This window comes from Burkholderia sp. 10_S31 (assembly GCF_056930375.1).
Window position 1 is genome coordinate 973187 of record NZ_JBXOWK010000002.1, and the last position, 57671, is coordinate 1030857.

A 57671-nucleotide genomic window follows, 5' to 3' on the forward strand; every position below is an offset into this window, starting at 1 on the left:
AAGCGACTCGATAAACCGCCGCCCTCCTTCTTGCCTGCTAGACTGGAACTTCCCCCTGCAAACCATGGAGGGAATCATGATGTCCATCTACGTCGTGAAAACCGGTGAACAGTTCCTCTGCACTGCCGAGGACGGCGACATCGGGATGGCACCGGCCATTGAAGATGCCGCATCCTTTGGTTCGTATGACGAAGCGGAAAAAGCGGCCAGCATGCATGCCGACCCCGGCTACGAAATCGTGGCCGTCTGCGTGATCAGGCACTGAGCATCGATCCGCTGCTCGGTGCGGATGATGGTCTGCGTTTTCGATGCAAGTCGCCGTTCGACATCGTCGTCCATGCGACGACGACGGCGACTCCTCCTCGCCCCCGCAAACTGTCGATCGTCGGGATCCGGCTGCAGCAGGTGCTGCCCGACCTGTTCATCGCGCAGCGGATCGTCCGCACGATGCAAGGCGAGCTGGTCATGCCGAGCCGGCGGGGCGTCGGTACATCGTTCATGTTCCGGATCCGAGCGGAGAATCACGCCGAGCGCTGGGGACGCAACAGCCTGCGCAGCGTCGACCCCAGCGCCGCATCGTCTGACGGCGCAGCCGTCCTGACCGGCTCGGCTTCCTGCGTCCGCCGTTTCGGATCGAGCCCGGTGCCGCCGGTGCGCCGCCGCGCCGCATGCCGCTCGATGACCCGCTGCAACAGGCAGAACACGCACAGCAGCGCGCCGATCACGATCCGCGTCCACCACGAACTCAGCGTGCCGTCGAACGTGATCAGCACCTGGATCGTGCCGAGAATGCCGACGCCGAACACCGACCCGATCACGTAACCCACGCCGCCCGTGAGCAGCGTGCCGCCGATGACCGTCGCGGCGATCGCGTCGAGCTCCATCCCCTGCGCCTGCAGCCCGTAGCCGGACAGCACGTACAGCGTGAACACCACGCCGCCGAGCGCCGAACAGAAGCCGCTCAGCGCATACACGCCGACCTTCGTGCGCGCGACCGGCAGCCCCATCAGCAGCGCCGAGCGCTCGTTGCCGCCGATCGCATACACGTTGCGGCCGAAGCGCGTGAAATGCGCGACGTAGATGGCCGCGGCCAGCGTCGCGAGCGCGATCAGCGCACCCGCGCTCAGCATCCCGCCACCGATCGGCACGCTGATGCCCGCGAGCGCATGGAACGTCGGCTCGTTGATCGTGATCGACTGCGTCGTGATCAGGAAGCACGCGCCGCGCGCGAGAAACATCCCGGCCAGCGTGACGATGAACGGCTGCAGCCGGAAGTAATGGATCAGCGCGCCCATTGCCGCGCCGTACAGCGCGCCGAACACGAGCACCAGCGGCACGATCGCCCAGACGGGCCAGTGCAGCCGCTCCGCGCCGACCGCGCAGAAGATCGTTGTCAGCGCAACGACCGAGCCGACCGACAGGTCGATGCCGCCCGACACGATCACGAACGTCATCCCGATCGCGACGATCAGCAGGAACGCGTTGTCGACGAGCAGCCCGGTCAGCACCTGCATCGAGAAGAAGCCCGTATACATCACGGATCCGAAGCCGAACAGCGCGGCAAACAGCACGATCGTCACGACGATCGGCAGCGTGCGCGGGTCGGCGAGCCGTGCGAGGAATCGGTTCATCGGGGCGTCGCTCCGGTGGTGGCGCGCGAACGCGCGAAAGACAGCAGCCGCGACACGTGCCGGACCGCCAGCGCGCGCGCCGCGTCCGACTGGATCAGCGTCACGACGATCACGACGACCGCCTTCACGACGAGCGTCGCCTCCGGCGGCACGCCGATCGAATAGGTCGTGTAGGTGAGCGTCTGGATGATCAGCGCGCCGAGCACCGAGCCGGCGAGGCTGAAACGGCCGCCGAGCAGCGACGTGCCGCCGAGCGTCACCGCGAGGATCGCGTCGAGTTCGAGCAGCAGCCCCGCGTTGTTGCCGTCGGCGCTGCGCACGTTCGAACTCGCGAGGATACCCGCGAGCGCCGACATCACGCCGGAACACAGATACACGCCGAACACGACCGCCCCCGCGCGCAGCCCGACGAGCCGCGTCGCGACCGGGTTCACGCCGATCGCGCGGATGAACAGGCCGAGCGCGGTGCGATTCACCAGCAACGCGGTCGCCGCGATCGTCGCGATCGCGATCCAGACCGAGCACGGCACGGCCGCGAGATAGCCGCCGCCGAGCGCCAGGTAGCCGGGCGCGCCGATCGGGATGATCTGTCCGCCGGTCAGCAACTGCGCGATGCCGCGTCCGGCGACCATCAGGATCAGCGTCGCGATGATCGGCTGCATCCCGACGAACGCGACGAGCACGCCGTTCCATGCGCCGGCGAGCAGCCCGACGCCGAGCGCGGCCGCCAGCGCCGTGCCGAGCCGTGTCGGGTCGCCATCGAGCACGATCGCCGCGGCCGCGCCTGCGATCGCGACGATCGCGCCGACCGAGATGTCGATCCCGCGCGTGGCAATCACGAGCGTCATCCCGAGCGACACGATCACGAGCGGTGCCGCACGGTTCAGGATGTCGATGGGCGCGCCGAACAGGTGACCGTCGAGCAGCGAGATCGACAGGAAGCCCGGCCGATACGCGACGTCGAGCGCGAACAGCAGCGCGAGCGTCAGCACCGGCCATACGAGCGGGTGACGAAGCAAGGTGCGTAGCCGCATCACGACCGGCCTCCCGCGATCAGGTGGTACACATGTTCCTCCGATACATCGCCGCCGCTCAGTTCGGCGACCTTGCGACGGTCGCGCAGCACCGCGATCCGGTGGCTCACGCGCACGACTTCGCTGATCTCCGACGAGATGAACAGGATCGCGAGACCCTGCGCACACAGCGCGAGCACGCGCTCCATGATGTCGAATTTCGCGGCGACGTCGATGCCGCGCGTCGGCTCGTCGAGGATCAGCAGCTTCGGTTCCGTCGCGAGCCAGCGCGCGAGCAGCACCTTCTGCTGGTTGCCGCCCGACAGCAGCCCGATCGGCTGCTCCGCGTCGCGCGCCTTGATGCCGAGCCGCGCGATGTACGTGTCGGCGAGCTCGCGCTGGCGCGCGCGGCTGATCAGCCGCCACCAGCCGCGCCGCGCCTGCAGCGCGAGGACGATGTTCTCGCGGATCGACAGCGCGGCGACGATCCCCTCCTTCTTGCGATCTTCCGGGCAATACGCGATTCCGTTGCGGACCGCGTCGTGCGGCGACGCGAGCCGCGTGCGCGCGCCGTCGATCTCGATCGCGCCGGTGTCGGTGCGCTCGGCCGCGAACGCCAGCCGCGCGGTCTCCGTGCGCCCCGAGCCGAGCAGCCCGGCCAGCCCGACGATTTCGCCGGGCCGCACGTCGAGGTCGAGCGGGCTCATCATCCCGCGCCGGCCGACCTGTTGCATCGACAGGAACGGCGCGGCCGCACCGGCATCGTGCTGCACGGCCGCCGCGCCGGCCTGCAGCGTGCCGGACATCGGCTCGCGGCCGGTCATCTTCGCGACCAGCAGGTCGACCGGCAGGTCGCGCGCGAGATACTCGCCTTCGCGCTCGCCATTGCGCATCACGGTGATCCGATCGGATACCGCATAGGTCTGTTCGAGAAAGTGCGTGACGAACAGGATCGCGATGCCCGACGCCTTCAGCCGGCGCAGCACGCCGAAGAGCCGCGCAACCTCGCCATCGTCGAGGCTCGACGTCGGCTCGTCGAGGATCAGCACGCGCGCGTCGACCGATACGGCCCGTGCGATCGCAACCATCTGCTGCACCGCGATCGGATACGCGTCGAGCGAGCGCGTGACGTCGAGCGACAGATCGAGCTCGGCGAGCGCATCGCGCGCGCGTGCATGGATCGTCTTCCAGTCGATCGCGCCGCGCCGCATCGGCTGCCGGCCCGCGAAGATGTTCTCGGCGACCGACAGGTTCGCGCACAGGTTCACTTCCTGGTACAGCGTCTGGATCCCGGCCGCCTCGGCCTCGCGCGGCGCGGCGAAGCGCACCGGCGCGCCGCCGACGCGAATCTCGCCCGCATCGTGCGCATGCACGCCGGTCAGCACGTTGATCAGCGTCGACTTGCCCGCGCCGTTCTGGCCCATCAGGGTATGGATTTCGCCCGGAAACAGCCGGAAGTTCACGCGCTGCAGCGCGTGGACACCCGGAAACGCCTTGTCGATGCCGATCATCTCGACCACCGGCGGATTCGTCATGGATCACCCTCGCTTCGAAGCGGTTGCCGGGCGGCGGCAGCCGTGCCGCCGCCCGCGTCCGTCGAGACTCTCAAGAAAGCGCCGGGCCGCCCCAGGTTTTCCTCCCCGCAGGAAGTCCCCTTGGGGGCCTGACGCGAAGCGCCAGGTTTCGGGCGCGCTCAGTACTTGCGGGTCGGCAGCACCTGCGCCGCGACGTTCATCGGGAACACCGTCTCGTTCGTAACGATACGCTTCGGCAGCTGCTTGCCGGCGACCACGTCCTTCACCGCTGTCATCAGCTGCGGGCCGAGCAGCGGGCTGCATTCGACGTCGACGTTGATCTTGCCGGCGACCATCGCCTGGAAGCCGCCCTTGGTCGCGTCGAACGACACGACGCTCACGTCCTTGCCAGGCTTGATGCCGGCCTCCTCCATCGCCTGGATCGCGCCGAGCGCCATGTCGTCGTTGTGCGCGTAGACAACGTTGATCTGCTTGCCGTAGGACTTCGCGAACGCTTCCATCACCTGCTTGCCGCCCGCGAGCGTGAAGTCGCCGCTTTGCGACGCGATCACCTTGAACTTCGGATTGTTCTTGATCACCTCGAGCAGGCCCGCGCGGCGGTCGTTGGCCGGCGCGGAGCCGACCGTGCCCTGCAGCTCGACGATGTTGATCGGGCCCGGGTCGTTCTTGTAGCGCTCTTCCAGCCAGTGGCCGGCGCGCCGCCCTTCCTCGAGGAAGTCGGAGCCGATCATCGTCACGTACAGCGACGGATCCTTCACGTCGACGCCGCGATCGGTCAGGATCACCGGGATATGCGCGGCCTTCGCTTCGGTCAGCACCGGCTCCCAGCCCGACTCGACCACCGGTGAGAACGCGATCACGTCGACCTTCTGCGCAATGAACGAGCGGATCGCGCGAATCTGGTTCTCCTGCTTCTGCTGCGCGTCCGAGAATTTCAGGTTGATGCCGGCGTCCTTCGCCGCGCTCTTCACCGACACGGTGTTCGCGGTGCGCCACGCGCTCTCCGCGCCGACCTGCGAGAACCCGAGCGTGATCGGCTTTTGCTGCGCGTGCGCGCCGGTGGCCAGCACCGTCGCCGCCGCGACGATCGCGCCGGCCGCCAGCTTCCTGATGAATGTCATGGTCCGTCTCCGATGATGTCGTTGTATGCCGCGGCGCCGGCCTGGCGCGGTGCCGTGCTGCGCTGTTGTGGTTCTGCGTGGCGCGGGCGCGGTTCGGGGCGGCGCCGGCCGGCGCTTGCGGCCAGCCCGGTTTGTACACCCCGGATCAGTCTAGAAACAAGTCCGATAACCTTCCAATGAAATATTGGATTGAAGCGATATCGGTATCGGCATACGTATAAACACCTAAGCGGGCGACGTGTCGTCGGATGATTGGCCGGCGTGCGCGGCCTCGATCAGCGTCACCCCCGTTTCCATCTTCGTCTGGCCCATCCGCTTCGACGTCAACCGCGCATCGACGAGGCTCACGACCACCAGGTCGAGCGACGGGACGACCACCGCGTACTGGCCGAGATGGCCGTCGGCCCAGAAAGCAGGCCGCGACAGCATCGCGTCGCGGGCGCGCGCGCCGCTCGCGGATGCGCTCGTCCACCACAGGTAGCCGTATCCGCCTATGTCGGCCGATTCCGCGGGGCGCGCCGCCCCGCACGCAACACCCTGGCCAATCAAGCATTCGAAGCGAGCCGAAGCGACCGTGGCAACGCGACACGACGCTCGACCGGTAGCCCCGAACGCGGCCGGCGCCCTCGCAGCGATCGCGCAACGACCGCCAACCCGCATCACGGGCGCCCATGCGTGAGCGGAGCAAAACCTTTATTCATTGCATCCCGTTCCTCGCGCGGATCGCCCCGCGCCAGGACCAGGTCAGCAAGCAGCAGGCGCAGGCCCAACTCGCGAAGGCGCGCGGCGACTTCGCGAGCGGCGCTACCGGCCCGAGGCGATGGCGCTCGGGTCGAACTGTGCCATGGATCGCTGGCGCTCCCGCCTGCAGGACGTTGCCGTTAACCGCGCGTGTCGATCCAGTTGCGTGCCCAGCGTGCCGAGTGCTGCAGCGCCTGTCTTTCACTCGGAAAGTAATCCAGCGAATAGAACTGATAGCGGCCTTCGGCACATGAACTCCCGCTGCGTTCGAGCAGCAGGTTGGATGAAAAACTACCGTCGGGCAAGCGATGTGCCGAGGGTTGGACGGCATAGCCGTTGTACTGTTGAATTCGTTTGTTTTGCATTTCTAATTTTAATGAGATTTGAGTGCGCGCGTGCCGTGCGAAATACGCACCGATTCAAAGCCATTGCGAGCTGAATCTAAAGCAGTCGGAAAGCGCAAAAAAGGCGTTGCTGCCGGAGGGGGAGAGTGAAGTGCAACGAGGCATGTGGCGCGTGGCAAGCTGCTGAATAAACAGATGCAGCCAAGAGCGATCGCGCCAACTTTAGGAGACAACGCTCCGTGAGGGTGTCGCTGCGACCCGGCGTCCGTCGCGGAAAGCCGGGCCCTTCAAACTTACAGCGGCTTGATGTTGGCCGCTTGCAGCCCCTTCGGGCCTTGCTTCGTTTCGAAGCTCACTTTCTGATTTTCAGCGAGCGTCTTGAAGCCGTCAGTCCGGATTTCGGAGAAATGAGCGAAAAGGTCGTCACCGCCCTTGTCCGGAGTGATGAAGCCAAAGCCTTTGCTGTCGTTGAACCACTTGACGATACCGGTATCCATGAGGAATCCTTGATGAAAAAATAAGAAGATCTGCTCTGTTGAAGAGCGCTTGAAGCGTCAAGGAGGGAGAGGACAACGAATACCGCTGGGGGGAGCGAGAAATTGATGAACAGCAATCGGACTTCTTGGACTTCGACGCACACACTAACTGCCGGGAACGGCGGAGTCAATGCTTATCTTGTAACTGTGTCACCAGGCAGCCGGTTTTGACGTCGAGGCGATGTGGCCCCTACTCGCTTCGCGGTACGTTGCGGCCCGTCGCGTCGGCCAGGCCTGTCTCGCATTGCCTCCTCGTTCGCAGGGCCATGACGCGTCGCTCGCTACCCGCAACGTAGAACCGATCAACGTCGGCCGCTACAGGCTGCCGGCGCCGACGTCGCGATTCGCCGACTATCCGTAAGCGCGATGCTGCGACCATGCAGCGACACAGCGGCGCTTCGGTCGGGTCGATGCCGATACCGGTCGATGCTCCTCGAGGCCGGGATGCTCGCGGCGCTGGAAGTGCGCCGCGCGCCGAGGGGGCTGCGGGTGGATGAGGCGGCATTCGTCGCGTTGCTGGAGCAGGTGGCGCGAAAATAACGCGCCACGCGCCGGAATCGGCGATGCTCAACGCATCATCGAATTGGCGACACTCCGGAAAACCAGCGGATGCTCGTCCTGTCGCCCTGCCCGTCGCGCGAATTGCACCGCCTGTTCGACGCGGCCGTGATGCGCGGACTTCGCGCAGACGGGATCGGCCTCCGCCGGGTCGCCCGCCAGCATGTACGCCTGGCAGCGGCACCCGCCGTGATCCGTATGCCGCTCGTCGCACGTGCGACACGGTTCGCGCATCCAGCCGTCGCCGCGAAACGCGTTGAATGCGTCGCTGTCGTACCAGATCTCCTTCAGCGACTGGTCGCGCACGTTCGGCAGCACGAGGCCGGGCAGCGAGCGCGCGGCATGACACGGCAACGCCGTGCCGTCCGGCGCGACGCCGAGGAACACCGAGCCCCAGCCGTTCATGCAGGCCTTCGGCCGCTGCTCGAAGTAGTCGGGCACGACGAACAGGATCTTGCAGCGTTCGCCGACGAGCTTCCGGTAGCGGTTGACCGTCTCCTCGGCTTCGCGCAGCTGTTCGGCGGTCGGCATCAGCTGGTCGCGATTGAGCATCGCCCAGCCGTAGTACTGCGTATTCGCAAGCTCGAGAAAATCCGCGCCGAGGTCGAGCGCCATCTCGATGATCTGGCCGACGTGCGGCAAGTTGTACCGGTGCAGCACGCAGTTCAGCACCATCGGATAGCCGTGCGACTTGATCAGCCGTCCGACGCCGCGCTTGAGGTCGAAGGTGCGCGTGCTGGTCAGGAAATCGTTCAGCTCGCGCGTCGAATCCTGCAGCGACAACTGGATATGATCGAGCCCGGCCGCCTTGAGCCGGTCGATGCGCGCCGCATTCAGGCCCACGCCCGACGTGATCAGGTTGGTATAGAAGCCCAGCGACCGCGCATGCTCGACCAGCACCTCCAGGTCGCCTCGCTGCAGCGGCTCGCCGCCGGAAAACCCGATCTGCGCGGCGCCGAGCGCGCGCGCGTCGCTGATCACCGTGCGCCATGCGTCGGTATCGAGCTCGGCGCCGTGCGTCGCGAAATCGACCGGGTTGTAGCAGAACGCGCAGTGCAGCGGACAGCGGTACGTGAGCTCGGCGAGCAGCCACAACGGCGCGGACGGCCGGTTCGGAGGAGGTGTCATGTCCATGTCAGTCGAGCCAGCCGCGCAGTCGCGCATGATCGAGGAAGCGGTAGACGTCCGACGCGAGGTCCGACGTGCTGAACAGCCGCTCGAGTTCGTCGATGATGTCGTCGAGCTCGCGCGTGCCGTCGCAGCGCGCGAGGATCTCGCCCGCGCTCGGGTTGAGCCGGACCATGCCTTCCGGATACAGCAGCACGTACGCATCCTGGGCCGCCTCCCACTGCAGGCGGTACATGCCCCTCAGCGAGGGGCGCAGCGGCACGCCGCTGACGGCGTCGTTGGTGTTCATTACGAATTGCTCCGAGAAAACCCGTCATTTCCCCCAAGGGGACTTCCTTCGGGGCGGATGGCGAGAGGGAAAGGAGTGCTGTTGACAGGCAGCTTCTTCCATGGGTTAGGATCACCGGTATGATTCTTGTCTACCGCTACCGGGTGAAGTCGCTCAACGGACTCCTGAACAAACAGAGCCGTGCGGTGAACACCGTCTGGAACTTTTGCAACGATACGCAGAAGCACGCGCTCAAGTGGAGCAAGAAGTGGCCGACTGGCTTCGATCTGAACGTGCTGACCACCGACAGCAGCAAGGCACTCGGCATTCACTCCGGTACGGTCAACGCAACGTGCGAGCAATACGCGAAGTCGCGCAGTCAGCATCGACGCCCGCACCTGCGCTATCGCGGCAGGAAATCGCTTGGCTGGGTGCCGCTGAAGGGCCGTGACCTGAAGCGCGAGGGCGACGCGTTCCGTTTCGCCGGCAATACCTTTCGCGTATTCAACAGCCGCCCACTTCCTGAAGGCAAGATCAAGGACGGAACCAACTTCGCACAGGACGCGCGCGGTAACTGGTTTCTCAACATCGTGATCGAGATGCCCGATGTTCAGGCTCGCCCGATCCGTTCGGGTGTCGGTATCGATCTCGGCCTGAAAGACTTCGCCACACTTTCGACCGGCGAAAAGCTGCCTAACGATCGGTTCGGCCGGCGCGCGGCCGAGAAGCTGACGAAAGCTCAACGAGCGAGAAAGCACAAGCGGCACATCGCGAAGCTGCACGCCAAGGTGGCGAATGCCCGTGCCGATTTCCAACACAAGCTCGCGCTCGATCTGGTGCGGCGCTTCGATTACATCGCGGTCGGCAACGTGTCGGCCGCGAAGCTCGCCAGAACCAGGATGGCGAAGAGCGTGTACGACGCATCCTGGTCGTCCTTCCGAAACAAGCTCCGTTACAAAGCGATCGCGCACGGGGCCACGTTCGAGGAAGTCGACGAAAGCGGTTCCACCCAGTCCTGTTCGGCGTGCGGGTCGAAAGACAGCACGACGCGGCCGAAAGGTATCGCGGGACTGCGAATGAGAGAGTGGGCCTGCAGTGACTGTGGTGTCGAGCATGATCGAGATACCAACGCTGCCGTGAACATTCTCCGATGCGGACGTGCATCGCCAGGTGTGGGAATCCCCCGCCTTTAGGCGGGAGAGGACGTCAAACGGGATACGCCTTTTCAATCGCATCGAGAATCGACCACAGCACATCCAGCTTGAACGACAGGATGTCGAGCGCGCGCCGTTGCGCGTCCGGTGTCGTGAAATGGTTGAGCGTCACCGCGAGCCCATGCTCGACGTCGCGCTGCGCGAGCGGCACGCGGCTGCGGAAATACTGCAGCCCGTCCGCCTCGATCCACGGATAGTGGGACGGCCAGCCCGCGAGCCGGTCGAGGTGGATCTGCGGCGCGAACATCTCGGTCAGCGACGAGCACACGGCTTCCTGCCATGGCGCGTGCCGCGCGAAATTGACGTACGCATCGACCGCGAACCGCACGCCGGGCAGCACGTGCGCGAGCGACCACAGTTCGGCGCGCTCGATGCCGACCGCCTCGCCGAGCCGCGCCCACGCCTCGATCCCGCCGTCCTGATCGCCGTGACCGTCGTGGTCGAGAATCCGCTCGACCCACAGCCTGCGCGTGTCGCGGTCGGGGCAGTTGGACAGGATCGCCGCGTCCTTCAGCGGAATGCTGACCTGGTAGTAGAAGCGGTTCGCGACCCAGCCGCGGATCTGCGCCGGCGAGCATGCGCCGCTATTCAGGCGCCGGTTGAACGGATGGTGGATGTGGTAGCGCGATTCGAGCGCGCGCAGGCGCGCTTCGAACTCCTGCGCACTCCAGGGCGTCGCGTGCAGTGCCGCGGCGGGAATCGGTGCGTTCATGGTCAGACCTCGAATTGCATGCCGTCGTGTGCGACCTCGATGCCGTGCTCGCGCAACTGCGCGCGCTGCACGGAACCGGGGTCGAGAATCGGATTCGTGTTGTTGATGTGCGTGAGGACCTTGCGCGTGCGCGCCGGCAGCAGCCGCAGCCGGTCAATCATCCCCGGCCGCGCCGCGTCGCCGCACTGCGCGAGATGGCCCATGTCGGCCGCGTGCTTCGACGACAGGCCGAGGTCGATCATCTCCGTGCCGGTCCAGAACGTGCCGTCCACCAGCACGAGATCGGCGTCGCGCATCGCGGCGCGCACGCCTTCATCGATGTCGGCCAGACCCGGTGCATAGAAGGCCCGGCGGCCAGTCGTCGCATCTTCGATCAGGAGTGCGATGTTGTCTCCCTGCACGGCCGCCTCGCGCCGCGGCGAATATGGCGGCGGCTTGCTGTCGACCGGCACCGCGGTGAAGCGAATGCCGGCGGCACCCGGGATCGCGAACGATTCGCCCGGCACGATCGGGTGCACGTCGACGCCGCAGTAGTGGCCGAGCAGCGGCACGAGCGGCAGCCCCGTCGACAAATCGTCGAGCACCGGCGCGCTCGCGTACAGCGGCAGCGGCGACGTGCGCTCGCGCAGCATCAGCAGGCCCGTCACGTGATCGATCTGCGCGTCGCACAGCACGACGGCGACGATCGCGCTGTCGCGGATCGCGCGGGCCGGCTGCAGGTCGGGATCGGCGCGCAGTTGCGCGAGAATGTCCGGCGACGCGTTCACCAGCACCCAGTCGATGCCGTCGCCGCTGATGGCGATCGACGATTGCGTGCGCGGCACGATGCCGTCGGTGCCAGCCCGCGCGCGACGGCAATTGCCGCAGTTGCAGTTCCATTGCGGCAATCCGCCGCCGGCGCCCGAGCCGAGTATCTTGATCTTCATCTGCGTATGCTCCCGCTGCCGCCCGCATCGTGTCCGTCGATGCGGGCGGCACTGCGCGCGTCGATCAGCGGTTGGCGATGTACATCGTGATTTCGAAGCCGAAACGCAGGTCCGTATAAGCGGGGGTGGTCCATTGCATGATGTGTCTCCTTGTTGAGTAGGTGAGTCGATAAAACCGCATCGATCGAGCGGCCGATACCCATTCAGCAAGGAGCGTGCCGGGGCCGGATTTGCGGCGCGCGGCGGCACGCGAGGGCATGCGGCAGCCGCCGGGTGGTTATCGCACCGGCATTCTTTCGATTCTCATGCGTGAATATTTCAAAAGCCTTCTGACGAAGGCTCGCGGCATGCGCGGTCGGTTGAGCAAGTGTTGAATCCCTGAACACCGGGTGTTGCAACCTGACACACCCGTGTGACAGTCGCGCCCGCCATCAGGGTTCGTCCGGCTCCAGCGCATCCGGCTCGGCAGCCGGCATCTTGCGGTAGATCGTGTTGCGCGACACACCGAGCGCACGTGCGGCGGCCGACACGTTGCCGCCATGGCGCGCGAGCGCGGCCGCAATCGCGGACGCGGCCACGTCCTGCAACCGCGCATCGCCGGCCGCGGCCGTGGCTGTGGCTGGGGCCGCGAACGCAGGCGCTTCCGCGGCGAGCGGCGGCGCACCGGCGCCCTGCGCAGACGGCCCGTCGTCGCGCCGCACGTCGTCGAAGAAATCGTCCGGCAAATGCTCGCAGCGGATCTCGCAGTCGTCGTCGACCATCGCGGCGGCCGTGCGCAGCAGGTTCGCGAGCTGCCGGAAGTTGCCCGGCCACGCGCAGCGTTCGAACAGCGCCATCACGTCGGGCGCGACGCTCAGCGGCCGGCGCCCGGGCCCCGACAGCGTTTCCCGCTGCAGCATCTTCTGGACGACCACCGCGAGGTCCGTGCGGTCGCGCAGCGGCGGCAGCCGCACCACGAGGCCGTTGAGCCGGTAATAGAGATCCTCGCGAAAGCGGTTCTGCGCAATCATGTCGCGCAGGTCGCGGTGCGTCGCGCAGATGATCGCGATATCCACGCCGATCGCCTTCGTCGAGCCGAGCGGGTTGACGATGCGCTCCTGCAGCACGCGCAGCAGCCGCACCTGCAGCGGATACGGCATGTCGCCGATTTCGTCGAGAAACAGCGTGCCGCCGTTGGCCTGCAGCAGCTTGCCGGTCGCGCCCTTGCGGCGTGCGCCCGTAAAAGCGCCCTCCTCGTAGCCGAACAGCTCGGATTCGATCAGCGTTTCCGGAATCGACGCACAGTTGACCGCGACGAACGGCCCGTCGCGGCGCGGCGAGTCGTTGTGGATCGCCTGCGCGAGCAATTCCTTGCCGGTCCCGGTCTCGCCGGTGATCAGCACCGGAATGTCCTTGCCGATCACCTTGCGGACCTTCGCGATCACCGCCGCAACCTGCGGATCGCCGGTGTCGAGATAGCTGAGCCGCGACAGGCTCGCCGCGCTTTGCGCGGCAGGCGGCCGCGCGGCCGGCGCGGCGCCGTCATGCACGTCCGCCGGGCGGCTGCCCTCGGCCCGCGACGCGCGCCGGAACTGCACGCGCGCGCAGACCACCGCGCCATTGCCGAGGTTCAGCGACACGTGCGGCTCGGTGCTCGCACGCATCCGGTCGATCAGTTGCGCGCTCGTCACGTCGAACAGCGACGCGAGCGTATGCGCGCGCAGCGCGGCAAGCGGCATCCCGAGCTGGAACTGCGCGCTGCGGTTGGCCGACAGGAAGCGGCCGTCCGCGGTGAACGCGACGATCCCTTCCATCAATGTGCCGAGGAATTCGGGGCGGCCGTGGAACGATACCTGCAGCGTCTCCTGGAAGGTCGTCGTGAACAGGTGGTTCTCGATCATCTGCACCGACATCTTCGCGAGCGCCATCGTGTGCTGGTGATAGCTGCGGTGGTCGCCCGTCACGTCGAGCACGCCGATCGCGTCGCCGTACGGATCGAGAATCGGCACGCTCGAGCACGTCAGGAAATGATTCGCGGCCAGGAAATGCTGGTCGCCGTGCACGACCATCGGGCACAGCTCCGCGAGCGCGGTCCCGATCGCGTTGGTGCCTTGCCGGCTCTCCGCCCAGTTCGCGCCGGGGCGCAGCGCGACCCGTTCCGCGCGCCGCAGGAAGTCGTCGTCGCCGATCGAATGCAGGATCAATCCTTCCGCATCGGTCAGCACGATCATGCTTTGCGTATTGACGATCTGCTCGTGCAGCGTCTCCATCACGGGCATTGCATGCACGCACAGCACGCGATTCTGCTCGCGCTTGAGCGCCAGCGCGGCGCCGGACAGCAGGTCGTAGTCGGGACGTGCCGACGCCTGCAGGCCGAACGTCTCGGACCGCTCATGGGACTTCTGGATCGTCGGCGTCGGCCAGCCGGGCGCATGCGTGGCCCGTGCGTTGGCCGTCGGATGAACGTCATCGCGCATTGTCTCCTCCGGGGATCCTCCGGTCGGTGCCGGACTCTTTGTGCTGAATCAAGCAAACTTCGGGCCACGCTGCCGGCGATACCCGTTCCGATTGCCGGGTATCGTTGCGTCGACACCAATCGAAAGCAAAATGCAAGAAACAGACGGCCGCATGCGAAGCGACGGCTGCGGACGTCATATCGCGAAGCCGCCCGCCGCCGCTACCCGGTTGATCCCGATCGTCGTCGCTGGCGCGATTCTGGCTTTGATGTGGATCAAGCCCCGGTCTGTCCGCGCTTTCCGTCGTACCCGGCCGTTACCCCGTTCTCGATACTCCGACGCCATGACGCACCGACTGCTTCGCTCCGTTTCCGCTCCGCGGCCCGCCCTGTCCCGCGACGCATGCCGGATCGCGTGGACGGAAGCCGGCAACCCGCTCGGCCAGCCCGTCGTCGTGCTGCACGGCGGCCCCGGCAGCGGCAGCCGGCCGGCGGTACTGCACCTGTTCGACCTGACGCGCATGCGCGTCGTGCTGGTCGACCAGCGCGGCGCGGGTGCGTCGACGCCGCGCGGCGGCCTGCGTCACAACAACACGATGCGGCTGATCGGCGACCTCGACGCGCTGCGCGCGCAGCTCGGCATCGCACGCTGGGGAGTCGTCGGCGGATCGTGGGGCGCGGCGCTCGCACTCGCGTATGCGGGACACCATCCGTCGCGCGTGACCGGCGTCGTGCTGCGCGGGTTGTTTCTCACGTCGTCGCGCGAAGTGCGCGGCCTGTTCGTCGGCAAGCGGGCGCGAGCGCCGAGGGCATGGCAGCGCCTCGTGGCCGCCGCCGGCACCCCACGTGCCGAGCGCCTGATCGCCTGCTGCGCGCGGCATCTCCAGCCGGGTGCCGGCGCCGCGCGGCAACGCGCGGTCGCGCTCGCGTGGAATGCGTACGAAGACGCGATTCTGACCGGGCGGCCGGCACGCGATGCAAGACCGACCCAACCCGCCATCGAGCGACTGATCGACAAGTACCGGATCCAGGCGCATTACCTGCAACGCAATTGCTGGCTCGGCGAGCATCGGCTGCTCGCGCTGGCGCGACAGGCCGCGCAAGCCGGCGTGCCGCTGCATGCCGTGCACGGCACGCACGACCGCGTGTGCCCGGTCGACAACGTCGACCGCCTTGCGCGCGCGGTGCCGGGCGCCATCATTGAACGCGTGCGGGCCGGGCATCTCGCGAGCGACGATGCGCTCGCCCATGGCGTCGCTCGTGCGGTGCGCGAGATGCTGGCCGCCGCCGCAGACGCACCACCGCATGCCGAATCGCCCGCTCAGTCCCACGCATAGCGCGCGCCGATCCACGCGCCGCGCGGCGCGCCCGGCCCGACGAACTGCTCGTTGACGGGGTTGATTCCGTCGAACGCATGATTCGGACCGTTGAAGAAATTCTGGCCGAGCATCCCGAAGCTCGCGTAGCGCTTGTCGAGCAGGTTGGTGATCGACGCGAACAGTTGCAGGTGCTTCGTGACCTGCCAGGTCGTGTCGAGGTCGATCAGGAAATAGCCGGGAATCCGGCCGTTCACGTCCTGGTTGTTTTCGTCGCCGCGCGCGAACACGCCGCTGCGATACGTGATGTTGGTGCCGACGTTCCACTTCGGCGTCGCCGCATAGTCGAGCCGCAGCTTCACGGTGCTCGACGGAATCCCCGGAATGCGGTCGCCGGAGCGCACGACGATGTTGCCGTGCGCATCGGCGCTCGAATTGCTCGCACTGCTTTCGGTCCACGTCGAACGATAGGTGGCGTCGACGTAGCTGTAGCTGACGCCGATCCCGACCGGCCCGAGCCGCGTATGGCCCGCGAGCTCGAAGCCTTGCCGGCGCGTCTTGCCGACGTTCTGGAAATAGCCGAGCGTGCTCACGCCGCCGTTGCTGCTGATGAACTGGATGTCGTCGTCGAGCGTCGTGTCGTAGACGGCCGCGCTCCACGTCGTCGCCTGGCCAGCGCGGCCGCGCGCGCCGAGTTCGATCGTCTTCGCGATCACGGGCTTGAGCGCCGGGTCGGCGAGAAAGTCGTTCGGCAACGAGCACGGCGCGGCCGGATCGGCGCACGCGAGCTCGATCGCGGTCGGCGAGCGCATGCCTTCGTTGTACGTCGCATACGCCGTGAACCCCGGCACCGGATTCCACGTGACCCCGACGGCCGGATTGAACCGCGAGAACGTATGGCGCGCGGTGAGCAGCGGCTGCACGCCGCTCACGTCTTCGATCGCCGAGCGCGACCAGTTGTAGCGCCCGGCCAGCGTCAGCGACCATTGCCGCGTGAGCGCCAGCGTGTCGTCGAAATAGACGCCGTAGTTCGCGTTGCGCGTCTTCGCGCGCGTCGTCTGCGTGAAGTCGCCAAGGCCGACCGTCGCGCGCGTATCCGTGAATGCCGCCTCCTGCGACGACTGGTCGAAACCCGAGTTCGCGAGATCGGCCGATGCGCCCACGACGAACTGGTTGTCCATGCCGGCGAGCTTGCCGAGCAGCGTCAGCTGCAGGTTCGCCCCGTAGCTGTCGGTCGTGATCACCGAGCGATCGTTGGTCGCCTGCACGGTGTCCGTGGCGCCGCTGGCGTCGACGCTGCCGAAATCGTCGTTCACGTTGCTGCTGACGTTGGTGTTGCGGTAGTGCCGGTAATACACGTTGCCGCTGAGTTGCACGTGGTCGTTGAACGAATGGTCGCCCGATACGGTGACGTACGCGGCGCTGTTGCGATTCAGGTCGGGATAGGTATAGGCCTGCGCGCGATTGTCGAGAAACGAGCGCGGAATCGTCTGCGTGCCTTGCAGCGAGTTGTCCGCGCCGCCGGCCGAGATCGACAGCGTCGTATCGGCGTCCGTGTAGCGCAGCTTGCCGAATCCCTGCCGTACGCGGCTGCCGTTGTGATCGGCCCAGCCGTTGTCGTTCGTGACGTTGCCCGTCACGTAGTAGTCGAGGTGGCTGCCGATCCGCCCGCCCTGCTCGAGCTGCGCGGTCTTGCGGCCCCACGAGCCGACCGACACCTGCGCGGCGCCGCCGGGGCTCGTCTTGCCGTTCTTCGTCGTGATCGCGAGCGCGCCGCCGAGCGTGTTGAGCCCGTAGGTCGGATTCGAACCGGGGATCAGCTGCATCGTGTCGATCGCTGCTTGCGGGATGAGATCCCAGTTCACGACGTCGCCGAACGGCTCGTTGACGCGCACCCCGTCGACGAACACCGACAGCCCCTGCGGCGTGCCGACGACCGGCGACGCCGTGAAGCCGCGGTAGTTCACGTCGGTCTGGTACGGGTTGCCCTGGGCTTCGTTGATGTCGACGCTCGACACGTTCTTCTCGAAGTAGTCGGTCAATACGCTGCCGTGCTGACGCGCGACGTCCTCGCCGCGAATCGTCTGGACGTTGGCCGGCACGCGCGACAGCGGCGTGCCGATCCCGAGCAGCGGCGTCGTGCCGACCACGACGATCGGCGCGAGCGTCGGCGCATCGGCGTTGCCTGCCGGTGCGACCTGGGCGGATGCGGGCGTCAGCCAACCGCCGAGCATGCCGCCGAAGCACAGCGTGACGCCCGCACGCCGGGCGACGAAGCGGCGCTTCGCCACATCGGTTTCCTTCATTTCCATGTCTCCTCTTTTCTTGTCGTGATGTGCTGATTTTGTTATGTCGTTATCCGAATCGATCCATGCGCGGCCGTCACTGCGGACTTCGATTGCCTCATGGCGCCGCCGCACCGGCGTCGCCGTCCGCCGTCGCGATCGCGACGTGCGCGACACGCGCGCGTCCGATCGACGCGATGACGGCGGCGACCGCGCCGAACGACTCGTTGCGATCCGCGTGCAGGCTCACGCTCGTCTGAGGATCGTGCGCGACGCGGCGTGCCAGCACGGCTTCGACCTCGGCCGGTGTGGTCGGCTCGCCGTCGACCCGGACCGCACCGTGCGCGTCGACGGTCACGGTGACGGCCGATGCACGCGTGTCGCGCGCAGGCGCGGCCGCCTTCGGCAGGTCGATGCGGATCGCATGCGTCATCAGCGGCGCGGCGACCATGAAGATCACCAGCAACACGAGGACGACGTCGACGAGCGGCGTCACGTTGATCTCGCCGAGCGGTTCGCCCGCGTCGGCTTCGCGATAGTCCAGCTTCATACGGCCGCCCGGCGCACGCCGCCCGCGCTGCTCGCTGCCGGCAGCGCGGCATGCACCGGCGCATCGAGCCGGAACCGTCGCGCTTCGGCCAGCGCGATCAGGTCCTGCCCGAACTCGTCGAGGCCGGCCGTCACGGTCTTGAGCCGTCGCAGGAACAGGTTGTAAGCGAGCACCGCCGGAATCGCGACGCCAATGCCGATCCCGGTTGCGACCAGTGCCTGGCCGATCGGTCCCGCGATTGCGTCGATGCCGTTCGTGGCCGACGCCGTCATCGACTGCAACGTGTGGACGATGCCGAATACGGTGCCGAACAACCCGACGAACGGCGCGACGTTCGCGATCGACGCGAGCACCGTGAGCCCACGTTCGAGCGGCTGCTGCGCGCGCCGGATCTCGCGGGCGAGCGTGCGTTCGAGCAGCTCGCGGCGATCCCACGCGACCAGCGTGGCCGGTGCGTTCGGCTCGGGCGCGTCGAGATCGCGCAACGCGACGCACACGGCGCGCTGCAGGCGCGCGTTCAGGCTGGCGGCCACATCGTCGTCCGTCGGCATCGACAGTGCCGTGCGATCGCCGTGACGCTCGGCAAAGCGTCGGTTGCCGAGCGCGACGCGCACGTACAGCAGCGCCTTGACGGCGATCAGCGTCCAGGTGAACGCCGACAGCACGGCAAGAAGCGCAAACGCGCCGACGACCGCATAGTGGATGTAATCTGACATGACGGATTCCTTAGTTTCCGAGTTTGAACACGACCGGCACCCTGACCCAGCCATCGATCGATTCCGCGCCGCGTTTCGCCGGCACGAAGCGCCAGTCCGTGACCGCCGCGACGGCCGCATCGTCGAGCGCGTCGTGTCCGCTGCTGGCCGACAGCAGAACCTGGTCCGGCCGGCCGCTCGCGAGCACATGCACGTTCAGGAACGTCGTGCCCTCCCAGCCGCGCCGCTGCGCGACGTCCGGGTATTCGGGTGCGGGGTTGTGCAGGTAGGACGCCGCGAAGCGCGGCGCGGTGACGGGTTCGGACGCGGCCGGGGATGGCGCGGCCGGGGCCGCCTGAGCAGGCACCGTCGCGGCATCGGTGGGTGTCTGTCCCGTCGCTGCCGGTGCCGAAGCCTGCGCGGTTCGCGGACCTTCATCGCCCGGCTTCGTCACGACGGTTGCGGCCGCGGGCACGCGTGAGAGTGCCGCATGGCCGTCCTGACGAGACGCCGTCACGCTCGGTCGAACCTCCCGATGCGTGACCGTCTCGCGGCTCGCAGGCGAACGCACATGCGGTGGCGGAACCGGTGTCGCGATATCCACGCGGCGATGCACGCCCGGCGCGGCGACACGCGCGGATTCGCTCGCGTCCACCTCGACGGCGAGCGCGCGCGGCAGCGTCGAAGCCGCATCTGGCATCCATGCATGCCAGAGCGCAACCACGATGACCGCATGGACGGCGAATATCGTCAGCGCGATGGCCTGCAGCGGTTCGCGTGTACGCGCAGCCCGTGATGCCTCGATCGTTGCCGCATACGGGCCGGCAGGCGCGATGCCGCAGGCGAGCGCGGCCACGCGCCGGCGATCGGACCTGCGAATGGCATCGGACGAAATCGGGACATGCATGGCGGTCTCTCGCTGCGCGGAATCATTCCCGTTTCGAACGGCAAGAAGCATGCCGATGCGTGCAACACCCGGCCGCCCGCCGATCGAAGCCGCCGCGCGTCGACGCGTGAGCGCGCATCTGTTGCAGTTCGTGCCAACGCTGTTGCATCTGTGTCAATTTGGATCAGCGGTACGGTGTTCTTGCCGCCGCGCGCGTGCCCGTCGCTCGAAACGGCGAGTCCTCGCGCTTCCTTGTATACGCACGCCGCCTGCGCCGATCGCACCAGACCGCACGCTATTCACTCGCTCCGTCGAAGACGATCACCTGCCCTCGATCACACGTCGGCACGTTCGCGAACACATAAATGGATGGCTGCCGCGATTCGTTGGACACCGCGTCACGCCCGCGACGCCCCGCCCCTACCCCGCACTGTCATGTTTCGCAACACTGCGCCCGCCGTTGTCCCCGAACGCAACACACGCGGATCACCCGCGCTGCGTCGCGCGTATCGCGGCAACCTGCGCAATCGGCCGCTGCGCCTTGCGCGGCAAGCCTCGCATCGCAGTGGCATGCGATTTGCGTGAATGGCTGCGCACTGGACCCGGATCCCCACCCTGCCGGCCCGGCCATGTGTTGGCCGCGGTGCGACCACAATGACTCAGGAGACAACCATGAAAAAACTCTCGGCTTCGACGAGCCGACTGGCAACGATCGGAATCGCGGCAGCCGCCGCCATCGCCTTGAATCCCGGCCTCGTGGACGCTGCCGCGGATTATCCGGCCGTCACGTACCAGCGGCTCACCGATGCGCAGCGCGATCCGGGCTGGCTCACCTACTACCGCACCTACAACGGTCAGGCGCACTCGCCGCTCAAGCAGATCGACCCGTCGAACGTGAAGCAGCTCACGCAGGCGTGGAGCTACAAGTTTCCGGCCGAGCTGAAACAGGGCTTCGAAGCCACGCCGATCATCAACGGCCGCTACCTGTTCGTGACCACGCCGAAGGACAACGTGTACGCGTTCGATGCGGCCACCGGCGCGCAGCTGTGGAAATACGAGCCGAAGCTCGGTGCGGAATCGTTCAAGACAGCCTGCTGCGACGTCGTGAACCGCGGCGTCGCGCTGTACGGCAAGAACGTCTACGTCGCGATGCTGAGCGGCGAAGTGGCCGCGCTCGACGCGCAGACCGGCGCGCTCGTATGGAAGAAGCAGATGTTCGAACCGGGGCTCGGCTACGCGTTCTCGCTCGCGCCGCTCGCGATCGACGGCGCGATCGTGGTCGGCAGCTCGGGCGGCGAATACGGCGCGCGCGGCTTCATCGCCGCGCTCAGCCCGAACGACGGCAAGCTGCTGTGGAAGCGCTTCACGATCCCCGGCCAGGGCGAGAAGCACGCCGATACGTGGCCCGACGGGATGCAGGCGCACGGCGGCGCACCGGCCTGGCTGACCGGCACCTACGACGCGGCGACGCGCACGCTGTACTGGGGCGTCGGCAACCCGGGGCCGTGGCTCGCGGACCTGCGCCCGGGCGACAACCTGTACTCCGATTCGCTGCTCGCGCTGGACCCGAAGAACGGCGACCTCAAGTGGCACTACCAGTACACGAAGCACGACACCTGGGACTATGACGGCGTCAACACGCCGGTGCTCGCGACGATCAAGTACAAGGGCAAGGAACACGACGCGATCATCCATGCGGACCGCAACGGCTACTTCCACGCGATCGATCGCGACACCGGCAAGCTGATCTACGCGGAGCCGTTCGTGAGAGCGACGTCGGTCACCGGCTACACGGAAGACGGCGCGCCGATCCAGGATCCCGCGAAGTATCCGAAGGTCGGCACGACGATCGACACGTGTCCGAGCTTCCTCGGCGGCAAGAACTGGTGGTCCGTGTCGTACGACCCCGAACGCCATCTCGCGATCGTGCCGTCGCTGCATGCGTGCATGAGCCTGTCGGGCAAGTCGGTCAACTACATGGAAGGGCTGCCGTATCTCGGCGAAGGCTTCGAGATCAAGCCCGAGCCGGGCAGCGAAGGCTATGGCGAGCTCCAGGCGATCGACGTCAACACCGGCAAGAAGGTGTGGAGTCACTGGAGCAAGCTGCCGTGGAACGGCGGCGTCGCGACGACCGCGAGCGGCCTCGCGTTCAGCGGCTCGCTCGACGGTCACCTGTACGCGTTCGACGTAACCAGCGGCAAGGTGCTGTGGGAGAGCCCGAAGCTCGCGAGCGGGATCATCGCGCAGCCGTCGGTGTTTGAAGTCGACGGCAAGGAGTACGTAGCGGTACTCGCCGGCTACGGCGGCGCGAACCCGATCTGGGGCGGCCCGATGGCCAAGGCGGCGGACGACGTGCCGCGCGGCGGCACGCTGTACGTGTTCGCCCTCGACCGCGGCTGATCTCAATCCGGTCAACCGCATTGCGCCCGCGCCGCCGGCGCGGGCGCGCCCTCCTCTTTCCAACCGAGCGTACGATCATGAACCTTCGACTTTCCCGCCTCGCCGTGGCCTGTGCGCTCGCGGCAGGCACGGCGCTGACCCCGGCGCTCTCCACGGCCGCGACACAGGTGCGCGTCTGCTCGCTGCCCGGTACGCCGACGGCCGCCCTCGACAAGGCCGTCGCACGCGAGGCGTTCCGCACGGCCGGCATCGCCGCCACCTTCTCCGCGCACGAAGCCGGCGGCAGCGACGATGACGGCGTGTCCGCGCACGAGCTCGCGGGCATCCTCGAACGCGATTGCGACGTGCTCGCCGGCTTCCCGCGCTCGGCGATCGCCGACGCATCCGATACGAAACTGCTGTTCTCGCAAGGCTACCTGCGCTCAGGCTACGTGAGCGTCACGCGCCGCGACGCCGGCGCAGCGACCACCGGCCGCGAGATCGTCGCGGCGACCTACGCAAGCCCCGCGCAGCTGATTGCGGTCCAGCAGAAGAACGCGCGCTTCGATCTCGAGAACACGTCCGAGCAAACGGTCGCCGCCGTGGCAGGCGGCCGCGCGCATCGCGCAATCGTCTGGTATCCGGCCGTCGTCGCGTACCAGGCCGCGCATCCGAAACAGGCGTTCCGCATCGGCTCGACGTCGTCGCCGTACGCGGAGTGGCAGCTCACGTTTGCGTTCGCGCCGCGCTCGGCCGCGCTGCAGCAGCGCATCGACGCGGCACTCACGCAGATGAAGAACAACGGGCGGCTCGCCGCGCTGACCCGCAAGTGGACGCTGCCCGGCAGCGCGCTCGAGGCGCACGATTCGCGCGCGACGCCGCGCTTCCTCGACGGTGCAACGGCGGCGGCCGGCCCGGCGCGCGCCGGCCTGCTGCGCGCGCGCGGCGTGCCGGCCGGCGGCGGTTTCATTCGCGTCTCCGGGAGCACCGGCGAGGCCGCGCCGGCATTCGATGCGGCCCAGGTCGAACATGGCAAGACGCTGTACGGCAATGCGTGCGCCAAGTGCCACGGCGCCAACCTCGAAGGCGACACCGCGCCCGCGCTGAGCGGTCCGTCGTTCGCGCCGCTGTCGCATTCGCACCTGACGATCGGCGGCGTGTTCGGCTACATGGCGACCAACATGCCCGCAGACCAGCCCGGCAAGCTGAAGGACGACGACTATGCGGACCTGATGGCGTTCCTGCTCGCATCGAACGGCTATGCCGCGAGCAAGAACAAGCTGACCGCCGATACGGCGCGCGCATCGGCCGCGCCGCTCGTCGTCGGCCCCGCGGGACACAAGGAAGCCAGCCAGTAACCCGGCCTGCGGCCCGGATGCGGATGCGCATGCCGGGCCGCCCGCCGGCACGATTTCTTCTTCACCAGGAAACGACAGTAATGCACACCACGACTCGCAGAACCTTCATCGTCCAGACCATCGGACTGTGCGCGGCGCTCGCCGCGGCACGCCCCGCGCTGGCGGCCCCGCCGCTCGTCGACGAAAACGATGCCGCGGCCAAGACGCTCGGCTATCGCGCCCGCGCGTCGAGCGTCGACGCCGCGCAGTTCCCGAAATACCAGCCCGGCCAGCGCTGCTCGAACTGCCGCTTCTACAAGGGCGAAGCGGCGGATGCCGCCGGCACGTGTGCGATGTTCGCCGGCAAGTCGGTTGCCGCGGACGGCTGGTGCAACGTGTATGCCAAGCGCGCGTGACGCGTCGCGCGGCGAGATGCCGGCGCGGTCCGCACTGCGGCACGCGCCGGCGTCCGCCGCCGGCCATGACGACGACGCGCCGCAACACGCCGTCGCCCATCTCCACGCGCTGATTTCGGCCGGCCTGTCGCGCGGCTTCGTCACGCGCGGCGACATCATCGACGCGCTGCCCGACGACGATGCGAACGAAAGCGGCATCGACGCGGCCGCCGCGGTGCTGGGCGAACTCGGCATCGCGGTGTGCGACAGCGCCGATACCGCGAGCGGCTGGACGCTCGAGCGCTACTTCCGGCCCGCGCCGCCCGCGCGGGCATGGGTCGACGGCGCCGGCACGCTCGCCGCGGCCGATTTGCTCGCGCCGCGCACGACGGATCCGGTCCGGCTGTACCTGCGCGAGATGGGCACGACCCCGCTCCTCACGCGCGACGAGGAATTCGCCTACGCGCAGCGGATCGAGCGCGGTCGCGCGGCGTCGGTCGCGGTGCTGTGCGGCGACCCCGATGCGCTCGACGCGCTCATGTCGATCCGCGCCGAAATCGCCGAAGGCCGGACCGCCGCATCGACCTATGTGATCTGTCTCGCCGACGGCCGTCGCGACGCTCTGCCGGCCGCCAACGCAGATCCGGGCGCTTCGCCCGCGGCCCCCGATGAACCCGCTGAACCCGCGCGCGACGACGACACCGGGACGGATACGCAGACGGAGAATTCGGCCTGGCGCAACGGGGTGGTCGCGCGGCTCGCACGCCTTGACGCACTCGCGGACGGCATGCGCGCGGCGCTGGCGTCCGGCGGCACCGCTTGCGCCGCGTATCGCAAACAAGTACGCGACACCGCGGCGCTGCTCGGCACGTTGCACCTGTCCGCGCGTGCGCTCGAGCGGATGAGCGAGCCGTTGCGCGGCCGCGCGCGCCGGCACCGCGCATTGCGCGGCCGGCTCGCGCGAATGCTGACCGACGTGGGCGTCCCGCCGTCGTTCGCGCAAGATGCCGACGGCGACCACGCCGGCTGGCTCGCGTCGTGCATTGCCGCGCACCCGGCCTGCGCACCGACGCTGACGCGACGCGCGGCCGAGTTCGTCGATGCGCGCGACGCGATCGCGCGCGGTGCCCCTGCGTCGGCACTGCCGCCCGGCGCGACCGCATCGCTCGATGCACGGCTCGGTGCGATCGAACGCGCGATGCAGCCGGCGCGGACGGGATTGTTCGATGCGAACCTTCGGCTCGTCGTGTCGATCGCGAAGCGCTATCCCGATCGTGGGCTGCCGTTCGCGGACCTGATCCAGGAAGGCAACATCGGCCTGTTGAAGGCCATCGAGCGTTACGACTACCGGCGCGGCTTCCGGTTCTCGACCTACGCGACCTGGTGGATCCGGCAGGCGATCACGCATGCGCTCGCCGACCTCGGCCGCACGATCCGCGTGCCGACGCATACCGTCGACGCGCTCAACAAGCTGACGCGGCTCGCGCGCGAGCATCGGCAACGCGCGGGCACCGCCGCGACGCCCGCGCAACTGGCCGTCCACATGGGCGAGCCGGTCGACAAGGTGCGTGACCTGATGGCGATCGTGAAGGAACCCGTGTCGGCAGACCTGCCGGTCTCGCCGGAAGGCGACATGACGTTCGCCGACGTCGCGCCCGACACGGCAACACCATCGCCCGAAGACGCGGCCGGCGCCACGCAGTTGCGCCGCAAGATCGCCGCCGCGATCGACCGGCTGCCGCCGCGCGAGGCGATGGTCCTCACGCTGCGCTACGGGCTGCACACGGACGAAGGCTGCTCGCTGCGCGACATCGGCCGCCAGATGAACCTGTCCGCCGAGCGCGTGCGGCAGATCGAGGCGTCGGCACTCGCCCGACTGCGTGCGTCCGACGCGCTCGGCATGCTCCGGTCGTTCATCGCATAGCACGCGTCGGGCCGGCACCGCGTTCGCCGTGTTGATGCCTGCAACACCCGCTGCTGCATTTCGACGCAACCGGCGTGGGGACAACAGCGCCGGGCGTTCCATTTTTTATGCTTCGCAGTACAGACCGAACATCGAAAACCGCACGACAACGCGCGCACACGCCGTTCCGTCCGAATACCCACGCGATTGGCATGCAAGTTGCGTTTCAACAGGCACGCCACACCCTACGATTTCCATGGAGAACACCTTGACCGCCCTCGTATCGATCCTTCAGGAACGCCGAATCTTCGAACCGACGGCCGACACGCGCGAGCGCGCGACCATTTCCGGCATGCCGGCCTACCAGGCGCTGGCCGCCGAGGCCGAGCGCGATTACGAAGGCTTCTGGGCGCGTCTTGCCCGCGAAGGCCTCGACTGGCACAAGCCGTTCACGAAGGTGCTCGACGAGAGCGACGCACCGTTCTACAAGTGGTTCGACGACGGCGAGCTCAACGCGTCGTACAACTGCCTCGACCGCCACGTCGAAGCCGGCAACGGCGCGCGCGTCGCGGTGATCTTCGAGGCCGACGACGGCACCGTCACGCGCGTCACCTATGCCGATCTCCTCGCTCGCGTGTCGCGCTTCGCGAATGCGCTGAAGAAACGCGGGATCGGCAAGGGCGACCGCGTCGTCATCTATATCCCGATGTCGATCGAGGGCATCGTCGCGATGCAGGCCTGCGCGCGCATCGGCGCGACGCACTCGGTCGTGTTCGGCGGCTTCTCCGCGAAATCGCTGAACGAGCGGCTCGTCGACGTCGGCGCCGTTGCGCTCATCACCGCCGACGAACAGGCGCGCGGCGGCAAGACGCTGCCGCTCAAGAGCATCGCCGATGAAGCAATCGCGATGGGCGGCTGCGAAGCGGTCAAGAGCGTGATCGTCTATCGCCGCACCGGCGGCAAGATCGACTGGCACGCCGGGCGCGACCTGTGGATGCACGAGATCGCGGACGGCGAGTCCGACACGTGCGCGCCGGAGTGGGTCGGCGCCGAGCATCCGCTGTTCATCCTGTATACGTCGGGCTCGACCGGCAAGCCGAAGGGCGTGCAGCACAGCACGGGCGGCTACCTGCTGTGGGCCGCGCAGACGATGAAGTGGACCTTCGACTGGAAGCCCACCGACGTGTTCTGGTGCACGGCCGACATCGGCTGGGTCACGGGCCACACGTACATCACGTACGGCCCGCTCGCGTGCGGCGGCACGCAGGTCGTGTTCGAGGGCGTGCCGACCTATCCGGATGCCGGGCGCTTCTGGAAGATGATCGGCGATCACAAGGTCACCGTGTTCTACACCGCGCCGACCGCGATCCGTTCGCTGATCAAAGCGGCCGAGGCCGACGACAAGGTCCACCCGAAGAGCTACGACCTGTCGAGCCTGCGCATCATCGGCACGGTCGGCGAGCCGATCAATCCGGAAGCGTGGATGTGGTACCACAAGCACGTCGGCCAGGCGCGCTGCCCGATCGTCGACACCTGGTGGCAGACCGAGACCGGCGGCCACATGATCACGCCGCTGCCGGGCGCGACGCCGACGGTGCCGGGCTCGTGCACGCTGCCGCTGCCGGGCATCATGGCCGCGGTGGTCGACGAGACGGGCCAGGACGTGCCGAACGGGCAAGGCGGGATCCTTGTCGTCAAGCGTCCGTGGCCGGCGATGATCCGCACGATCTGGGGCGACCCGGAACGCTTCAAGAAGAGCTACTACCCCGAGGAACTCGGCGGCCGGCTGTACCTGGCCGGCGACGGCACGGTGCGCGACAAGGACACCGGCTACTTCACGATCATGGGCCGCATCGACGACGTGCTGAACGTGTCGGGCCACCGGCTCGGCACGATGGAGATCGAGTCGGCGCTGGTCTCGCATGAGCTGGTGGCGGAAGCGGCGGTGGTCGGCCGCCCGGACGACACGACCGGCGAGGCGGTGGTCGCGTTCGTGGTGCTGAAGCGCTCGCGTCCGGAAGGCGAAGAAGCGGCGGCGCTGGCGAAGACGCTGCGCGACTGGGTCGGCAAGCAGATCGGGCCGATCGCGAAGCCGAAGGACATCCGCTTCGGCGACAACCTGCCGAAGACGCGCTCGGGCAAGATCATGCGGCGCCTGTTGCGCTCGCTCGCGAAGGGCGAGGCGATCACGCAGGACACCTCCACCCTCGAGAACCCGGCGATCCTCGAGCAGCTTGGCCAGTCGCTCTGAATGACGAGGCCGGCACTTCCCGGCACTTCCCGGCCTCCCCGACTTCCTCGACGCACGCGCGTTCCGGCGCCCATCCCGGCCATGAACGCGTCGCGCACGGCCGCTACCCGGCCGCGCACGTGCGTCCCGCCGCGCCCACCCTGCGTGCGCGGCCCGCGCGACGGACACCGCCAAGCGCGGCATCCGTCGCATCCCCTGTTCGATGCAACGACGTACAACAACACTGGAGACACCCAATGAAAAGCAGAATCGTGATCGGTTGCGCGGCGCTGGCAGGCGCGATGGCCGGTACCAGCGCCTTCGCGCAAAGCAGCGTGACGCTGTACGGCAACCTCGACGCCGCCTTGCTGTACACGAGCAAGACGCTCGACGCGGCCACCGGCGCGAACGCCGGCCATCAGTTCGCGATGACCGACACCGGCATGACGCCGACGACGTTCGGGATGACCGGCACCGAGGATCTCGGCGGCGGCCTCAAGGCGAAATTCCAGCTCGAAAGCGGCTTTGCCGTCACCAACGGCGCGTTCGCCCATTCGAACGGCAATTTCTTCGGCCGCCAGGCGTGGGTCGGGCTCGACGGCGGCTTCGGCACGGTCAAGGCCGGCGTGCAGTACTCGCCGTTCCTGCTCGCGATCTTCGATTCGGATCCGCGCAGCTTCTCGCACTTCGGCAGCGGGCTGATCAACTACGTCGACAACGTGCTGGTGACGGGCCTGTTCAACCCGAACGCCGTGTCGTACACCAGCCCGACGATCGCCGGCCTCACCGGCAGCGCGATGTTCGCATTCGGCGGCAAGGCCGGCGACTTCCAGGCCGGACGCCAGTATTCGGCGAGCCTCAAGTACGAGCATGGCGGCTTCATGATCGACGCCGCGTTCTACGACGGCAACGACGGCACCAACCCGACGCCGACGCCGAGCACCGTCGCGTTCGTCGGACGCACGATCGGCGCCGCGTACCGCTTCGGCCCGGTCACCGCGAAGGCGTCGTTCGCGAGCTACAAGGTCGGCGGATCGTTCAGCAACAACGTGTACGGCGGCGGCCTCGACTACCAGGCAACGCCGACCGTCGACCTGAACGGCGGCGTGTGGTTCACCAGCGACCGCAACGACACGGCCAATCACTCGCTGCTCGCGGCCGTCGGCACGACCTACAGCCTGTCGAAGGCGACCGCGCTGTACGCGCAGGTCGCGATGGTCAACAACCACGGCGCGATGAACACCGGGCTCGGGATCAACAACGCGCTTTACGCGGTTACCGGCACGACCGTCGGCGCGAACGTCGGGATCCGTCACATGTTCTGATCCACGGGCGGCGGTTTCGGCACCGGATCGCCGCCGCTCTGCATTCGCAGTCCGAATCATCTTCCGCCGGATCGGGCGCGCGACGACGCGTCCGGATTCGGCGCGACCTCCATCGCATGTGCAACCGTGTGCAACCGTGCGCGACGCACCGTCCGTGTCATGCCGCACGATCCGCGACGTGCTGCGTCCCCGCACGCCGCGCATCGGTATAGACCGCCATCGACGCAGCTCGGACCGCCAGACCCTCACCGGGCCACCGGCCCGGCGAGTTGCCTGTTTGCGCCATCCGTGTCGTTTACGACCGGTTTCCGGGCGCATGACCGATAGTCCGCTCTATCGGTTTCTCTACACTGCTTCACACCAACACACTTGCCGGGTGTCGGGTGCCACACGCCGCGCCTCCGACATCACGGCGTCCCCGAGACAACTGCCTTCGTCCCCGACGGTACCGCGCCGGCCCCACCGCGCACCCGTTCGGCCAGCCGCGAAGGCTCCCTTCAGGAGCGTTCATTGAGTTCATCCCAAGCGCACCCCGCGAAAGCCCGGTCTTCGCGCAAGGCCCTCAAGCCGGACGACATCACGATCGTCGATCCTGCCGTCCTGAAGCGTGCGGTCGGGGCCATGGCGTTCGGCAATGCGATGGAATGGTTCGACTTCGGCGTCTACAGCTACATCGCCGTCACGCTCGGCAAGGTGTTCTTTCCGTCGAGCAACCCGTCCGCGCAGTTGCTCGCCACCTTCGGCACGTTCGCGGCCGCCTTCCTCGTGCGCCCGCTCGGCGGCATGGTGTTCGGCCCGCTCGGCGACCGCATCGGCCGCCAGCGCGTGCTCGCCGCCACGATGATCATGATGGCCATCGGCACCTTCGCGATCGGCCTGATCCCCAGCTACGCGTCGATCGGCATCATGGCGCCCGTGCTGCTGCTCATCGCCCGCCTCGTGCAGGGCTTCTCGACCGGCGGCGAATACGGCGGCGCCGCCACCTTCATCGCCGAGTTCTCGACCGACAAGCGCCGCGGCTTCATGGGCAGCTTCCTCGAGTTCGGCACGCTGATCGGCTATACGCTCGGTGCGGCCACCGTCGCGATCCTGACGGCGACGCTGTCGCAGGAAGCGCTGCTGTCGTGGGGCTGGCGCGTGCCGTTCTTCATCGCCGGTCCGCTCGGCCTCGTCGGCCTGTACGTGCGGCTCAAGCTCGAGGAAACGCCCGCGTTCAAGAAGGAAGCCGAGGCGCGCGAGGCGGACGAACGGTCGCGCCCGAAGCAGTCGTTCGGCACGCTGCTCGTCGAACAGTGGAAACCGCTGCTGCTCTGCGTCGGCCTCGTGCTGATCTTCAACGTGACCGACTACATGGCGCTGTCGTACCTGCCGAACTACCTGTCGGCGACGCTGCACTTCAACGAGACGCACGGCCTCTTCATGGTGCTGCTCGTGATGGTGCTGATGATGCCGATGACGCTCTACGCCGGCCATCTGTCGGACCGGGTCGGCCGCAAGCCGGTGATGATGGCCGGCTGCGTCGGCCTGCTCGTGCTGTCGGTGCCCGCGCTGATGCTGATCCGCACCGGCGGGATGCTGTCGGTGTTCGGCGGGATGCTGATCTACGGCACGCTGCTGTCGACCTTCACCGGCGTGATGCCGTCCGCGCTGCCCGCGCTGTTCCCGACGCGAATCCGCTACGGCGCGCTCGCGATCGGCTTCAACGTGTCGGTATCGCTGTTCGGCGGCACGACGCCGCTCGTCACCGCGTGGCTCGTCGATCGCACCGGCGACCTGATGATGCCGGCCTACTACCTGATGGGCGCGTCGTTTATCGGCATCGTGTCGGTGCTCGCGCTGCGCGAAACGGCACGGCGGCCGCTGCCCGGCTCCGCACCGTGCGTCGCGAGCCGTGCCGAGGCGCAGGACCTGATTCGCCGCGGTGCCGACGAAGGCCGCGTGCGGGAGCGCAAATTCACGCCGATCGGCGAACGCGCGTAACACGCACGTAGCACATCAGGCAGGCATCACCCATCAAGCAGGCCCGCATGACGCGACGCCGCGCGGCACCCGCCGCCGGTGTCGCGCAGGCGACCGTCAGCCCGCCGCGAGTTGCTGCTCGTCGAACCAGTCGAGCAGCGTCCGCGTGACGAACGCGGGATTCTCCAGGTTCGAGATATGGCCCGCGTCGGGCACGAGCGCATGGCGGCAGCCGATCACGCTCGCCATCTTCACCGTCTCCGACGGCGGGCGCGCCATGTCGCCCGCACCGCACATCAACAGCGTGCGTTCGGCATCCAGTTCGGCGAGCGCGGCAAGCGTATTCGGCCGCCCGAAGATCAACCGGCCGAGCGGGACGATCGATTCCCGCAGCCGGTCGGCCGGCAGGCTCGCAAGCGCAGCACGAAAGGCGCTCGGCGCCGGGTCGGCGAGATTCACGTCCGGCCGGAAGAACAGCGGCACGATCGCATCGAGCAGCGGCGGCGCGATGCAACCGGCGGCGGCGATCGCGTCGAGCATCCCGAAGTAGCGCAGGCGCGTCGCATCGGGCTCGGCCTCGAGCGACGCATCCATCAGCACGAGCGAGCGCACGCGCCGCGGTTCGCGCAGCGCGAGCCGCGCGCCCCACATCCCGCCGACGCTGAGCCCGACCACCGCGCACTGCTCGATCTCCAGCGCATCGAGCAGCGCGCTTGCGTGCGCGGCGAGATCGTCGAGCGTGTGCGTGCCGTCCGGCAGCGGGCCCGACGCGCCATGCCCCCACAGGTCCGGCACGATCACGCGATACCGGCGCGACAGCGCGTCGATCTGCGGCGCCCACATCGCCGCGTCCCACAGATAGCTGTGCCCGAGCAGCACCGGAAAGCCGGTGCCGTGATCCTGGTAATGCAGCGTGTTGCCATGAACGCGGTGTGCGGGCATGTCGTCTCCGGATGTCGATACGGTCGGCAGCGACCCGGAAACGGGCGCCGCGATCTGTGGCGTTCTGCGATGAACGCGAAGCGGCGAATCATCGCACAGGTTGCGGCCGCTGCGTGTGACTGCCGCCGGGCCTGCCGCGACGCAGGAAGCCGGGCGCGTGCGCCATGCGACCGGCACGCCATGCGGTCGTCATGTTCATGTGGGTTCGCGGTGCGGGAAGAAACCGTCGATGTGATTGCGGCGCCGGACAACCTCGGTCGTCCGGCGCCGCAAGGAGCAACGCAAGCGGTCAGAACACCGCGTGCCCGCTGATCAGGCTCGGCAGCCAGGTGGAGAAGAACGGCAGGTACGTGACGATGTTGATCGCACTGAAGATCGCGAGGTAGTACGGCCACGCCATCTTCGTCGTCTCGCCGATCGACACGTTGCCGATCGCGCAGCCGACGAACTGCACCGATCCGATCGGCGGGTGCACGAGGCCGAGCGAGCAGTTCAGCAGCAGCATGATCCCGAATTGCACCGGCCCGACGCCGCACGCCATCGCGATCGGCAGGAACAGCGGCGTCGTGATCAGGATGTGCGCGGCCATGTCGACGAAGGTGCCGAGGAACACCTGGATGATGTTGATGTACAGCAGCATCAGCCACGGCGCGGCGGTCGACTGCTTGAGCAACCCTTCGATCGCATCCGGAATCTCCAGGTACGACATCTGGAAGCGCAGCATGTTCGACACGGCGATCAGCAGCAGCACGACGCCCGTCGTGCGCGCCGCATGCGACAGCGCGCGGCGCAGCTTCGCGACGGTCAGCGTGCGGTACACGATCGCGGTCAGCACGAGCGAATACACGACGGCGATCGCGGCCGCTTCGGTCGCAGTCGCAATCCCCTTCGCGACGCACACGAGGATGATCGCGATCACCATCAGGCCCGGCACCGCGCCGACGAAGCTGCGCAGCACCGCATACCAGCCGGGAAACGACGGCAGCGCGGACGAACCGTCCTCACGGCGCGGATAGCCGTGACGCACGGCCTGCCAGTACGCGGCGGCGAGCACGAAGCCCATCACCCACAGCACCGGCAGGAGCCCGGAGAACAGCAGGTCGCCGATCGACACGCCGCTCACCTGCTGGCCGTGCAGCATCCCCGTGATGCCCTGCGCGGCGAACGCGTAGATGATCATGTTGGTCGACGTCGGCATCAGCGCGCCGGCGAGCGACGCGTGAGTCGTCACGTTGACCGCATAAGCCGCGCTGTAGCCTTCGCGCTTCATCAGCGGAATCACCACGCCGCCCATCGCCGACGTATCGGCGGTCGGCGAGCCCGACACGCCGCCGAACAGCGTGCACGCGACGACGTTGGCCATCCCGAGGCCGCCGCGGAAATGGCCGACGGTCGCCTGCGCGAAGCGCAGGATCCGGTCCGCGATGCCGCCATGCAGCATCAGTTCGCCGGAGAAGATGAAGAACGGCACCGCGAGGAACGAGAACGCGTTCATCCCCGAGATCATCGCCTGCATCGCGGTCGCGATCGGCAGCCCTTCGACCATATAGGTCAGCACGCAGGAAATGCCGAGCGCGAACGACACGGGCACGCCAAGCACGAGGAATATCAGAAAACTGACGGACAGGATCGCGAGTTCCATGGCGTTATTGTCCCGACGAAGAGCGACGAAGCGCGAGCAGGTGCTCGAGCGAGAAGAGGATGATGGCGATCGCCGCGGGAATCGTGATCAGGTAGCGCACGCCTTCGGGCAGCCCGATGATCGGAATGCGGTCGCCCATCGTCTCGGCGGCCATGCTGCCGCAACCGGCCATGATCGCGATCGCGAACGCGATCAGGCTCAGGTGCTGGATCGCGATCACCACGGTGCGCGGGCCCGGCGACAGGCGCCGCACGAGCGAGTCGAGGCCGATATGGCCGCCGTCGCGCACCTTCATCGCCGCGCCGAACATCGCGATCACGATCACCAGCAGCAGCGCGATCGGCTCGACGAAGTCGGGCGCGTTCTCGAACACGTAGCGCATCACGACCGCGTAGAACACCAGCACCGTGAGCGCCGCGAGACACAGCGACGCGACCACGGCCAGCGCGCGGAACAGCAGGTCGTTCACGCAGCGCAGCAGCGGCGCCGCCGCGCGCGGCCGGCACGGCGCCGCACCGTCCGCGGCGGCCGCGTCCGGCGAGCCGACGGCCGCCGCGCCGTTCAGGGAAGTGCGACGGGTCACTTGGTTGCCTCGATCTCGTCGACGATCTGCTTCATCTGCGGCGTCTTCTCGTACTTCGCCCACAGCGGCTGCATCGCCTTCACGAATGCCGCGCGGTCGATCTGCGCGGCCGGCAAGATCTTCGCGCCGCCCTTCGTCACCGTCTGCTGCGCCGATGCCTCGCGCGCGGTCCACAGCTTCTGGTAGTACGGCACCGAATCGGCCGCGGCCTTCCGGATCGCGGCCTGTTCCTGCGGCGACAGCGTGTCCCAGATCTTCTTCGAGAACACCAGCACTTCCGGCGTCATCGCGTGCTGCGTCTCCGAGTAGTCGGGCGCCACTTCGAAGTGCTTGGTTTCCTCGTACGACGGCATGTTGTTTTCCGCCGCGTCGACGAGGCCCGTCTTCAGGCCCGTGTACACCTCGGCGAACGGCATCGGCGTCGGCGTGCCGCCCATCGCCTTGATCTCGTCGACCATCAGGTCCGACGGCTGCACGCGCACCTTCAGCCCCTTCATGTCGGCAGGCGTACGCACCGGGCGCTTCGCGTAGATCGAGCGCGCGCCGCTCTCGTAGAACGTCAGCGCGATCATCCCCTTCGCCGAGAACGCGTCGAGAATCTTCTGGCCGGCCGGGCCGTACATCGCCTTGCGGAAATGGTCGACATCGCGGAACAGGAATGGGAACGACGGGATCAGCGACTCCGGCACGATCTCGTTGAACGACGCGCCGTTCACGCGCGCCATGTCGATCGCGCCGATCCGCACCTGGTCGACCGTGTCCTTCTCGGAACCGAGCGCGCTGTTGCCGAACACCTTGATCGAATCCTTGCCGCTCGTCAGCTTCGACAGTTCGTCGCCCATGTACTTGACCGCCATGTTGGTCGGGAAGCTGTCGCCGTGCACGTCCGCCGAGCGGAACACGCGGGCCTGCGCGGACACCGCGAAGCCGGCCATCAGCGCGACGGCCAGTGCGATACGGGAGCGGGTGAATGGGTGCGTCATCGTCAGTCTCCTTGTTGGTTGCTCGTTGTTTGGCGGCGATCCGGGCGGCGTCCGCATCCGTCGTTGCACGGCCTTCGCAGAATCGCAGTCATACGTTGTATGACGTGTCGAAGCGAATGTACGTCGGTTAATCGTTTAACTCACTTGGTGCATACCCCTATAAAGGCCTCTGTGGCGGGTTTACGGCCTGGTAAAGGGAAAAGCTTTCTCTGTTGGGCTGGAAGCTAGCGAAACGTTTTCCGGAAGCAGGTCCCAATTTGAATCGGCGCGGTGTTGTGTCGTTTTCCCGATGCCGAGCACCGTCTCTCGCTACTCTTTCGTTTGTCATAGGATGACTGACTACACCGTAGCCGCGGGTACGACAATTTCGCCCACGTCGTGATCATGGGCACGGCCGGCGTGAAGCTGCAGGGATTCGAAGCGAATACGGGCGGCTACGGCAAGCCGGTCTTCCCGCTCGTGATGTCGCTGACCGACGTGGTGGCCGATACGCCCGACGGCATCTCGACGATCGCGCCGGACGCGAACCTCACGCCGCACAACGTGAACCTGCCGGTGTTCGCGTCGACCGCGAACCGTGTCGTCGCAAACGACGAAGCGACCCTCAACGCGCGTCCGGCCAACGTGCTCGACTGCCGCAAGGCGTTCGTCGATTTCCCCGGCATCGACCAGTCGAACCCTTTCGGCTCGACGTGGGCGCCGTCGTTGTAACGACGACGCGATGACGTCGATACCGCGCCCTCATGCGAGGCATCGCGTCACCGTTGACGGCTCCAGAATTGGGGCCGTGCGGCATTAGCGCAGCAGAGCGATGTTCTCATCGATTCGGCTTTGAATCGTGTGCAACGTCTCTTCGGTGATCGCATGCGGATGCATCTTCCTGGCCAGCGCCGCAAACTGGCCGGCCACATTGCAAAAGCGGTCAATAATGCCGCCGGCCGCCGCTGCTTGAATTTCAGCTTCCTCTGCGAGGCGGAGCACCCCCTCTCTGCGGATCTGCAGGGCCTCCCCCATGACGTCCATCTGGTGGTACCCACCCGGCCCCTCGCAAAATGTTACGTCGTAGGCCGGCGCCAGCTTCCACTCACCGGATCGCGACATGATGTAGGCGAAGTTCTTGGGGTGATCGTCCCGGTTGTTGAACGCGACATTGAAGACGGCTCGCTCGAACGCCAGCCCCTTCTGTCGGACATCATTGGTGCATATGTGGGTCGCACGCAGGAAGTTCACATAGTCCAGGGAACCCGGGGTTCTGTAATCGGCACCGGTAAACGCGGCAAGACTTTGCATGGGCACGCGCAGGCCGTTCTGTCGGTCAAACCGCCTGGACGCGAATGCCGCCATCTGATTGGGCAAATCGAAATGCAACGTGTCCGGGGTCTCGATACCGCACATGCGCAAGCATTCGGCATAGACCATTTCGATCGCGCACACCTCAGGGTGTTCTTGTTGCGCCGGAAATTTGACGAGCCAGGCTTCAAAGTCGGGCTCTGCGACCGTGGTAAAGGTTCCGGAGCGCGGATCACGATAAACCAGTGCTTTAGGTCGGGCACCTTGCGGAGAGCCGCCTATCTGCAGTAACTGCTGCAGGAACGCTCCACCTTCACCATTGAGCACTTCCTGCACCTCCGCCGCAAGCTGATCGAGGGGAATGTGAATCTGCGCCTCCTGAGCTTCGGGCGCCACGGGCTCGAACGACATGACCCCCATCGCATTGCTGCCAATGTAAGCCAGCCGCTCGAGCGGCCCGATGCGCGCCACGTTCAAGCCTCGGCGTTTGAACAGACGATCCATCAGCAACATGCCCCAGCCGTCGGGCAGCGCGTCGTAGACCGGCCCGGGCAGTCCCAGCTGATGGGACGGGAAGTCTCTCCGTAGCTTGGGCCCGTTCAAGGGCAGCACATGGGAAGAAAGCTCCAGCCCTCTCTTCCTCGCCTCATCGCTATACTCGAACACAACCAGCGGGCGACCCGTGATGGCTGTCGTGGACACCATCGATCCCCACCGCCAATGTTCCCCCCAGCCATCGTAGTAGACGTCTACCCGCTCAATCATTTCTGGTTGCCTTCCTCGAACGCTGACGTTTAGCGGTTTCCTCGTACCGGAGAATGTCCTCGAGACTGTCCAGCTTCGGCAAGAACAGTCCTTCGAGCTCCTTGCCGCGACCAAGGACCATGGCCACACGGACCACACTCTCGAGACTCACATTGCGTCCCGCTTCCAGGTTGGACACGGTATTGGCTCCGACGCCGGCGCGTGCGGCCACATCAGCCTGTGTCATCTGCAATGCCAGCCGCTCCGTGCGAAGTCGTCCGCAAAGCAGTTTGACGATTTCATCAGGCTTGCTGAAGCTTAAATCCAACATAGTGGGTCTTCCTGCCTGATAGGCCTCATAACTCACAACATTATAGAATTACTCATCGTCCGGAATCAAAATGAGTAATTCTCGATCGTTGTGTGTTAACCAGAAATACAGCACATTTCACACAGTGAGACGGAATTAACTTCTGCAACCCGATCAGATCGCTCCCCAAAATCGAGGTACGCTCGGGCATCGAAGGTTTGCCCCGCCCCTCCCGCTCCGTCCGGACGATCCGGCGGGCCTACGTATCGCCCAGGAGCCCCCAACCCAATGGCGAACTGGCGTCAGCGCTTTCAGCGTTCGGCGGCATGCACTGGACCCGTTACCTGAACACCCCGAACGGCTACATTCAGCCACGTGCCCAGCGTTCGGCGAGTTCTACGAGTGCTTCCCGCCCATCACGTGCGAACGGTCGCTGCATCGGGGGGATTGTTCGAAGAGGTCACGGTCGAACGCTTGCCATGGCGGGATCAGCAGCGCCGAGTTCGGACGGTGGTATATCGCCGGGCATCGCTTCGTCATTCCACCCAATCAAACAGGAATCCTGATCATCATGCCGCACGCACGGCTCGATTCGGCGAATCAGGCAAGACAATGGACCCGAGAACACGACGGACAAGAGCCATCCGACCGGATACGTGCCGCGCGAAACGCCGGAGTATCCGCAAGATCGCGTACGTGAACACCCTCAACGACCCAGACGCCGATCCCGCAGAAACGCATTCAACTCGCCGCCCGCATGCTCGATATGACGCTTGAGCAGCGACGCCGCCGCGCGCGCATCGCCCTTGCGGCACAACGCGACCAGCTCGGCATGCTCGGATTCGGCCACGTCGCGCGCGGCCTCGGACAGCGACAGCTGCACGCGCGTGTAGCGGTCGGTCTGCTGCAGCAGCGACGCGACGATCGCCGCCGTCTTCGGCTGGTCGGCGCGCGACAGCAGCACATGATGCAGCTCGGTGTTCAGTTCGCCCCAGCGTCCGGACTGGCTCGCATGCAGCACTGCGCTGTATTCCTCGAGGATCGCGTCGAGCCGCGCGAAATCCTCTGCAGTCAGTTTCGGAATCGACTTCTTCAGCAGCACGGGTTCCAGCAGCGCGCGCAATTCGAACAGTTCGGTGATGTCCTCCGGCGACAGCTCGGAGACGATCGCTCCCTTGTGCGGCAGGATCTTGACGAGCCCTTCGCTCTCGAGCTGCACGAGCGCTTCGCGCAGCGGGATGCGGCTGATGCCGAGCTCGGTCGCCAGCGCATCCTGGCGAAGCTGGTAGCCGTCGACATACTCCCCTGTCAGGATACGGCGGCGCAATTCGTTCGCTGCGGCTTCGGCGCGCGTGGCGTAGACAAGAGCAGGGCGTTTCTCGTTCATGTTGCGGTTCGGACGGGGGGGAAGGCGGACAGGCAAGCGCCGACGCGGCGACGGATATTGCATATTTTCTACAATATTAGCAGAGCGGCCTTGCGGTCGAGGGGCGGCAGCCGCATATCGGCGCGACGCCGCGCCCTTCTTTGAGGCCAACAAAAAGTCTCCGCGGATTTCCACGGATGTCGCTTGCCAACCGACATTGCTGCCGCCAGGTTCACACGGACTGCGCGGACCGTTCTCAGCACTTCATCAGCCATTCACCTGAGGGGTGTGTGCTGCTCGTCGGCCAGATCATTCATCGCACGAGGGACTGCCACTGCGGCCATCATCATTTCTCGTCCCGCATGGATGGCGTGAAGGTAATTCCTACCAGCAATCCTTCCGGCCCGATGAAGCGACTGACGGTCTGGCCCCACGGCTCACTCCGGTTCCTGACCAGCATTCGATACCCCCGTGATTCAAGTTCTGCTGTAGCCGCTTCGACATTGTCGACATCAAACTCAATCCAGGCTTGCGGGATGGGTACCTCGCTAGGCCACGAATCCGTGTCGAAGCACGACTGAGCGGCCTGAGAGAACGGCCACAAGGCGAAAGTGTTTGCGCCATTCATGCTCTCGGTATGGAGGTAGCCGCCCGTCTCTTCCTTGAAGGGGATACCGAAGGCCCGACTGTAAAGCTCGCGGCTTGCCTCGGCCTCAATCGCAATCGGGCCAAAGCCCGCGATGAACAAGGCAGTGGCTTTTAGGAACTTATCCATGGCTTTTCCTTTGCCGCGAACGAGCGGCGCCGTGAGGTGCGAACATGTCCGCCCGCGCCCATCGAGTTGAAGTGATGGCCAGTATTCAGGTAGCGCGAGGCATGGATGAGTGTAGGCCTGTTGCAGGTGGCCGGCAGACATCTCCGCCCGGCAGCGAACGGCGATCGGGCGGGTTCGATAGCGCTCGCGGCATCGACTCCGTGCGTCCCGTCACGGGCGTACTGCTGACGCTCGATTGTTCCTTTGTGACTTCGGTCGGACGACCGTTCCTGGCCGGCAAACGCCCGACGACCGCGCGCGACGGTCGTCCCGCGCGGGCGCTTGACGCAAAGGCGTGCCCCGATCCGTTTAGGCCGATCGATTCATCTCGGTATGGAACTTCTCAAGGAACAACGCGGGCGCGTTGTCCAGACTGTCGAGGGTTCGAGGTTGTGGGGCGACGGTTCAGGTTCGGAGTGCCCCGAGTGCGTCAGTGATCCGCACCCTTCCATGCATATCCGTCCGACGCATGGTCTGCTATCAAGTTTTGCGCGAGCACAATCGGGGAACCGCACACAGCGCTCGCGTAAGAGTTCGTTCGCTTCGAGCTTGTCGCAATTGTGAGTCAGGGTTTCCCATTGATCGTCACCAGATAGCGGGCGATATCTTCGATACTTTCGGGTGGAAGCGGAGCGCCGTAGACCGCACGCATCTTGATCACTTCGGCTTTCCAGTCGTCAAACGTCAGCGGTGGTTGACGCATCACCATACCCGCGGAGTGACATATCAGACAATGCGCGTTTGCGAGATCCGATCCCGGTCCTTGAGGGAAAGAGCTACCCGTGGGCAGCGAAAACTGCGTTGTGTTCCCCGCAACGTTACCTGGTGATTTAGCAGCGACTATGCCGGTTGCGACGGTGCCCGCGAAAGAGATGGTGACCCATGCAACAACCCATGCCCTCATGATTCACTCCTCAAGCCGCAACGACGGTCATCGATTCAATCACGTTGCGCATGTAGCCGCCGGGATTCCAGTTTGGTTTATCCGGTTGCTGAACACCGCCATCGTTGACAGCCCTCACCTTCAGCGCGAATTGACCCGCTTGCCGGGGAAGGAACGACGCTTCCCAGCGACGAAAGCTATATTTTCCGTAATCCGGACCAAGCTTTGCGGGCGCCCACGTCATCCCGTTGTCTGCAGAGAAATGTACCTCCCGGACACTCGCGTCGCCCCCGAACGCGATACCGCGGATAGCCTGCCGCCTGCCGACATCCACGACCGCGCCGTCGCTCAGGTTCGTGATGAACGAGCGTGGCACCATCCGGTTGATCGGGACGGTTTTGACCCCGCTCTGACCCGGTGACACGTCCGCACGAGGCGTGTCCGGAATCTGATACGCTTTGGCCATCCAAAAGTTGGTATCCGGCGTGTCGATGACCTCGATGTCATCGAGCATCTTCACCCAGTAAGTCGAATACCACCCGGGGACGACCAACCGTAGCGGGAATCCATTTAGAAGTGGTAGAGGCTTGCCGTTCATCGCGAATGCCACCATCACTTCGCCATCGCGGGCGTGATCAATGCTCAGCGTCTTGACGAAGTCGGGTGTAGCCGGGATCGCACCCGCATCGGCCCCATTGAAGCGCACCTGAACCGCTCCCGCCTTTACGCCAGCGCGGTCCAGAATGTCCTTGAGGCGCACGCCGGTCCAGCGCGCGTTGCCCATCGCGCCGTTACCCCACTCTCCGCCCGCGACGCGCGGCTTGAAGAATCCTCGCGAGTTACCCGCGCACTGGTTGACAGCGGCGACCTCGACTCGCTCGAACTCTCTGGATAGCTCAGCAATTCCTAACACGACTTCGTGCTGCACCGCTCCATGAATCCTGACCCGGAAGCTGCGCACGTCGATGCTCGTCGGTATGCTGGCCAGGTGCCAGCGTACAAAGAACTGATCGTTGGGCGTGAAAACGCCCTGATCGAAAACAGAGAATGGTGTCTCCAGCAGAGGTGGACGACTGCGGACCAGTAGCATCTCGCCTTTTTGCGGAAAAGCCGTGGTCAATTCCCGCAGGCCGTTTTCAAAGGGCAAGGTGATCGCATTCGCCGCTCTTGCAACGTCTGACAGCCCCCACGTAAGGCAACCAGCGCTTGCCGCCATAAACGACTGCAACAACTGACGACGCCTGATGTTGTATTCGTCGATCATCGCTCTCTCCGGGGCCGCGAACAGGTTGGCGCTTTCGTAGCGCGAAGTAAATCCAGCCTGTACCCAAATCAATATATGCACTTCGACAGCGAGGCTCTACGCGTAGTAACCCGCGAGGTTTATCTTCTCGTTCGAACCGCCGGCGACCTGTACGAGTGCGGCGTGGTTGGCATGGCGGCCCGTTGCTACGTTGCAGCAGCGCGAATTCTCACGGAAACACCGGAATTTTCAGATCGATTCCCTCGATGTGGCTTCTGGATAATGAAGTCGCACTGTGCTTTCGATTTCCTCCACGCATTCATGTGGAATATCGATCATCGTCAATATGTGGTCTTTCTCGATTGCGGCCTGAAATCGCTTAAGCCGCAAGCCCGGCAAGGGCGTTCATCGGACTTTGAAGTCGTTCGGCTATCGAGCGCTCGCCTTGACAATCAGATGGCCGATAACGAATGCGGATTCAATGGCAGGTCTCGCCCGCGTTCCCCGGCCATCCGCGACGAACCGCAAAAAAGCCACCCTTGCGAGTGGCTTCCATGCGTGTGATCAGCCTTCGATCGCCCGCGTCACCCGTGCGTGCGCCGCCTCGCCTCCGCATCGACGTCGCGCAGCGACTTGCCGCGCGTTTCCTTCGCGAGCCCCACGCATACGATCGAGATCACAGCCGCGGCGACCAGATACAACGCGATCGGCGTCGACGAGTGATAGCGCTCGAGCAGCGACAGCCCGATCAGCGGCGCGAGCGAGCCGGCCATCAGCGGTGCGACCTGGTAGCACAGCGACAGCGCGGTATAGCGCACGTTGGTCGGGAACATCTCGGTCATCAGCGCCGAATACGGCGAGTAGGTCATCGATTCGATGAAGAGGCCGAGCACGATCGCGGCCATGATGATCCAGTCGTTGCCGGTGTCCATCATCGGGAACGCGACGAAGCCCCATCCGGCGGTCAGCACCGCGCCCGTCAGGTACACGGGCTTGCGGCCGACGAGGTCCGACATCAGCCCCATCAGCGGGATGAAGAAGAAGTGGATCGCGTTGGCCGCGAACATCAGCTTCAGGATTCGCGTGGTATCGAAGCCAACGACCAGCTTCAGGTAGGTCAGCGAAAACGTGACGACCATGTAGTACAGGATGTTCTCGGCGAACCGCGCGCCGATGCCGATCAGCACCTGCCGCCAGTGGTACTTCAGCACGTGGGCCACGCCGAGCTGCTTTTCCTGCTTCTGCGCGCGGCGCGCCTGTGCTTCCTTGAAGATCGGCGCATCGTCGACCTTGCGGCGAATCCAGAAGCCGATCAGCACGACCACCGCCGAGAACCAGAACGCGGCGCGCCAGCCCCACGACAGGAAGTCAGCCTCCGACAGCGAACTCGACAACACCAGCAGGATGATCGTCGCGACGAGGTTGCCGGCCGGCACGCCGGCCTGCGGCCAGCTGGCCCAGTAGCCGCGGCGATTGTCCGGGCTGTGTTCGCTGACCAGCAGGATCGCGCCGCCCCACTCGCCGCCGAACGCGAAGCCCTGGATCAGGCGCAGCGACACCAGCAGCACCGGCGCCCAGTAGCCGATCGCATCGAAGGTCGGCAGGCAGCCCATCAGGAAGGTCGTGATGCCGACCACGATCAGGCTGACCTGCAGCAGATGCTTGCGGCCGAACTTGTCGCCGTAGTAGCCGAACACCAGCCCGCCGATCGGGCGCGCGGCAAACCCCACCGCATACAGCGCGAACGCGGCGAGCAGGCCGTCGATCGGGTTGCCCGTCTTCTTGAAGAAGTGCGTGCCGAATACCAGCGCCGATGCCGTTCCATACAGGAAGAACTCGTACCACTCCGCCACCGACCCGACCATCGACGCCGCGACGACCCGCTTCAATTCCCGTTTCGACGCCGTGTCCTGCACGGCTGCCGCACCACCAGGCGAGACTGCCTCGCCGACCTGACTTGTCATCTCCGAATCTCCTCTCGTTGTCTTCCATTTCCCTTGACGGGCCGGTTCGCGAGTAAGCGCGCCGAAAGATTTTATACAATATTCAATACACAATCTACGCAATCTCAAAAATGGTTTGGGCAGCAGTGCGACACGTCGAGCGAGGTTCGCCGCCCCGGCTGGGAGCCTGCCGGGGAGTGACGGTGGGGTCGGATGAAGTGCGATGGGAACGGATTTCAGGCTCACCGGCCGGGCTCCGAGTGCCGCCGGGCGGCGCCGGGACGCGCATCGGCCAACCTCGGCGGGATCGCCCGCTATCCCTGTCGGAGGCCGCTGCGGCGCGGTTCGCCGCCCTCTCCGGCGCACCGGGACGACGGTCCGCGTCACGCCCTTTTTATTTTATATTGTATAAAATATGCGGACTGGCTAGAATGCAACGCGTCGATGGCTGACTCTCGGGCGAAACCGGAGGCAACGTTTCGGCACCGAGGCAAACAACAGGTGGCCAGCGCCGTCCGGATCACGGACGCACCAACGAGACGGCAAGTGCGCACAGCCCAGTTGCCAGCAATGACAGTTGACCCTATCTGAATGTGAGGAAACGAGATGAGCGACAACATTTTTACCGGCACCATTCCGGCCCTGATGACTCCGTGCACCGCTGATCGTCAGCCGGATTTCGACGCGCTAGTGAAGAAGGGCAAGGAGCTGGTGGCACTCGGCATGCGTGCGGTGGTGTATTGCGGCTCGATGGGCGACTGGCCGCTGCTGACCGAAGCGCAACGCCAGGAAGGCGTCGCGCGCCTGGTCGAAGCCGGCGTGCCGACCATCGTCGGTACCGGCGCGGTGAACTCGAAGGAAGCCGTGTCGCACGCCGCGCATGCCGCGAAGGTCGGCGCGCACGGCCTGATGGTGATCCCGCGCGTGCTGTCGCGCGGCGCGTCGCCGGCCGCACAGAAGGCACATTTCGCCGCGATCCTGAACGCGGCGCCGAACCTGCCGGCCGTGATCTACAACAGCCCGTACTACGGCTTCGCGACCCGCGCCGACCTGTTCTTCGAACTGCGTCGCCAGCACCCGAACCTGATCGGCTTCAAGGAATTCGGCGGCGCCGCCGACATGCGCTATGCAGCCGAGAACATCACGTCGCAGGACGACAGCGTGACGCTGATGGCCGGTGTCGACACGCAAGTGTTCCACGGCTTCGTGAACTGCGGCGCAGCAGGCGCGATCACCGGCATCGGCAACGCGCTGCCGCGCGAAGTGCTGCAACTGGTCGATCTGTGCAAGAAGGCCGCGCAAGGCGATGCAGTGGCGCGCGTGCGTGCGAAGGAACTGGAAGCGGCGCTGGCCGTGCTGTCGTCGTTCGACGAAGGCTGCGACCTGGTCCTGTTCTACAAGCACCTGATGGTGCTGAACGGCGACAAGGAATACACGCTGCACTTCAACGAAACCGATGTACTGAGCGACGCGCAGCGCAACTACGCGGAAGCGCAGTACACGCTGTTCCGCAACTGGTACGCGAACTGGTCGAAGTCGATCGCTTGAGCGCTCGCGCGACGCTGTGCGATACGCGGCCGTGACACGGCTGCGTGATGGCAAAAAGCCACGGAGCAATCCGTGGCTTTTTCTTTTCCGCGCGCACTCGGCAGGCGCCTGCCGAATCAGTGTTGCTGCACGGCCGCCCCGGTCGCGCGCTCCTGTTCGGTGATCTCCGTGCGGCGATGGCCGATCGCGTACAACGCACCGGCCGCGGCGAGCGCCGGCACCGCAAGCAGGCTGAACACATCGCCGAAGCGCCAGCCGAGCCCCATCAGCATCGCGCCGGCGAACGCGCCGGCCACGCCGCCGATTCGTCCGATGCCGAGCATCCAGGCCACGCCCGTTGCACGGCAATGCGTCGGATACAGGCTCGCCGCATAGGCCGACATCGACGTCACCGCGCTCGTCACCACGGTACCGCACAGGAAGATCAGCGTGCCGAGCCACGCGGCGTGTCCGATCGTGCGGCTCACCACCAGCACCAGCAGCGCCGCCACGACATACGCGAGCACGATCGTCCGGTTCGGATTGAAGCGATCCATCAGCCACCCGACACCGAGATTGCCGAGCACGCCGCCCAGCGGGAACAACGACGTCATCAGCGCGCCGCCTTCGGCGCTGAAGCCCGCGTCGCGAAACAGCGTCGGCATCCAGTTGGTCAGCAGGTAATAGATCAGCAGTCCCATGAAGTAGGCCACCCACAGCATCAGCGTGCGCGAACGAAACTGCGCGGACAGCACCTGCGCGAGCGCGGACGCCCCACCCGCTTGAGCGCGTGCGCCGGCGGCCGCGAACGTGCAGTCGTCGAAGCGCTCGCGCGGTGCAATCCGCGCAAGGATTCGTACGACGCGCGCATGCGTGCCCGGCCGTGCCGCGAGATACTGCGCGGACTCCGGCAGCAGCATCACGAGCGCGACCGCCAGCACGATCGGCCCGATGCCGCCCGCGGTCAGCACGCTTTGCCAGCCGAAATGGGGAATCAGCCATGCCGACGTGACGCCGCCCACCGCGAGCCCGCATGAGAAGCCGCAGAACATCGCGTTGACGGCCACGCCGCGGATCCGGGCGGGCGCATATTCCGACATCAGCGTGACGGCGTTCGGCATCGCAGCGCCAAGGCCGAGCCCGGTCAGGAAGCGAAATGCGGTCAAAGCCTCGATCGACTGCGCATGCGCGGACACCATGCTCCACGCGCCGAAGCAGGCCACCGACAGCACGAGCACCGTCTTGCGGCCGAGCCGGTCCGCGCACGGGCCGGCGGCGAGCGCGCCGATACCGAGCCCGGCCAGCGCCGCGCTCATCACCGGGCCGAGCGCGCTGCGCGCGATGCCCCAGTCGTGCGTCAGCGCGGGCGCGATGAAGCCGATCGCGGCCGTGTCGTAGCCGTCGGCGGCCACGACCAGAAAGCACAGGATCAGGATCAGCCACTGGCAGGGGGAAAAGCGCTCGCCGTCGATGAACGACTGCACGTCGAGCGTACGCGTTTGGGTTTTCATCTTGTGTCTCCTTCGGTCCGGGCGCACGACAGCGCTGATGCGCCGCATGCGCGCGGACATCTCCATGGTCATGTTTCGTTGCAGGTCCGGTGCCGGATGCGCGGCACCGGTCAGCCGGGCGGTGAATCCGCCGCGCCGCAGGCCAGCCAGCCGCCATCGACGTTCAGCACGGTACCGGTGACGTAGCTCGCCGCATCCGATGCGAGGAATGCGATCGCGGACGCGATCTCGTCCGGCTCGGCGAGGCGGCCGAGCGGCGTGCGGCGTTCGATCGCCGCCCTTGCCGCACGTGTGTCGTTCATGTCGTATTCCGATTTCATCGTCATGCGCTCAACGCGTCAGATACGCAAGGCTCGGGAACTCGACACGGCGGACGATGCGGCTCTCCTGCGCGACGATCAGATGGCCGGACGCCTGCAGATACGCGGGCCAGTCCGGATCGGCATCGCGCGCGGTGCGCCGCGCGTCGTAGTCGGCGATGCTGTCGTAGCCCCACAGATGGACGACCTGGTTCAGTGCGCCGATGTCGCTCATGTAGAAGCCGACCGGCGCACCGAGATACTTCACCTGGATCGGCATCGCGAGCCGGTCGAAGATCTCGATGAACTCCGCCATGCCGCGCGGGCGGATCGTATAGATGCGATGGTCGATGAATGCTTTCGAGGGTGTCATGGTCTGCTCCAGGTTCACGCGGTCGCGCGTGTGTCGACGGGCTGCGCGACGGCGGCGGGCGGTGCCGCTTCGGTGAGGTCGGCCTGGTCGGCAAGACCCGCGATATGGCGCGCGCTCAGGTAGCCGAACGTCATGATCGGGCCGAGCGTGATCCCCGCGCCCGGGTAGTTGCCGCCCATGATGCTGGCGCGATCGTTGCCGACCGCATACAGGCCGGCGATCGGCCGGTCGTCGGCGGCCAGCACCTGCCCGACCGCATTGGTCCGGATTCCGTCGAAGGTGCCGAGATCGCCCATCACGACCTTCAGCGCGTAATACGGCCCGTCGCCGAGCGGTGCCACGCACGGATTCGGACGATGGTCGGCATCGCCGAGATAGCGGTTGAACGACGTCGTGCCGCGGCCGAATTCGGGATCCTCGCCGCGCGCGGCGTCGTGGTTGTAGCGCCGCACGGTCGCCTCCAGGTTCGCCGCATCGATGCCGGCCCGCTGCGCGAGTTCCGCCAGCGTGCGGCCCTGCACGAGATAGCCGTTGCGCAACAGCGGCCCGAGCGGCACGGGCGCGGGCTTCGCGAAGCCGAGCCCGTATTTGCGGATCGTCGCGTGGTCGCACACCAGCCACATCGCCGTCTCGGTGTCGTCGCGGCAGGCCGCGATCATCGCGGCGCCGACGTCGTGATACGAATTCGATTCGTTCGTGAAGCGCATGCCGCGACGGGTCACGCCGATGACGCCCGGCTTGTAGCGATCGAGCAGATGCGGAAACACGCCGAAGCGGCCGTCGCCGAGCGGCACGCGCGACACGGGCATCCATGCGGCCGGTTGCGGATAGCGAATCTCCACGCGGCCGCCGGCCCGTTCGGCGAGTGCCGCACCATCGCCGGTGTTGCCGGTCGGGACCGGCGACACATGCTCGCCGCCGCGCGCAACGTGCGGGTACGCCCGCGCGATTCGCGCGACGTCGTGCGAGAAGCCACCGCTCGCCAGCACGACCGCGCGACGCGCGGTAATGCGATACCTCGCGTCGTCCACCCCGACCGTCGCGCCGACGATGCATGCGCCTTCCGTGACGAGCTCGCGCGCGGGCGTGCTGGTCAGGATCGGAATCCCGAGATCCAGCGCGGACTTCGCGAGCCGTGCGGCCAGCGCGTTGCCGCTCGTGACCTGCACGCCGCGCCGGTACAGCGCGAGATCCTTCAGATGCGCGGCAAGTCGCTTCGTCACGTACCACGCCGACTTGAGCGAGCGCGTCGCGTTGAAGAAGTGCTTCAGGTCCGCATTGGACGAATTGAACATCATCCCGATGAACGTGATCGTCTTCAACGGCGGACGCAGGCGCTCGAGATCGCGCCCGAGCCGCCGCGCATCGTAAGGCTCTGCAACGACCGAACGGCCGATGTCGACCCCGCCCGGCACGTTCGGGTGATAGTCGGGATACAGCGTCGGGACGAATTTCACGTCGGTTTCGCGCTCGAAGAAGTCGAGCATGCGCGGGCCGTGCTCGAGGAAGGCCTCGATCGCGGCGGCGTCGTGGAACGCGCCTGTTTCGCCGCGCAGATACGTACGCGCCGCATCGCGCGTATCCCGCACGCCGTTCGCGCTCGCATGGCGATTGCCGGGTATCCACAGCACGCCGCCGGAAAACGCAGTCGTGCCGCCAAAGCATGCTTCCTTCTCGACGACGATCACATCGAGGCCGGCCTTGCGCGCGGTAATCGCAGTGGACAGGCCGCCCGCTCCCGATCCGATCACAAGCAGATCGCACGTAACGTGCGTCGAACGCTGCCGATCGTTCATCATGTCTTCCTCCGTTTATGGAATAGCCGCGCGGCCGCATCGCCAGACGCGGCGTGCCTGCATGCAGCGCGGCAATGTCGTTGAATCAGCTGGCGCCGGCACCGGCCTCGTAACCCGGCCGCGGAACGAGATCCATCAGCATCGCGTCGAGGCCGCCGTCGACCACCAGTTCCGCGCCGTTCACATACGCGGCACGCGGACTGGCGAGAAAGGCGACGACGTTCGCGATGTCGTCGGGACGGCCGATGCGTCGGCTCGCGGTCATCGCGCTGCGCCGCGCCTCGATGTCGCCGCTTGCGTAGAACGACTCGGACAGCGGCGTGCGGATCATCCCGGGGCACACGGTATTGCTGCGGATGCCGCGCGGCCCCCACTCCGCCGCCAGTTGCCGCGCGAGCATCGCGACCGCCGCCTTGCTCGCGCTGTACGCTCCGCTATGCGTCTGCGGGTAGCGAGCCGCGATCGACGCGACATGCACCAGCGAGCCCGAGCCGCGCGCGAGCATCGCGCGCCCGAACGCTTGCGAACACAGCATGTAGCCCGTGAGATTGACCTGCAGCATCGCGTTCCATGCGTCGAGGCCGATAGTCTCGATGCCGCCCGCACGCAACAGGCCCGCGTTGTTCACGAGCACGTCGGCGTGGCCGAGATCGCGCTCCACTCGCTCGGCGGCCTGGGTCACGCTGGCGGCGTCGCCGATATCGCACCCGATTGCGATGACGTCGCCACCAGTCGTGCGCAGCCGCTCGGCGAGCGCGATGGTCTTGTCGGCGTCGCGGTCGAGCAGTGCGACCCGCGCGCCGGCCGCCACGAACGCTTCCACGATCGACGTGCCGATGCCGCCCGCCGCCCCCGTCACGACACACACCTGCCCGTCGAGACGAAGCCAGTCCTGCTGCTGATGGTCTGCTTGCGATAACATTAGGTATCCTTTTGAAATAGGCTGGAAATGTCCGGCTCGATCCGGCACATGCTGCCCGAACGTCGCGCGATGTATTGACTGCGAGCGCTACGTCGATGGGAAAAGTATAGAAGCGCGCATCGCGCGAAAATTGGACAAACGCCGCAAGCAACAGGACAATTTGTACACAGGAGGCCGCGGGGCATGAGGAGAATCCCTAACTACGATCTGTATGGCGAATCGGCTCGTCCGCCTTGGTACGACGCGTTCAACTTCGAATGGATTCCGGAGCGCAGCCGGCCGAACGACTGGCATATCGCCGCGCACCGTCACGATGCGCTATTGCAGATTTTGTACATCCGGGGCGGGCACGGGCACGTCGTGATCGAGAGCGAGAAGCACACGTTCACGCCGCCGTGCCTCGTGCTGCTGCCCGCACAGACGGTCCATGCGTTCGAGTTCTCGCCGCAGATCGACGGTCTCGTGATCACGGTCGTGCAGCGGGCGCTGGAAACGCTGGTCAAGACGGCCGCGCCGGGCGCGCTGTCGATCCTGCACCGTGCGGCGGTGATTCCGGTCAAGGGGTCGGACGCGAGCGTGTCGATGCTGATGCCGCTGTTCGCGTTGCTCGAACAGGAATTTCGCAGCACGTCACGCGGCCGCGGCGCGGCCGGGATGGCGCTGCTGGTGGCGCTGGTCGTTCACGTCGCACGCGTGAGCGATCTCGCGGCGGCACCGTCGCATGCCGGCACCGACCGGCGCGGCACGTTGCTGCGGCGTTTTCGCGAGCTGATCGACACGCATTTTCGCGAGCATCGACCGGTGGAATTCTATGCGGACCGGCTCGGCGTGACAGCCGCGCAGCTTGCGCGCGTCTGCCGGGAGGAGTTGGGGATCTCGACAACGGCGGTCGTCAATGCGCATCTGATTCGCGAAGCGCAGCGCGATCTCGTTTATTCGAACCTGAGCGTGAAGCAGATCGCGCACGAGATGGGCTTTGCGGACAGCGCGTATTTCAGCCGTTATTTCCGCAAGCAGACCGGCCAGACGCCGGGCGAGTTCCGGGAATCGGCCCATCGCGACCTGATGCCAGGCCCGTCGTAAACAGAGAGCGCAGCGAGAGCCGTTTCGCACGGCGGAGCCGGTCGCGGCGCATCGACGCCGCGACCGGGAGAGCCGACTCCGTCGCGCGGTGTCAGACCGCGACGGCGCCGACGTAGTTTTCGGCCATCGCCATCGCCGCCGGGCGCGACGTCGTCACGTGCTCGAGCTCCGCGACCTGCAGACGCTGCTCGAACGGCGACGCGTCGTCGAGTCGGTGCATCATGCGCGTCATCCAGTACGAGAAGTGTTCGGCGCGCCAGATCCGGCGCAGCGCGGTTTCGCTGTACGCGTCGAGCAGGTCGGTGCGGTCTTCGTCATAGAACGCCTGCAACGCGGACGTCAGGATGCGCACGTCCGACACGGCCAGGTTGAGGCCCTTCGCGCCGGTCGGCGGCACGATATGCGCGGCATCGCCGGCGAGGAACAGGCGGCCGTGCTGCATCGTCGTGGACACGAAGCTGCGCATGCCGACGATGTTCTTCTGGAAGATCCGCCCTTCCACGACCTGCTGGCCGTCGGCGGAGTCGACGCGCGCATGCATCTCCGCCCAGATGCGATCGTCGGACCAGTGGTCGACCGAATCCTTCGGGTCGCACTGGAAATACATGCGCTGCACGTTCGGCGAGCGCGTGCTGACGAGCGCGAAGCCGCGTTCGTGGCGCGCATAGATCAGTTCGTCCGACGACGGCGGCGCTTCGACGAGGATGCCGAACCAGCCGAACGGAAAGACCCGCTCGTAGTCCTGCCGCAATGCGGCGGGGATCATCGTGCGCGACACGCCCTGCGAGCCGTCGCAGCCGATCACGAAATCGCAGTCGAGCGTCTGTTCGACGCCGTCGTGCACGAAGCGGATCGACGGCGCGTCGGTATCGATACCGGAAATCGTCGTCCCGGACACGTTGAAGTACAGCGCACCGCCGGCCGCGACGCGCGCGGCCACGAGATCCTTCAGCACCTCGTGCTGCGCGTAGACGGTAATCGCCTTGCCGGTCAGCTCGGTCAGGTCGATGCGGCGGCGCTTGCCTTCGAACGCCAGTTCGAAGCCGTGATGCAGCGCGCCTTCCGCCTTCATCCGATCGCCGACGCCCGATTCGGTCAGCACGTCCATCGTGCCCTGTTCGAGCACGCCGGCGCGAATGGTGGATTCGATCTGTTCGCGTCCGCGCGTCTCGAGGACGACCGACTCGATGCCGCGCAGATGAAGAAGATGGGAAAGCAGCAGGCCCGCGGGCCCTGCGCCGATGATGCCGACTTGCGTACGCATGAATGTCTCCGGTGGGATTGATTTTGCGCAAGTGTGGCGGCAGCGCCCGCTATCCCGCAACGCGATATCCGGAATATGGACTATCTCGATAATGGATAAAGGCGGAACGGGCGCGTCAGGCCAGGTGCGGCGCGCACCCGCCCGGTCAGGGCTTCACCGTCGACCGCCGCGACTCCATCCCGTCGATCTTCGCGAGCAGCACGTTGCCGAATTTCGTCACGTGGCGCGGCAAGCCGGGGATCGCCAGCAGTGCTTCGATCCGCCCGCGCCAGTAACTCGGACGACTCACGCGCATCGCGCACGGCATGGCCGCATCGCCGGTATCGGCATCGCTTTCCAGCAACGCGACCATTCTTTCGATATGAGAGAGCTCACGCTCCACATAGTCTCTCGTCAGCATGTGATCGATACTCCCCGAAACACGAAGTCCCGCCCGGCCGCGCCGGCACGGCGTCGCGCGGCTCTACGTCCGGCTCGCCGTACACGCATCCCGTCACGGTACGCGCGCGCTGTGTCGGAACGTTGCCGCCCGTGTGATGACTTCGGTCATATGATCGGATCAATGCAGCGCGGCCTTCGAACGTGGTCGCTGTGCCGCGTCGGTTGCATCCGTTCCCCGCTATTCCGTTGCCGATCGTAGACACTCCGCGTCGCGACGGCATCCCCAAAATTGAGGACGCTTGCTGGAATCGATCGCACTCGTCCGGTCGTGACATGCGAGCGCCGACTTCCGCGCCAGTCGAAACCGGAGCGAACGGTCGACCGCAAGCGCCGATCCTGCGAGTCGATTCGCACACGTTGCACGCTTTCCCCTGGCATTCCGTGCGCACCGACGCCATTGCGCAAAGCGTCGGCCGTCCCCGGCAGATTGCACATTGGCGATTACGATCCGGCCGGTTTGCTCACTGTCCATTGACGCAGCTCTTCGAAATAATCGCTGCATGGCACGGCACACGGCGGACGTGACCCGTCACATCCGCCGCGGGCCATTCATGCCATCCACCATTGCCCAACAAACAACAGCCGCATCCGGCAGGCGCGCGTCACCGGTATCGCGGCAATGAACGGAGACGACATGTCGCAACGGCAAGCATCGCTGCACCGAGGACTCGAGGAGCGCCACGTCAGCCTGATGGCGCTCGGCACGGCCATCGGCGTCGGGCTGTTTCTCGGCTCGGCCAGCGCCATTACGACGGCTGGCCCGGCGATCCTGCTCAGCTACACGTTCGCCGGCGTCGCGATCTTCATCATCATGCGCGCGCTCGGCGAAATGGCGATCACGAACCCCGTCGCGGGATCGTTCAGCCGCTACGCGCAGGACTATCTCGGCCCGCTGGCCGGCTACCTGACCGGCTGGACCTACTGGCTCACCGCGCTGGTCGGCAGCATGTGCGAGATCACCGCGGCCGGTGTCTACATGAACATCTGGTTTCCGCACGTACCGACCTGGATCTGGACGCTCGCCGCGCTCGCGTCGGTCACCGCCGTCAACTTCGTCGCGGTACGCGCATACGGGGAGTTCGAGTTCTGGTTCGCGCTGGTCAAGGTGGTGACGATCGTGCTGATGATCGTCGTCGGCACCGGCATGATCGTCTTCGGCATCGGCAACGGCGGGATCGCCACCGGCATCTCGAACCTGTGGTCGCACGGCGGCTTCATGCCGAACGGTATCGTCGGCGTGCTGAAGGCGCTGCCGATGGTCATGTTCGCGTATCAGGGCATCGAGATGCTCGGCATCACCGCCGGCGAGGCCCGCAACCCCGAGAAGACGCTCTCCCGCGCAGTGAACTCGGTGTTCTGGAGCGTGCTGATCTTCTATGTCGGCGCGCTGTTCGTGACCATGTCGATCTATCCGTGGGACCGCATCGGAACCCAGGGCAGCCCGTTCGTCCTGACTTTCGATCGCCTCGGCATTCACGCTGCCGCGGGCATCATCAACTTCGTCGTGCTGACCGCAGCGCTGTCGTCGTGCAACAGCAACCTGTATGGCACCTCCCGGCTCCTCTACAATCTCGCGCTCCAGAAACAGGCACCGGCAATGTTCGCCCGCATCTCGGGCAACGGCATTCCGGCGGTCGCGCTGACGTTCTCCTGCGCTTGCTCGCTGCTCGGCGTGTTGCTCAACTACTTGAGCCCGCAACACGTATTCGTCTGGCTGACGGCCGTGTCGACGTTCGGCGCATTGTGGACGTGGGGTGTCATCCTCGTTTCCCATTACCGTTTTCGCAAGACGCTTCGCGCGACCGACATCGCGAAACTGCATTGCCGGGTACCGTTCTTCCCGTCAAGTAACGTGGCCGCACTCGCGTTCCTGCTGGTGGTCGTGACGCTGATGGCCGCATTTCCCGCGACGCGCATTGCGGTGATCGTCGGTCCGCTCTGGATCGCGATCGTCACGTGCATTTTCTTCGCGACGAAGGGCCAACGGATGCCAACGCGATTCGGCGCGTCGTCGCTCGACTGACTCTCGCGAATGCAGCGCGGGCGCGGGCACGACCGTGTTCGGCGGCTAAAACCGCGCTCAACCGCGCCGGCCGCGCGCGCCCTTGCTCTTGCCCGTGCCCGCCGGCGGCTCGCTTCCGCTCAGCCGGTCCAGCTGCCGAACGATCTCCGCGCGCAGCTCGGCCGGAATCTCCACGCTGTCGAGCAGCTCCGAGATCCAGAGCCCGTCGGCCGCCAGCCGGCAGATCATCAGCGTCGCCGCCCGCTCGAGCGGCACCGGGTCCGGCCGCGTCCACTCGCGCATCGGCACCGACCAGCGCGCACGCGTCTCCTGCTCGGTAATCATCGACGCGACCAGCACGCGCAGCACGTCGGTGCTCGCCGCCGGCTGTGCGGTGTCGAGCACCGCATGCAGATACGCGCGCGCCGCCGCGCCGTCGCCGTGCGGATCGGCTGCCAGGCGCGCGGCCATCTGCATCGCGAAGCGCTCGGTCGCCTGCCCGAACAGCGCATCGAGCAGGCCCTGCTTGTTCGTGAAGTGATACTGCAGCGCACCCTTCGTCACGCCCGCGCGCTCGGCGACCGCGTCGAGCGTCAACGCGGCCACGCCGTGTTGGGTCGCGATTTCCGACGCGGCTTCCAGCAGTTGCGCGCGCACCTGTTCTGGTGCCTTTTTCCGCCGCACGCCGGCGACGGGGGCGGGCGTGGGCTCGGGCGCGTCCCGTGCGTCGGCCGGTCCGGCCGTGTCGACACGCGCGGCGGTGTGGCGCGAAGCGGGTTCGAGGCGTTTTTTCATGGGGGCGATGTTAGCACCCGCGGTCTCGATATAAACATTCCGGCTGGATGGTATGATCCGCCGCATGAACAAACCCGCCCCCTCCCCCTGGTCCGCGCTCGACGCCGCGATCGCCCGTGGACGCGATGCGCTGATGCGTCTTCAGCAGCCTGACGGCAGCTGGTGCTTCGAACTCGAATCCGACGCGACGATCACCGCGGAATACATCCTGATGATGCATTTCATGGACAGGATCGACGACGCGCGCCAGGAGAAGATGGCGCGCTACCTGCGCGCGATCCAGCGGCTCGACACGCACGGCGGGTGGGATCTGTACGTCGACGGCGACCCGGACGTGTCGTGCAGCGTGAAGGCGTACTTCGCGCTGAAGGCCGCGGGCGACAGCGAGCATGCGCCGCACATGGTCCGTGCGCGCGACGCGATCCTGAAGCTCGGCGGCGCGGCACGCTCCAACGTGTTCACGCGGATCCTGCTTGCGACGTTCGGCCAGGTGCCGTGGCGCGCGGCGCCATTCATGCCGATCGAATTCGTGCTGTTCCCGAAGTGGGTGCCGATCTCGATGTACAAGGTCGCGTACTGGGCGCGCACGACGATGGTGCCGCTGCTCGTGCTGTGCTCGCTGAAGGCGCGTGCGCGCAACCCGCGCAACGTCGCGATCCCGGAGCTGTTCGTCACGCCGCCCGACCAGGAACGCCAGTACTTCCCGCCCGCGCGCGGGATGCGCCGCGCGTTCCTCGCGCTCGACCGCATGGTGCGCCATGTCGAGCCGCTGCTGCCGAAACGCCTGCGGCAGCGCGCGATCCGGCATGCGGAAACCTGGTGTGCGGAGCGCATGAACGGCGAAGACGGCCTCGGCGGGATCTTTCCGCCGATCGTGTACAGCTACCAGATGATGGACGTGCTCGGCTACCCGGACGATCATCCGCTGCGCCGCGACTGCGAGAACGCGCTGGAGAAACTGCTGGTCACGCGGCCCGACGGCAGCGTGTACTGCCAGCCGTGCCTGTCGCCGGTATGGGACACCGCGTGGAGCACGATGGCGCTCGAACAGGCGCGCGGCGTGGCCGTGCAGGAATCCCCCACGCCCGCGAGCGCACTGGATGAACTCGACGCACGCATCGCGCGCGCGTACGACTGGCTGGCCGAGCGCCAGGTGAACGAGCTGCGCGGCGACTGGATCGAAAACGCGCCCGCCGACACGCAACCGGGCGGCTGGGCGTTCCAGTACGCGAACCCGTACTACCCCGACATCGACGACAGCGCCGTTGTCACCGCGATGCTCGACCGCCGCGGCCGCACGCATCGCAACGTGGACGGCTCGCATCCGTATGCGGCGCGCGTCGCACGCGCGCTCGACTGGATGCGCGGGCTGCAATCGCGCAACGGCGGCTTCGCGGCCTTCGATGCCGACTGCGACCGCCTGTACCTGAACGCGATCCCGTTCGCCGATCACGGCGCGCTGCTCGATCCGCCGACCGAGGACGTGTCGGGCCG

At 66.4% G+C, this 57671-nt stretch carries 49 protein-coding genes and 2 pseudogenes (1 of these 51 cut by a window edge); 15 read left to right on the forward strand and 36 right to left on the reverse strand.

The window, feature by feature from the left end; genetic code table 11:
- Positions 1–76 precede the first annotated feature (76 nt).
- Positions 77–265: a hypothetical protein gene (locus AC1Z3W_RS18905; protein ID WP_057928231.1), complete on the forward strand. Its 189-nt coding sequence runs from the start codon at positions 77–79 to the stop codon at positions 263–265.
- A 256-nt stretch (positions 266–521) separates the two neighbouring features.
- Here AC1Z3W_RS18905 and yjfF read toward each other — a convergent pair whose 3' ends face one another.
- The 9 genes from yjfF to pqqD form a co-directional block, all read right to left on the reverse strand.
- Positions 522–1631 (reverse strand): galactofuranose ABC transporter, permease protein YjfF, encoded by a 1110-nt coding sequence (yjfF, locus tag AC1Z3W_RS18910; RefSeq protein WP_057928162.1) that lies wholly within the window; start codon positions 1629–1631, stop codon positions 522–524.
- The gene (locus AC1Z3W_RS18915) at positions 1628–2668 is read right to left on the reverse strand and encodes an ABC transporter permease (RefSeq protein ID WP_483508235.1); all 1041 of its coding nucleotides are present in this window, start codon (positions 2666–2668) and stop codon (positions 1628–1630) included. The genes yjfF and AC1Z3W_RS18915 overlap by 4 nt, the downstream gene beginning before the upstream one ends.
- Positions 2665–4179 carry a sugar ABC transporter ATP-binding protein gene (locus AC1Z3W_RS18920; RefSeq protein WP_483508236.1) on the reverse strand — a complete coding sequence of 505 codons (1515 nt, stop codon included), beginning with the start codon at positions 4177–4179 and terminating at the stop codon, positions 2665–2667. The genes AC1Z3W_RS18915 and AC1Z3W_RS18920 overlap by 4 nt, the downstream gene beginning before the upstream one ends.
- A gap of 158 nt (positions 4180–4337) precedes the next feature.
- Entirely contained in the window at positions 4338–5300 is a 963-nt protein-coding gene (locus tag AC1Z3W_RS18925) for an ABC transporter substrate-binding protein (RefSeq protein WP_124835267.1), read from the reverse strand.
- A 225-nt stretch (positions 5301–5525) separates the two neighbouring features.
- A complete protein-coding gene (locus AC1Z3W_RS18930; RefSeq protein WP_483508237.1) occupies positions 5526–5849 on the reverse strand; it encodes a hypothetical protein in 324 nt (107 codons plus the stop codon).
- A 332-nt stretch (positions 5850–6181) separates the two neighbouring features.
- Complete coding sequence (locus AC1Z3W_RS18935; protein ID WP_057928156.1) at positions 6182–6406, reverse strand: hypothetical protein; 225 nt, start codon at positions 6404–6406, stop codon at positions 6182–6184.
- Positions 6407–6678: 272 nt separating this feature from the next.
- A complete protein-coding gene (locus AC1Z3W_RS18940; protein WP_057928155.1) occupies positions 6679–6882 on the reverse strand; it encodes a cold-shock protein in 204 nt (67 codons plus the stop codon).
- Between the two features lie 606 nt (positions 6883–7488).
- The gene (gene pqqE, locus AC1Z3W_RS18945; RefSeq protein ID WP_124835270.1) at positions 7489–8607 is read right to left on the reverse strand and encodes a pyrroloquinoline quinone biosynthesis protein PqqE; all 1119 of its coding nucleotides are present in this window, start codon (positions 8605–8607) and stop codon (positions 7489–7491) included.
- A 7-nt stretch (positions 8608–8614) separates the two neighbouring features.
- A complete protein-coding gene (gene pqqD / locus AC1Z3W_RS18950) occupies positions 8615–8896 on the reverse strand; it encodes a pyrroloquinoline quinone biosynthesis peptide chaperone PqqD (RefSeq protein WP_057928154.1) in 282 nt (93 codons plus the stop codon).
- A 119-nt stretch (positions 8897–9015) separates the two neighbouring features.
- On the opposite strand from pqqD, the gene AC1Z3W_RS18955 reads away from it, so the two are divergent.
- Positions 9016–10068 (forward strand): RNA-guided endonuclease InsQ/TnpB family protein, encoded by a 1053-nt coding sequence (locus AC1Z3W_RS18955; RefSeq protein WP_483508238.1) that lies wholly within the window; start codon positions 9016–9018, stop codon positions 10066–10068.
- Between the two features lie 13 nt (positions 10069–10081).
- On the opposite strand, the gene pqqC is transcribed toward AC1Z3W_RS18955, so the two are convergent.
- From pqqC to AC1Z3W_RS18975, 4 genes are all read right to left on the reverse strand, one after another.
- Positions 10082–10801 carry a pyrroloquinoline-quinone synthase PqqC gene (gene pqqC / locus AC1Z3W_RS18960; RefSeq protein WP_057928153.1) on the reverse strand — a complete coding sequence of 240 codons (720 nt, stop codon included), beginning with the start codon at positions 10799–10801 and terminating at the stop codon, positions 10082–10084.
- A gap of 2 nt (positions 10802–10803) precedes the next feature.
- Positions 10804–11727 carry a pyrroloquinoline quinone biosynthesis protein PqqB gene (pqqB, locus tag AC1Z3W_RS18965; protein ID WP_483508239.1) on the reverse strand — a complete coding sequence of 308 codons (924 nt, stop codon included), beginning with the start codon at positions 11725–11727 and terminating at the stop codon, positions 10804–10806.
- A 64-nt stretch (positions 11728–11791) separates the two neighbouring features.
- Complete coding sequence (gene pqqA / locus AC1Z3W_RS18970; protein ID WP_006410019.1) at positions 11792–11866, reverse strand: pyrroloquinoline quinone precursor peptide PqqA; 75 nt, start codon at positions 11864–11866, stop codon at positions 11792–11794.
- A gap of 292 nt (positions 11867–12158) precedes the next feature.
- On the reverse strand, positions 12159–14183 hold the full coding sequence (locus AC1Z3W_RS18975; protein ID WP_483508240.1) for a sigma-54-dependent Fis family transcriptional regulator: 2025 nt from the start codon (positions 14181–14183) through the stop codon (positions 12159–12161).
- Between the two features lie 322 nt (positions 14184–14505).
- Between AC1Z3W_RS18975 and AC1Z3W_RS18980 the strand changes: the two genes are divergently transcribed.
- Positions 14506–15498 (forward strand): alpha/beta fold hydrolase, encoded by a 993-nt coding sequence (locus tag AC1Z3W_RS18980; RefSeq protein ID WP_483508241.1) that lies wholly within the window; start codon positions 14506–14508, stop codon positions 15496–15498.
- On the opposite strand, the gene AC1Z3W_RS18985 is transcribed toward AC1Z3W_RS18980, so the two are convergent.
- The 4 genes from AC1Z3W_RS18985 to AC1Z3W_RS19000 form a co-directional block, all read right to left on the reverse strand.
- Complete coding sequence (locus AC1Z3W_RS18985; RefSeq protein ID WP_483508242.1) at positions 15483–17783, reverse strand: TonB-dependent receptor; 2301 nt, start codon at positions 17781–17783, stop codon at positions 15483–15485. The two genes, AC1Z3W_RS18980 and AC1Z3W_RS18985, sit on opposite strands and share 16 nt — an antisense overlap.
- Positions 17784–17880: 97 nt before the next feature.
- Positions 17881–18312: an ExbD/TolR family protein gene (locus AC1Z3W_RS18990; protein WP_057928150.1), complete on the reverse strand. Its 432-nt coding sequence runs from the start codon at positions 18310–18312 to the stop codon at positions 17881–17883.
- Positions 18309–19028 (reverse strand): MotA/TolQ/ExbB proton channel family protein, encoded by a 720-nt coding sequence (locus AC1Z3W_RS18995; RefSeq protein WP_483508243.1) that lies wholly within the window; start codon positions 19026–19028, stop codon positions 18309–18311. Before AC1Z3W_RS18995 ends, AC1Z3W_RS18990 begins: the two co-directional genes overlap by 4 nt.
- A 10-nt stretch (positions 19029–19038) precedes the next feature.
- Positions 19039–19914: an energy transducer TonB gene (locus AC1Z3W_RS19000; protein WP_483508244.1), complete on the reverse strand. Its 876-nt coding sequence runs from the start codon at positions 19912–19914 to the stop codon at positions 19039–19041.
- A gap of 651 nt (positions 19915–20565) precedes the next feature.
- On the opposite strand from AC1Z3W_RS19000, the gene AC1Z3W_RS19005 reads away from it, so the two are divergent.
- The 7 genes from AC1Z3W_RS19005 (at position 20566) to proP (ending at position 31442) form a co-directional block, all read left to right on the forward strand.
- Complete coding sequence (locus AC1Z3W_RS19005; protein WP_057928147.1) at positions 20566–22293, forward strand: methanol/ethanol family PQQ-dependent dehydrogenase; 1728 nt, start codon at positions 20566–20568, stop codon at positions 22291–22293.
- 77 nt (positions 22294–22370) lie between these two features.
- Positions 22371–23630, forward strand: a complete 1260-nt coding sequence (locus AC1Z3W_RS19010) for a c-type cytochrome (protein ID WP_483508245.1) — start codon at positions 22371–22373, stop codon at positions 23628–23630.
- An 80-nt stretch (positions 23631–23710) separates the two neighbouring features.
- A complete protein-coding gene (locus tag AC1Z3W_RS19015; protein WP_057928145.1) occupies positions 23711–24025 on the forward strand; it encodes a high-potential iron-sulfur protein in 315 nt (104 codons plus the stop codon).
- A 16-nt stretch (positions 24026–24041) separates the two neighbouring features.
- Positions 24042–25928 (forward strand): sigma-70 family RNA polymerase sigma factor, encoded by a 1887-nt coding sequence (locus AC1Z3W_RS19020; protein ID WP_483508338.1) that lies wholly within the window; start codon positions 24042–24044, stop codon positions 25926–25928.
- Between the two features lie 235 nt (positions 25929–26163).
- Entirely contained in the window at positions 26164–28158 is a 1995-nt protein-coding gene (acs, locus tag AC1Z3W_RS19025) for an acetate--CoA ligase (RefSeq protein ID WP_483508246.1), read from the forward strand.
- Between the two features lie 236 nt (positions 28159–28394).
- On the forward strand, positions 28395–29462 hold the full coding sequence (locus AC1Z3W_RS19030; protein WP_124835029.1) for a porin: 1068 nt from the start codon (positions 28395–28397) through the stop codon (positions 29460–29462).
- A gap of 510 nt (positions 29463–29972) precedes the next feature.
- A complete protein-coding gene (proP, locus tag AC1Z3W_RS19035) occupies positions 29973–31442 on the forward strand; it encodes a glycine betaine/L-proline transporter ProP (protein WP_057929053.1) in 1470 nt (489 codons plus the stop codon).
- 96 nt (positions 31443–31538) lie between these two features.
- Here proP and AC1Z3W_RS19040 read toward each other — a convergent pair whose 3' ends face one another.
- The 4 genes from AC1Z3W_RS19040 to AC1Z3W_RS19055 form a co-directional block, all read right to left on the reverse strand.
- Positions 31539–32363: an alpha/beta fold hydrolase gene (locus AC1Z3W_RS19040; RefSeq protein WP_057929054.1), complete on the reverse strand. Its 825-nt coding sequence runs from the start codon at positions 32361–32363 to the stop codon at positions 31539–31541.
- 289 nt (positions 32364–32652) lie between these two features.
- Positions 32653–34005 (reverse strand): TRAP transporter large permease, encoded by a 1353-nt coding sequence (locus AC1Z3W_RS19045; protein WP_057929055.1) that lies wholly within the window; start codon positions 34003–34005, stop codon positions 32653–32655.
- A gap of 4 nt (positions 34006–34009) precedes the next feature.
- Complete coding sequence (locus AC1Z3W_RS19050; protein ID WP_124835026.1) at positions 34010–34588, reverse strand: TRAP transporter small permease; 579 nt, start codon at positions 34586–34588, stop codon at positions 34010–34012.
- Positions 34585–35571, reverse strand: coding sequence for a TRAP transporter substrate-binding protein (locus AC1Z3W_RS19055; protein ID WP_124835025.1), 987 nt, complete (start codon positions 35569–35571; stop codon positions 34585–34587). Before AC1Z3W_RS19055 ends, AC1Z3W_RS19050 begins: the two co-directional genes overlap by 4 nt.
- Before the next feature lie 369 nt (positions 35572–35940).
- Here AC1Z3W_RS19055 and AC1Z3W_RS19060 point away from each other — a divergent pair.
- Positions 35941–36282: pseudogene (locus AC1Z3W_RS19060) on the forward strand (endopolygalacturonase); the annotation flags it as partial.
- Between the two features lie 84 nt (positions 36283–36366).
- Here the strand turns inward: AC1Z3W_RS19060 and AC1Z3W_RS19065 are convergent.
- The 7 genes from AC1Z3W_RS19065 to abaF all read right to left on the reverse strand — a co-directional run bounded on the left by AC1Z3W_RS19065 (position 36367) and on the right by abaF (position 44185).
- A complete protein-coding gene (locus AC1Z3W_RS19065; protein WP_483508248.1) occupies positions 36367–37626 on the reverse strand; it encodes a type II toxin-antitoxin system HipA family toxin in 1260 nt (419 codons plus the stop codon).
- Positions 37619–37936 (reverse strand): helix-turn-helix domain-containing protein, encoded by a 318-nt coding sequence (locus AC1Z3W_RS19070; RefSeq protein ID WP_057929060.1) that lies wholly within the window; start codon positions 37934–37936, stop codon positions 37619–37621. Before AC1Z3W_RS19070 ends, AC1Z3W_RS19065 begins: the two co-directional genes overlap by 8 nt.
- Positions 37937–38621: 685 nt before the next feature.
- Positions 38622–39302, reverse strand: coding sequence for a GntR family transcriptional regulator (locus tag AC1Z3W_RS19075; RefSeq protein WP_175827421.1), 681 nt, complete (start codon positions 39300–39302; stop codon positions 38622–38624).
- Between the two features lie 325 nt (positions 39303–39627).
- Positions 39628–40056 carry a VOC family protein gene (locus tag AC1Z3W_RS19080; RefSeq protein ID WP_483508249.1) on the reverse strand — a complete coding sequence of 143 codons (429 nt, stop codon included), beginning with the start codon at positions 40054–40056 and terminating at the stop codon, positions 39628–39630.
- Between the two features lie 604 nt (positions 40057–40660).
- Positions 40661–40999: a c-type cytochrome gene (locus tag AC1Z3W_RS19085; RefSeq protein ID WP_483508250.1), complete on the reverse strand. Its 339-nt coding sequence runs from the start codon at positions 40997–40999 to the stop codon at positions 40661–40663.
- A 10-nt stretch (positions 41000–41009) separates the two neighbouring features.
- Positions 41010–42242 (reverse strand): molybdopterin-dependent oxidoreductase, encoded by a 1233-nt coding sequence (locus AC1Z3W_RS19090; RefSeq protein WP_483508251.1) that lies wholly within the window; start codon positions 42240–42242, stop codon positions 41010–41012.
- 563 nt (positions 42243–42805) lie between these two features.
- Positions 42806–44185 carry a fosfomycin efflux MFS transporter AbaF gene (abaF, locus tag AC1Z3W_RS19095; protein ID WP_483508252.1) on the reverse strand — a complete coding sequence of 460 codons (1380 nt, stop codon included), beginning with the start codon at positions 44183–44185 and terminating at the stop codon, positions 42806–42808.
- A gap of 585 nt (positions 44186–44770) precedes the next feature.
- On the opposite strand from abaF, the gene AC1Z3W_RS19100 reads away from it, so the two are divergent.
- Entirely contained in the window at positions 44771–45712 is a 942-nt protein-coding gene (locus AC1Z3W_RS19100) for a dihydrodipicolinate synthase family protein (RefSeq protein WP_057929066.1), read from the forward strand.
- Between the two features lie 116 nt (positions 45713–45828).
- On the opposite strand, the gene AC1Z3W_RS19105 is transcribed toward AC1Z3W_RS19100, so the two are convergent.
- From AC1Z3W_RS19105 to AC1Z3W_RS19125, 5 genes and pseudogenes are all read right to left on the reverse strand, one after another.
- On the reverse strand, positions 45829–47202 hold the full coding sequence (locus tag AC1Z3W_RS19105) for an MFS transporter (protein WP_483508253.1): 1374 nt from the start codon (positions 47200–47202) through the stop codon (positions 45829–45831).
- Between the two features lie 110 nt (positions 47203–47312).
- Positions 47313–47498 (reverse strand): annotated as a pseudogene (locus tag AC1Z3W_RS19110) (SDR family oxidoreductase); the annotation flags it as partial.
- 34 nt (positions 47499–47532) lie between these two features.
- Positions 47533–47874, reverse strand: a complete 342-nt coding sequence (locus tag AC1Z3W_RS19115; protein WP_057929069.1) for an NIPSNAP family protein — start codon at positions 47872–47874, stop codon at positions 47533–47535.
- Positions 47875–47888: 14 nt separating this feature from the next.
- Positions 47889–49670, reverse strand: coding sequence for an FAD-dependent oxidoreductase (locus AC1Z3W_RS19120; RefSeq protein WP_483508340.1), 1782 nt, complete (start codon positions 49668–49670; stop codon positions 47889–47891).
- Between the two features lie 85 nt (positions 49671–49755).
- Positions 49756–50592, reverse strand: a complete 837-nt coding sequence (locus AC1Z3W_RS19125; protein ID WP_175827020.1) for an SDR family oxidoreductase — start codon at positions 50590–50592, stop codon at positions 49756–49758.
- Between the two features lie 183 nt (positions 50593–50775).
- Here AC1Z3W_RS19125 and AC1Z3W_RS19130 point away from each other — a divergent pair, with 183 nt between their 5' ends.
- Positions 50776–51675, forward strand: coding sequence for a helix-turn-helix domain-containing protein (locus AC1Z3W_RS19130; protein WP_057929071.1), 900 nt, complete (start codon positions 50776–50778; stop codon positions 51673–51675).
- 91 nt (positions 51676–51766) lie between these two features.
- On the opposite strand, the gene AC1Z3W_RS19135 is transcribed toward AC1Z3W_RS19130, so the two are convergent.
- Both AC1Z3W_RS19135 and AC1Z3W_RS19140 read right to left on the reverse strand, forming a co-directional pair.
- Entirely contained in the window at positions 51767–52939 is a 1173-nt protein-coding gene (locus tag AC1Z3W_RS19135) for a 4-hydroxybenzoate 3-monooxygenase (RefSeq protein WP_057929072.1), read from the reverse strand.
- Between the two features lie 145 nt (positions 52940–53084).
- Complete coding sequence (locus AC1Z3W_RS19140; RefSeq protein WP_124835017.1) at positions 53085–53339, reverse strand: hypothetical protein; 255 nt, start codon at positions 53337–53339, stop codon at positions 53085–53087.
- Between the two features lie 675 nt (positions 53340–54014).
- On the opposite strand from AC1Z3W_RS19140, the gene AC1Z3W_RS19145 reads away from it, so the two are divergent.
- Positions 54015–55403, forward strand: coding sequence for an amino acid permease (locus AC1Z3W_RS19145; protein ID WP_483508254.1), 1389 nt, complete (start codon positions 54015–54017; stop codon positions 55401–55403).
- A gap of 57 nt (positions 55404–55460) precedes the next feature.
- Here AC1Z3W_RS19145 and AC1Z3W_RS19150 read toward each other — a convergent pair whose 3' ends face one another.
- Positions 55461–56177, reverse strand: a complete 717-nt coding sequence (locus AC1Z3W_RS19150; protein ID WP_057929074.1) for a TetR/AcrR family transcriptional regulator — start codon at positions 56175–56177, stop codon at positions 55461–55463.
- 52 nt (positions 56178–56229) lie between these two features.
- Here AC1Z3W_RS19150 and shc point away from each other — a divergent pair, with 52 nt between their 5' ends.
- On the forward strand, positions 56230–57671 hold the 5' portion of the coding sequence (gene shc / locus AC1Z3W_RS19155) for a squalene--hopene cyclase (protein WP_483508256.1). The gene runs 604 nt beyond the window's last position; 1442 of the gene's 2046 nt are visible here — the first part of the coding sequence; it begins with the start codon at positions 56230–56232; its stop codon lies off the right edge, out of view.

What these genes read in the sequence shown, in the direction of transcription:
- AC1Z3W_RS19085 (WP_483508250.1), bottom strand. Translation starts at nt 40,999, where the DNA reads ATGAGGGCATGGGTTGTTGCATGGGTCACCATCTCTTTCGCGGGCACC.
- AC1Z3W_RS19015 (WP_057928145.1), top strand. Translation starts at nt 23,711, where the DNA reads ATGCACACCACGACTCGCAGAACCTTCATCGTCCAGACCATCGGACTG.
- acs (WP_483508246.1), top strand. Translation starts at nt 26,164, where the DNA reads ATGGAGAACACCTTGACCGCCCTCGTATCGATCCTTCAGGAACGCCGA.
- AC1Z3W_RS19100 (WP_057929066.1), top strand. Translation starts at nt 44,771, where the DNA reads ATGAGCGACAACATTTTTACCGGCACCATTCCGGCCCTGATGACTCCG.
- AC1Z3W_RS19075 (WP_175827421.1), bottom strand. Translation starts at nt 39,302, where the DNA reads ATGAACGAGAAACGCCCTGCTCTTGTCTACGCCACGCGCGCCGAAGCC.
- AC1Z3W_RS19010 (WP_483508245.1), top strand. Translation starts at nt 22,371, where the DNA reads ATGAACCTTCGACTTTCCCGCCTCGCCGTGGCCTGTGCGCTCGCGGCA.
- AC1Z3W_RS19040 (WP_057929054.1), bottom strand. Translation starts at nt 32,363, where the DNA reads ATGCCCGCACACCGCGTTCATGGCAACACGCTGCATTACCAGGATCAC.
- AC1Z3W_RS18905 (WP_057928231.1), top strand. Translation starts at nt 77, where the DNA reads ATGATGTCCATCTACGTCGTGAAAACCGGTGAACAGTTCCTCTGCACT.
- pqqB (WP_483508239.1), bottom strand. Translation starts at nt 11,727, where the DNA reads ATGAAGATCAAGATACTCGGCTCGGGCGCCGGCGGCGGATTGCCGCAA.
- pqqD (WP_057928154.1), bottom strand. Translation starts at nt 8,896, where the DNA reads ATGAACACCAACGACGCCGTCAGCGGCGTGCCGCTGCGCCCCTCGCTG.
- AC1Z3W_RS19020 (WP_483508338.1), top strand. Translation starts at nt 24,042, where the DNA reads ATGCCGGCGCGGTCCGCACTGCGGCACGCGCCGGCGTCCGCCGCCGGC.
- AC1Z3W_RS19005 (WP_057928147.1), top strand. Translation starts at nt 20,566, where the DNA reads ATGAAAAAACTCTCGGCTTCGACGAGCCGACTGGCAACGATCGGAATC.
- AC1Z3W_RS19090 (WP_483508251.1), bottom strand. Translation starts at nt 42,242, where the DNA reads ATGATCGACGAATACAACATCAGGCGTCGTCAGTTGTTGCAGTCGTTT.
- pqqE (WP_124835270.1), bottom strand. Translation starts at nt 8,607, where the DNA reads ATGACACCTCCTCCGAACCGGCCGTCCGCGCCGTTGTGGCTGCTCGCC.
- AC1Z3W_RS19120 (WP_483508340.1), bottom strand. Translation starts at nt 49,670, where the DNA reads ATGAACGATCGGCAGCGTTCGACGCACGTTACGTGCGATCTGCTTGTG.
- AC1Z3W_RS18975 (WP_483508240.1), bottom strand. Translation starts at nt 14,183, where the DNA reads ATGCGCGATGACGTTCATCCGACGGCCAACGCACGGGCCACGCATGCG.
- AC1Z3W_RS18935 (WP_057928156.1), bottom strand. Translation starts at nt 6,406, where the DNA reads ATGCAAAACAAACGAATTCAACAGTACAACGGCTATGCCGTCCAACCC.
- AC1Z3W_RS19115 (WP_057929069.1), bottom strand. Translation starts at nt 47,874, where the DNA reads ATGACACCCTCGAAAGCATTCATCGACCATCGCATCTATACGATCCGC.
- yjfF (WP_057928162.1), bottom strand. Translation starts at nt 1,631, where the DNA reads ATGAACCGATTCCTCGCACGGCTCGCCGACCCGCGCACGCTGCCGATC.
- AC1Z3W_RS19135 (WP_057929072.1), bottom strand. Translation starts at nt 52,939, where the DNA reads ATGCGTACGCAAGTCGGCATCATCGGCGCAGGGCCCGCGGGCCTGCTG.
- AC1Z3W_RS19080 (WP_483508249.1), bottom strand. Translation starts at nt 40,056, where the DNA reads ATGGATAAGTTCCTAAAAGCCACTGCCTTGTTCATCGCGGGCTTTGGC.
- AC1Z3W_RS18985 (WP_483508242.1), bottom strand. Translation starts at nt 17,783, where the DNA reads ATGAAGGAAACCGATGTGGCGAAGCGCCGCTTCGTCGCCCGGCGTGCG.
- AC1Z3W_RS19130 (WP_057929071.1), top strand. Translation starts at nt 50,776, where the DNA reads ATGAGGAGAATCCCTAACTACGATCTGTATGGCGAATCGGCTCGTCCG.
- pqqC (WP_057928153.1), bottom strand. Translation starts at nt 10,801, where the DNA reads ATGAACGCACCGATTCCCGCCGCGGCACTGCACGCGACGCCCTGGAGT.
- AC1Z3W_RS18995 (WP_483508243.1), bottom strand. Translation starts at nt 19,028, where the DNA reads ATGTCAGATTACATCCACTATGCGGTCGTCGGCGCGTTTGCGCTTCTT.
- abaF (WP_483508252.1), bottom strand. Translation starts at nt 44,185, where the DNA reads ATGACAAGTCAGGTCGGCGAGGCAGTCTCGCCTGGTGGTGCGGCAGCC.
- AC1Z3W_RS19045 (WP_057929055.1), bottom strand. Translation starts at nt 34,005, where the DNA reads ATGGAACTCGCGATCCTGTCCGTCAGTTTTCTGATATTCCTCGTGCTT.
- AC1Z3W_RS19150 (WP_057929074.1), bottom strand. Translation starts at nt 56,177, where the DNA reads ATGAAAAAACGCCTCGAACCCGCTTCGCGCCACACCGCCGCGCGTGTC.
- AC1Z3W_RS19000 (WP_483508244.1), bottom strand. Translation starts at nt 19,914, where the DNA reads ATGCATGTCCCGATTTCGTCCGATGCCATTCGCAGGTCCGATCGCCGG.
- AC1Z3W_RS18920 (WP_483508236.1), bottom strand. Translation starts at nt 4,179, where the DNA reads ATGACGAATCCGCCGGTGGTCGAGATGATCGGCATCGACAAGGCGTTT.
- AC1Z3W_RS19105 (WP_483508253.1), bottom strand. Translation starts at nt 47,202, where the DNA reads ATGAAAACCCAAACGCGTACGCTCGACGTGCAGTCGTTCATCGACGGC.
- AC1Z3W_RS19140 (WP_124835017.1), bottom strand. Translation starts at nt 53,339, where the DNA reads ATGCTGACGAGAGACTATGTGGAGCGTGAGCTCTCTCATATCGAAAGA.
- AC1Z3W_RS19070 (WP_057929060.1), bottom strand. Translation starts at nt 37,936, where the DNA reads ATGTTGGATTTAAGCTTCAGCAAGCCTGATGAAATCGTCAAACTGCTT.
- AC1Z3W_RS18955 (WP_483508238.1), top strand. Translation starts at nt 9,016, where the DNA reads ATGATTCTTGTCTACCGCTACCGGGTGAAGTCGCTCAACGGACTCCTG.
- AC1Z3W_RS19125 (WP_175827020.1), bottom strand. Translation starts at nt 50,592, where the DNA reads ATGTTATCGCAAGCAGACCATCAGCAGCAGGACTGGCTTCGTCTCGAC.
- AC1Z3W_RS18925 (WP_124835267.1), bottom strand. Translation starts at nt 5,300, where the DNA reads ATGACATTCATCAGGAAGCTGGCGGCCGGCGCGATCGTCGCGGCGGCG.
- AC1Z3W_RS18990 (WP_057928150.1), bottom strand. Translation starts at nt 18,312, where the DNA reads ATGAAGCTGGACTATCGCGAAGCCGACGCGGGCGAACCGCTCGGCGAG.
- AC1Z3W_RS19145 (WP_483508254.1), top strand. Translation starts at nt 54,015, where the DNA reads ATGTCGCAACGGCAAGCATCGCTGCACCGAGGACTCGAGGAGCGCCAC.
- AC1Z3W_RS18980 (WP_483508241.1), top strand. Translation starts at nt 14,506, where the DNA reads ATGACGCACCGACTGCTTCGCTCCGTTTCCGCTCCGCGGCCCGCCCTG.
- AC1Z3W_RS19065 (WP_483508248.1), bottom strand. Translation starts at nt 37,626, where the DNA reads ATGATTGAGCGGGTAGACGTCTACTACGATGGCTGGGGGGAACATTGG.
- AC1Z3W_RS18940 (WP_057928155.1), bottom strand. Translation starts at nt 6,882, where the DNA reads ATGGATACCGGTATCGTCAAGTGGTTCAACGACAGCAAAGGCTTTGGC.
- AC1Z3W_RS19030 (WP_124835029.1), top strand. Translation starts at nt 28,395, where the DNA reads ATGAAAAGCAGAATCGTGATCGGTTGCGCGGCGCTGGCAGGCGCGATG.
- AC1Z3W_RS19055 (WP_124835025.1), bottom strand. Translation starts at nt 35,571, where the DNA reads ATGACGCACCCATTCACCCGCTCCCGTATCGCACTGGCCGTCGCGCTG.